This window comes from Paracoccus haeundaensis (assembly GCF_006239215.1).
GTDB lineage: Bacteria > Pseudomonadota > Alphaproteobacteria > Rhodobacterales > Rhodobacteraceae > Paracoccus > Paracoccus marcusii.
This window is the reverse complement of the sequence record NZ_VDDC01000018.1, coordinates 54,266-110,665: the sequence shown is the minus strand read 5'-3', so window position 1 is coordinate 110,665 and position 56,400 is coordinate 54,266. Positions and strand designations below refer to the sequence as shown.

Genomic DNA, 56,400 nt, shown 5'->3' with positions numbered 1-56,400 from the left:
GGGCGAGGAATTCCTCCTCGATCTCGGCGCGCATGACGTCCAGGCCGCGTTCCAGCACGGTGATCTTGATGCGGGCCTTGTATTTGTTGTCTCGGCGCCCGGCCAGGTTGTAGGTCGCGATGATCGCCTCGACGTAAGGCAGCAGGTCCTCCTCGGGCAGGAAGTCGCGGACGACCTGACCCAGCAGGGGCGTGCGGCCCAGACCTCCGCCGATCCAGACCTCGAAGCCGGTCTGGCCGTTCTGTTCGGTCAGGCGCAGGCCGATGTCATGGGCGGCGATGACCGCGCGGTCCTTCTTGCCGCCGGAAATGGCGATCTTGAACTTGCGCGGCAGGAACTGGAATTCGGCGTGATCCGTCGACCAGCTGCGCAGCAGTTCCGCATAGGGGCGCGGATCGGCAGCCTCGTCAAAGGCCGCGCCGGCGAAGGCGTCGGTGGTCACGTTGCGGATCGTGTTGCCGCTGGTCTGGATGGCGTGCATTCCGACATCGGCCAGCGCGTCCAGCATGTCCGGGATGTCCACCAGCTTCGGCCAGTTGAACTGGATGTTCTGGCGGGTGGTCCAGTGGCCGTAACCCTTGTCCCACTTCTCGGCCAGCAGGGCCAGGGTGCGCATCTGGTCCGGGCTGATCGTGCCATAGGGAATGGCCACGCGCAGCATGTAGGCATGCAGCTGCAGATATACGCCGTTCATCAGGCGCAGCGGCTTGAACTCGTCCTCGGTCAGGCTGCCGTCCAGACGGCGGGCGACCTGGGCACGGAACTCGGCCGCGCGCTGGCGGACATAATCGGTCTCGACGGGGCGGATATCAAACATGGGCGGTTTCCGTCTTCTGGGCGTCGGCTTGCCGATCGGCCTGGATGCCGTGGAAGTAATTGGACGGTCCGCGCTGGCGGAAGGCCTCGCGGAAATGGACGGGCTCGGGTCCGTCGGGACCGCGCCTGGCCTCGACCAGATAGGGACCGACGACGATCTCGGATTGCGCCACGGCCTGCAGCAGGTCCAGGTCGGCGATGGCCTCGTCGTCATAAACGGTCGCTTGGCGCGGATCGCGGGTCCAGCCGTCGGCGCACATCCACACATTGTGGCCTTCGCGAAGGTCATTCGCGGTTATGACGCCGGGGCGTGCGGCCGACAGGGGGAAGGATTTGCTCATGACTGGACCTCGCGGTTTTGCTGACCTCTATATAGAATTTCGTTCTGGATTCTGCACAGTGGTCGCGGCAAATAAGGACGATCGACCAAGGAGTGCGCCATGCCGGAACCGATTTCCCCCGATGCGGGCGCAGGCCAAACGCCTGTCCGCCTGGACGAGGTGGACCGCAAGATCCTGTCCCTGCTGCAGCAGGATGCCAGCCTGTCGCTGGACCAGATCGCCGACCGGGTGGGGGCCTCCAAGACCCCGGTCTGGAACCGAATCCGCAAGCTGCGCGAGGCGGGGGTGATCCGCCGTCAGGTCGCCATCCTGGACCCCGAGGCGCTGGGGCTGGAGGCCTGCTTCTTCGTGCTGATCCGCACCAGCGAGCATGACCGCGACTGGGCCGCGCGCTTTCTGCGTGCGCTGCGCGAGCGGCCCGAGGTGGTCGAGGCACACCGTCTGGCGGGCGACATCGACTATATCCTCAAGGTGCAGGTCAGGAACGCCCGCGCTTATGACCGCTTTTACCAATCGCTGATCGGCGAGGTGAAGATCCACAACGTCACGGCCCTGCTGTCGATGGAGGAGATCAAGGCGACCAGCGCCCTGCCCATCCCGGACGGCGAGCGCTGAGATGGGTTGGGTGATCTGGCACAAGCCGACCTGCTCCACCTCGCGCTGGGTTCTGGCCGCGCTGCGCGAGGCAGGGATCGCACCCGAGGTGCGCGACTACATCGCCGTGCCGCCATCCGAGGATGCGTTGCGCGATGCGCTGTCGCGTCTGGGCATCGGGGCGCGGGGGTTGCTGCGGCGCAAGGGAACGCCATTCGCGGAACTGGGGCTGGATGATCCCGGCCTGTCCGATGATGCGCTGATCGCGGCGATGGCGGCCCATCCGATCCTGATCGAACGGCCGGTCGTCTTCGCGCCGCATGGCGCGGTGCTGTGCCGGCCCAAGGAGCGGGTCAGTGAGCTGATCGCCCGCAATCACGCAGGTGGTTCGCCGTGATCCGGCAGGGGTGGGGGGTGCGAACCGACAGATGACGCCCGGACTGCGGTGACAGCGGCAGATGCCTTACGGATCGATCGGATCGAACGCCCCGACAGAGATGCCCAGCAACAGCCAACGCCGTCCCTCCAGCCCCAGGACCAGATCGAAGCTGACATGACGCGGCTGCAGCGGGACAAAGCCGGTCAGGCGCAGCTCCTGCCCGGTATCGGACAGCGCGCTGTCCAGGATGACCGGGTCGACGACCATCGCCTGCAGCAGGTCCAGCCGTTCCTCGCGCAGCGGCGTGAACAAGCCCGCCAGGCGCGTCGGATCGTTGGCCAATGCGAATTCCGGGGCGGCGATGTCGCGCAGCACCGTATAGTTGCCCGTCCAGTTGCCGTGGTTCACCGCCGCCAGCACGTCGCGGATCAGGGCGGTGGCATAGCTGGGTTCGACCAGGGGGGCCTCGGCCCGGAGTTCGGGCTGCGGTTCGGCGGGGGCGTCCTGCGCATGGGCGCTGGCGCCGACCAGCGCCAGCGCCATCGCGATGGCCAGGGACAGCGCATGCGCCGTCCCCGTCCGTGTTGCGGCGTGGCCTACCACGCGTAGGTCACGCCGATGCGGCCGCCGACCTGGTTGCGGTCGAAGCCATAGGTGATGCCCGCGTCGAACTGGGTGTTCGCGTCGAAGCGGTAGCCCATCGACGCTGCCAGTGCCTGCGATCCCTCGAAGCTGCCGATGCTGGTCGACACGGCATAGGTCTTGTCCTCGGGAACATAGGGGGTGTTCAGCGCCATCGCCATCGCGATGCCTTCCTTGTTGTCCTCGACCTGCTGGCCCAGAGAGCGCACGCGGCCGTTCAGCGACGACATGCTCTCGCCGATCGACCGGTCGACCGCCAGGTTGCCCTGCGCGTCCGAGGTCACGACGCCGATGGGGGTGCCCTGCGCCGCCGTGCTGGCATCCGACGCGATGCCCGCCGCGCGATAGGTGTTGGCACCGTTGCCCAGCACGAACTCGTTCGCGCGGGTTGCGGTCGCGCCATCACCGATGGCGACCGAGTTGTCGGCCGCGGCGACCGCCTGGTTGCCAAGCGCGATCGACCCCGATCCCATGGCCATCGCGGCCTCGCCGATGGCGGTCGAGCGCACGCCGCTGGCCGCTGCCAGGTGGCCGAAGGCATGGGCGCGTTCCGCGGTGGCCTGCGCCTGCCAACCGAAGGCGGTGGCGGCGGTGCCGTTCGCGACCGATTCACCGCCGACCGCGGTGGTCGACGTGCCGTTCGCGACCGAGGTGTCGCCGATGGCCAGCGCGTCCGTGCCGTTGGCGATGGATTCGTTGCCGATCGCGGTCGAGAAATCCGACTGCGCGTCGGCATTTTCGCCCACGGCCAGCGAGCGGACACCCTGCGCGGTGGCCAGGTGGCCGATGGCCTGGGCGCGTTCCGCGGTCGCCATGGACTGCCAGCCGATGGCGCTGGCGCCCGGCCCGGTCGCGACCGACTCGCCACCGATGGCGGTGGTCGAGTTGCCGTTCGCCGCCGCCGTGTCGCCCACGGCCAGCGCATCAACGCCATTGGCGATGGATTCGTTACCGATGGCGGTGGACAGGTCGGTCTGTGCGTCGGCATTCTCGCCGATGGCCATCGACCGGACGCCCTGTGCGGTGGCCAGGTGGCCGAAGGCCTGGGCGCGTTCGGCGGTGGCCTGGGCCTGCCAGCCGATGGCGCTGGCGCCGGGGCCGGTCGCAACGGATTCGCCGCCGACCGCGGTGGTCGAGTTACCGTTCGCTGCCGCGGTGTCGCCCACGGCCAGCGCGTCGACGCCGTTGGCGGTGGATTCGTTGCCGATGGCGGTGGACAGGTCGGTCTGCGCGTCGGCGTTCTCGCCTACGGCCAGGGACCGGACGCCTTGGGCGGTGGCCAGGTGGCCGATGGCCTGCGCACGTTCCGCGGTGGCCTGGGCCTGCCAGCCGATGGCGCTGGCGCCGGGACCGGTCGCGACCGATTCGCCGCCGACCGCGGTGGTCGAGGGGCCGGTGGCGGTCGCCTCTCCGCCGATGGCCACGCCGTCCACGGCGGTCGCATCGGTCGAGGCGTTGTCGCCGATGGCGACCGACAGCGGGCCCTCGGCGATGGCGGTCGGGCCGCAGGCCAGCGATCCGGCGCCGCCTGCGCCCTGCTGGCATTCCTGCGCGGCAGCCGTGCCGACGGCGCCGATCATCGCGACGGCGGCAGCACCGCCGAGCAGCATGGCGCGGGTACGGGTCAGGTGGGTCATGGGATTCTCCTCATCCGTTGGACAGGGCCTTTTGCGGGCCTCTGACCGGGGGACGCGGGAAACCGCCGACCGGATGCAGGATTCGTCGAATTAATTCCCGGGCGGCCTCAGTCGTCCACGACGTTGAGGATCTTGGGCAGCGCGGGGCAGGGCAGCAGCTGGTTCTTCGCCACGTCGGCCAGCGTGTGATTGTGCAGGAAGACATAGACATGCGCGGACAGGCTTTCCCACAGCCGGTTCGACAGGGTCTGCGCCCGCGACCCGGAAATGCCGCCCGACGCGCCCGCGCCGATATGCATGGCGCTGACGGTCTCGTCCACGGCCTCCAGGATCTCGGCCACACGGATCGTCTCGGGGGTGCGGGCCAGGCGGTATCCACCGCCCGGACCGCGCACGGATGCCACCAGCCCCGCCCGGCGCAGGCGCACGAACAGCTGTTCCAGATAGGGCAGCGAGATGTCCTGGCGTTTCGAGATTTCGGCCAGCGAGGTCAGGTCGCCCCCCTTGGCGATGGCCAGGTCGGTCAGCGCGATGATCGCGTAGCGTCCCTTGGTGGACAGTTTCATGGCGCGTCTTCCCCCCGATGGTCCGTGCCGGGCCTGCCTTTGCATTGACGCGCGCCGTCGTCGCGCGCTATGCCCGGCCCAGCATGTTTCTTGCCAAACCTGTGCCGGCTGCCCAGATATCCCGTCTAGAAGCCATGCGCGCACGCGTCAAGAAACCCGACAGGACCTGTGAAGGACAACCATGCCCGAGCTGATTTTTCCCGGCCCCGAAGGCCGTCTCGAAGGCCGTTACCACCCTCAGCCCGGCAAGCCAGACGCCCCCATCGCCATCGTGCTGCATCCGCACCCGCAATATGGCGGGACGATGAACAACCGCGTCGTCTACAACCTGCACTATGCGTTCCACCGCATGGGATTCACGGTGATGCGGTTCAACTTCCGCGGCGTGGGCCGCAGCCAGGGCGAATTCGACCAGGGCATCGGAGAGCTGTCCGATGCCGCCTCGGCGCTGGATTACCTGCAGGCGATGAACCCCAATTCCAAGCATTGCTGGGTCGCGGGGTTCAGCTTTGGCGCCTGGATCGGGATGCAGCTGCTGATGCGGCGTCCCGAGATCACGGGCTTCATCAGCGTGGCCCCGCCCGCGAACATGTACGATTTCAGCTTCCTGGCGCCGTGCCCGTCGTCGGGCCTGATCGTGAACGGCACCGCCGACCGCGTCGCCCCGCCCAAGGACACCGCCACCCTGGTGGGCAAGCTGCGCGAGCAGAAGGGCATCACCGTCACCCATGAGGAGATCGAGGGCGCGGACCATTTCTTCCGCGACGACGAGACCCACATGAAGCCGATGATCGACCTGGTGCAGGGTTACGTCAGGAAGCGCCTGACCGAGACGTCGCGCTGAGGGCTGCGGCCATGCTGGACGATGCGTTCGCCTTTCTGTGCGAGGCGGACCGGCTGAAGTCGGTCCACCGCGCCAGCGTCCTGATGGACCTGTCGCGCCCCGAGAACAGCGCAGAACACAGCTGGCACGTCGCCCTGTGGGCAATGGTGATGGGCGCCAGCGACCGCGCCATCGCGATGATCCTGATCCACGACCTGGTAGAGATCGACACGGGCGATCAGCCGATCCACCTGGATCATGACGTGGAAGGCCTGGCCATCGCCGAGGCCGCGGCAGCGGATCGCATCTTTGGCCTGGCGCCGGACGGGGCGCGGCTGGCCGCCCTCTGGCGCGATTTCGAGGGGCGCGCGGACGCTGCCGCGGTGACCGCCAAGCGCATGGATCACGCACAGCCCATCTTTCAGGTACTGCAGGCGCGCGATCCGATCCCCGACCATGTCCGGATCGTGCGCGACAACCTGTCGGCCGGACGCGCGGCGCGGTTCGAACGCGAATGGCCGCAGGGGTGGCAGGCCGCGCATGCGCTGCTGTCCGGGCAGGAGGTCGCCCAGGGCGATCTGGCCCGCCGCCTGGCCTTTCTGGCCGAGGCCGACGCGCTGAAGGGCGTCCTGCGCGCAAACCGCCTGCTGGACGGATCGCGGCGCGAGAACAGCGCCGAGCACAGCTGGCACCTGGCGCTATACGCGCTGGTGCTGGGCGGTCTGGCGGGGCCGGGCGTCGATCCGGGCCGCGTCATCCGCATGCTGCTGATCCACGATCTGGTCGAGATCGACGTGGGCGATGTGCCCCTGCATTCCGCCGGCGGGCAGGCGCATGGATCGGCGGCGATCCAGGCCGCCGAGGAGGCCGCCGCGCGGCGCCTGTTCGGTCTGTTGCCCGACCCGCAAGGACGGCAGATGCTGACCCTGTGGCAGGAGTTCGAGGCGGCGGCCAGCCCCGATGCTGTCTTCGCCAAGGCGCTGGACCGCTGCCAGCCCGCGGTCCAGAACCTGCGGTCGGGCGGCGCGGGCTGGTTCGAATACGACGTGACCCTGGCGCAGGTGGAAAGCCGCGTGGGCCCTTGGGTCGAACGCGGCTGCGCGCCGCTGTGGCAGTGGCTGCACCACGGCCTTCGCGCCCATTTCGCAGGCAGCTGATCACCAGGCGGGCGTTTTGCATACCATCGCATACCGTCTTTCAATCGGACCCTTTTGCGGCTAGAAGCGGCGCGACCGTATCCACCGCACAAGGGGCAGTTCATGTCGAAGATCAAGGTTGCCAATCCCGTCGTCGAGCTGGACGGGGACGAGATGACGCGGATCATCTGGGACTTCATCAAGCAAAAGCTGATCCTGCCCTATCTGGACATCGACCTGAAATATTACGATCTGGGCATCGAGGAGCGCGACCGCACCAACGACCAGATCACCATCGACGCGGCCGAGGCGATCAAGCGCCACGGGGTCGGCGTGAAATGCGCGACCATCACCCCCGACGAGGCGCGGGTCGAGGAATTCGGCCTGAAGAAGATGTGGCGCAGCCCCAATGGCACGATCCGCAACATCCTGGGCGGCGTGATCTTCCGCGAACCGATCATCTGCAAGAACGTGCCGCGGCTGGTGCCGGGCTGGACGCAGCCGATCATCGTCGGCCGCCACGCCTTCGGCGACCAGTACAAGGCCACCGATTTCCGTTTTCCGGGCAAGGGCAAGCTGACCATCAAGTTCGTCGGCGAGGACGGCGAGACGATCGAGCACGAGGTCTATGACGCCCCCGCCGCCGGGGTCGCGATGGCCATGTACAATCTGGACGATTCGATCCGCGATTTCGCCCGTGCCTCGCTGAACTATGGCCTGGCGCGCGGCTATCCGGTCTATCTGTCGACCAAGAACACGATCCTCAAGGCCTATGACGGCCGCTTCAAGGACCTGTTCCAGGAGGTCTACGAGGCCGAGTTCCAGGACCGGTTCAAGAAGGCCGGCATCCATTACGAACACCGCCTGATCGACGACATGGTCGCAAGCGCGATGAAATGGTCGGGCGGCTACGTCTGGGCCTGCAAGAACTATGATGGCGACGTGCAGTCGGACACCGTCGCGCAGGGCTTTGGCAGCTTGGGTCTGATGACCTCGGTCCTGATGACCCCGGACGGTAAGATCGTCGAATCCGAGGCCGCCCATGGCACCGTCACCCGCCACTATCGCGAACACCAGAAGGGCAATGCGACCTCGACCAACTCGATCGCGTCGATCTTTGCCTGGACCGGCGGCCTCAAGCACCGCGCCAAGCTGGACGACAACGCCGCCCTGCTGACCTTTGCGCAGACGCTGGAGAAGGTGACCGTCCAGGCGGTCGAGGACGGCCACATGACCAAGGACCTGGCGCTGCTGGTGGGTCCCGACCAAAAATGGCTGACCACGATGGGCTATCTGGAAAAGGTCGATCAGTACCTGAACAAGGCGCTGAACTGATCACGAAGGCCGGGCAATCGTCCGGCCTTCTGCTTTCCAAGGGGGCAGGATGCATTTCTCCGTTGTCCAAATACCCCCGGGGGGATCGCCGCAAGGCGATGGGGGGCTGGCCCCCCTTTCTTTGGAACCCGGCCTGCGCTAAGGGCAGGGCGTCCCAAGCAGGAGTCCCGCGATGAAAGCCGCCGTCGTCACCTTTCCCGGATCGAATTGCGACCGCGACCTTGCCGTCGCGCTGGAACAGGCGGGGGCCGAGGTGGTGCGCGTCTGGCACAAGGACAGCCAGCTGCCCGACGGGATCGACCTGGTCGGCGTGCCGGGCGGGTTCTCCTATGGCGACTATCTGCGCTGCGGGGCGATCGCCGCGCATTCCCCCATCGCCGACGCGCTGCGGGCCCATGCGGCGCGGGGCGGCTATGTGCTGGGAATCTGCAACGGCTTTCAGGTGCTGACAGAACTGGGCCTGCTGCCCGGCGCGCTGATGCGCAACACCGGGCTGACTTTCCTGTGCAAGCCGTCGGTCCTGACCGTGGGCACCGCGGACAGCGCCTTCACCGGCGGTTACGCCAAGGGCCAGCGGATCAGCATTCCGGTGGCCCATCACGACGGCAACTATCAGATCGGCACCGAAGGCCTGGCGCAGCTGCGCGATCAGGACCGCATCGCCTTCACCTATGCCCCGGCGATCAACGGGTCCGTCGGCGACATCGCGGGCGTGCTGTCGGAAAACCGGCGCGTCCTGGGCATGATGCCGCATCCCGAACGTGCCGCCGATCCGGTCACGGGCGGCACCGACGGGGCGGCGCTGTTCACTGGGCTGGCCACGGCGCTGACGCACGCCTGACTTGAGCCGGACCGTTCTTCGCCATAGATTGCGTCAGCCGATCTTGTGGGACGGGTCCGTGCGTGGTCACTGAGGATCATATCGAAGACAGCGCCGAACGCAGGCGCGGCAGGGTCGGCCAGCCGGTCAACCCCTGGTGGCTGCGTGCGACGATCGCGCTGATCTGCATGGCGGCGCTGGGCACGATCTGGGTCACCAACGCATGGCTGACCGATCGCTTCTCCGAGAACACGCGCGTGCGGTCCGAACTGCGTCTGGCGCTGTATTCGGGCAACCTGATGTCGGAACTGCAGCGCAATTCGGTCGTGCCCTTGCTGCTGGCGCGTGACCCGGCGCTGATCGGGGCGCTGAACGGCAACGATTTTTCCACCACCTCGGCGCGGCTGATGACCGCGCAGAAGGAGATCGGCGCGGCCTCGATCCGCCTGCTGGACGCATCGGGGCGGGTCGTGGGGGCCACGGACCGCTATCAGATCGGCACGAACAGCGTCGCGGCCCCGCAATATGTCGAGGCGCTGCGGTCGCGCGACACGGTCTTCACCGTGTCCGAACTGGCATCGGGCGCCCATGAATTCGCCTATTCCCGCGCCGTGGTGTCCGAGGGGCGGACGCTGGGCGTGATCGTCGTGGGGGCCGACCTGACCCGGCTGGAACGGTCCTGGGCGGGCATTTCCGATGCCGTGGCCGTCACCGACAGCGAGGGTGTGATCATCCTGTCGACCGAGCCGCGCTGGCGCGGCCTGACCGTCGCCGAGGCGCAGGCGGTTCGCGATGCGCCCTCTGCGATCCGGCGGGCGTTCCAGGTGACGGCGGACTGGACCTCCAGCCCCGCCGACGCCTATGTCCAGGGCCGCGCGGTGATGCAGTCCGAGGCGCGGGTGCCGTTCCGCGGCTGGCGGATGATCAGCTTCACCGCTTATTCGTCCGTGCGCGAACGGGTCAACGCCATCCTGGCGCTGCAGATCATGGGTTTCGCCATCCTGCTGGCGGGGGCGTTCTGGATGCTGTCGCGGCGCGCGCGCATCCAGAGCCAGGCCTATATGCGCGAATCGGCCGACCTGCGCGCCCTGAACGCCCGCCTGACCCGAGAGATCGCGGAACGCGAGCGCGTGCAGAAGGAGCTGCGCGTGGCCGAGCAGACCATGCAGCAATCCTCCAAGCTGGCCGCCTTGGGAGAGATGTCGGCCGGCGTCAGCCACGAGCTGAACCAGCCCTTGGCCGCGATGAAGACCTATCTGGCGGGGGCGCGGCTGCTGCTGCAGCGCGGCCGCCCCGAGGAGGCGCTGTCCAGTTTCCAGCGCATCGACGACCTGATCGACCGGATGGGTGCGATCACCCGGCAGCTGAAGTCCTATGCCCGCAAGGGCGGCGAGGCGGTCGAGCCGGTCGATCTGCGCGCCGCGGTCAGCAGCGCGCTGACCATGATGGAGCCCCAGCTGCGCACCCGGCCCATCCGCATCATCCGCATCGTGCCGCGCGAGCGGGTGATGGTCATGGCCGACCGCATCCGGCTGGAACAGGTGCTGATCAACCTGCTGCGCAACGCGGTCGACGCGGTCAAGGGCCGCCCCGACGCTGCGATCGAGATCACGGTCGAGGCCGCGGCTCACGCCTATGTGTCCGTCCGCGATAACGGGCCGGGTGTCTCGGACCTGGAAAAGCTGTTTGAACCCTTCTGGACCACCAAGAAGCCCGGAGAGGGGACCGGGCTGGGGCTGGCGATCTCGTCCACGATCGTCGCCGATTTCGGGGGTCGCCTGACCGCCCATAACGAAAACACCGGCGGAGCGGTGTTCCGGGTCGAGCTGCCGCTGCACCGCCCCGGACAACCCCGTCAGGCCCTGGCGGCCGAATGACGCAACACGAGAGGATGACAAGAATGTCCCGCAAGCTGAAGATCGCCATCGTGGATGACGAACCCGACATGCGCGAATCGATCAGCCAGTGGCTGGTCCTGTCGGGCTTCGAGACCGAGACCTTTGCCAGCGCCGAGGACGCGCTGAAGGTCATCGGGTCCGACTGGCCCGGCATCGTCGTCAGCGACATCCGCATGCCCGGCATGGACGGCATGGCCTTTCTGAAACGCCTGATGGGCCTGGATTCGAACCTGCCCGTCATCATGATCACCGGCCATGGCGACGTGCCCATGGCGGTCGAGGCGATGCGCCTTGGCGCGATGGATTTCATGGAGAAGCCCTTCAACCCCGACCGCATGACCCAGCTGGCCAAGAAGGCCACACAGGCCCGGCGCATGACCCTGGACAACCGCGCCCTGCGCCGCGACCTGTCCGAAGGCCAGCAGGTCATGTCCAAGCTGATCGGCGCCAGCCCGGTGATGGAGCGCCTGCGCGAGGACATCCTGGACCTGGGCCAGGCCGACGGCCACGTGCTGATCGACGGCGAGACCGGCACCGGCAAGACGCTGGTGGCGCATGCCCTGCACGCGGTCGGGCCACGCGCGTCCAAGAAGTTCGTGCCGGTCAGCTGCGCGGCCTATAACGACGAGGCCCTGGCGTCGCGCCTGTTCGGACCCATCGAGGACGGGCTGCCCGCCGTCGAGGAGGCCCGCGCCGGCACGCTGTGCCTGGAGGATGTCGAGGCCCTGTCCGAGGCACTGCAGGCCCGCCTGCTGGCGTTCATCAGCGAGCAAGGCACACCTGCTGAGACGCGCATCATCGCCATCAGCAACGCCCGTGGCGAGGGCCGCAAGGCCGAGGATTCGCTGCGCCCCGACCTGTTCTATCGCTTGTCGGCGCTGAAGATCACCCTGCCGCCGCTGCGCGCGCGGGGCGAAGACATCCTGGCGCTGTTCACCCGCATGACCGAGCAGTTCAGCGAGGAATACGGCTGCGAGCCGCCTCAGGTCAGCGCGCAGGAGGCCGCGCAGCTGCTGCAGGCGCCCTGGCCGGGCAACATCCGCCAACTGATCAACGTGGCCGAACGAGCGGTCTTGCAGAACCGCCGCGGGTCGGGGTCGATCGCGTCGCTGCTGATGGCGGATGGCGAGGACAACCAGCAGGCTACCACCACCGAGGGCAAGCCGCTGAAGGAATATGTCGAAAGCTTCGAGAAGATGCTGATCGACAACACCATGCGCCGCCACAAGGGCAGCATTTCCGGGGTGATGGACGAGCTGTGCCTGCCGCGCCGGACGCTGAACGAGAAGATGGCCAAGTACGGCCTGCAACGCGGCGACTATCTGTGAGGGACCATTGGGGGCGGCGCGACCTGCCGCCCCCAACTGTCCGGGTCCCGCCGTCCGAATAAACACGCGATGGTCACAGCAACACACTGGACCGCAGGAACCGTCTTCAGAAAACTTGTGACACGACCCCGCACCTGCGGGACACTGGTGAAAGCGGGGCGCAAGCCCCTTACCGGTTTTGGGTGAACATCACCCGACCGTGGTTCAACCATAGCTTGCGACCCGTCGGTTTCCAACTGTCCATTTGGACAGGAAGATCAAGCATCCCCCTGTAAACTAACCGTTTATCTGCATTTCCTGCAATTTGTCGGCTAGGCGACAGTTCGGCGCGCTCCGGGTTGCGGGACTTGCGAAAGATGCCTGTGGGGATTACGCCGCAGGGGACCACGGAAAGGCAGCCCGCATGAGCGTTTCGTCCGACGACAAGTTCACCCCCCGCACCCCCCATCCCCGGACCCAGGCCGTCCATCACGGCACCCGGCGCAGCCAATATGGCGAGATGGCCGAGGCGATCTTCCTGACCCAGGGCTTCGTCTATCCCGACGCCGCCTCGGCCGAGGCGCGGTTCCAGGGCACCGGCCCGGACGAGTTCATCTATGCCCGTTACGGCAACCCCACCAGCCGCATGTTCGAGGACCGCATCGCCGCGCTGGAGGGGACCGAGGACGCCTTTGCCACCGCCAGCGGCATGGCCGCGGTCAACGGCGCGATGTTCGCGATGTGCAAGCCGGGCGATCACGTCGTCGCGGCGCGGGCGCTGTTCGGGTCCTGCCTGTACGTGCTGGATCTGCTGGTGCGGTTCGGGGTCAAGGTCAGCTATGTCGACGGCACCGATCTGGACCAATGGGCCGCGGCGATCACGCCCGGCACGCGGGCGGTGTTCTTCGAGAGCGTGTCGAACCCCACGCTGGAGGTGATCGACATCCGGGCCGTCGCGGACCTTGCCCATGCGGCGGGCGCGACGGTGGTGGTCGACAATGTGTTTGCGACCCCGGTCTTTTCCCGCGCGGTTGAGCAGGGGGCCGATGTGGTCGTCTATTCCGCGACCAAGCATATCGACGGCGGCGGGCGGGCGCTGGCCGGGGTGATCTGCGGCACGCGCCAGTTCGTGCGCGAGGTGGCCGAGCCCTATCTGAAGCATACCGGCGGGGCGATCAGCCCGTTCCATTCCTGGATCATGCTGAACGGGCTGCAGACCATGGACCTGCGCGTGCGCGCCCAGGCCGAGGCCGCCGCGGGCATCGCCGCCGCGCTGCACGGCCATCCGGCGCTGAGCCGCGTGATCTATCCGGGCCTGGCCGATCATCCGCAGCACGACCTGGCCATGCGGCAGATGGGGTCGGGCGGCACGATGATCGCAATGGAACTGGCGGGCGGCAAGGAGGCGGCATTCGCCGCGCTGGATCGTCTGCGGATCATCGCGATCTCGAACAACCTGGGCGATGCGAAATCCATCGTGACCCATCCGGCCACCACCACCCATTCGCGCCTGACCGACGAGGACAAGGCGCGCCTTGGCATCACTCCTGGCCTGTTGCGCCTGTCGGTGGGGTTGGAGGACGCGCGTGACCTGACCGCCGATCTGATGGACGCGCTGCAGGGCTGAACCGGGCTGCGTCATCGTGGCGTGGCGCATCTGCGGGGGCGGGCTGACATTTGTTGTGCCGCCCCCTATATCTGTGGCGATCACGCCGGAGGCACCATGACCGAGATCCGCCCCCTCACCCCCGCCTATCCCGCGCTGGCGCGCAGCTATGACGCGGAGTTCCGCGTCGACCCCGCCTACAAGGACAGCCTGCCGGACCTGCAGAACGGGCCTGCCAGCCTGATCGTGGGCGCGCGCACCGCGATCCAGCATGTGGGCATCTCGAACTTTCGGCTGCCGATCCGCTATCTGGTGCGCGACGGCGGAGAGATCACGCTGGAGACCAGCGTGACCGGCACCGTCAGTCTGGAGGCCGACCGCAAGGGCATCAACATGTCCCGGATCATGCGGTCGTTCTATGGCCATGCCGATCATGCGTTCAGCCTGTCGGTGCTGGAGGCGGCGCTGGACGATTACAAGACCGACCTGGACGCGCTGGATGCGCGGATCCAGATGCGGTTTTCGTACCCGGTGCGGGTGGACAGCCTGCGGTCGGGCCTGTCGGGCTGGCAGTATTATGACATCGCGCTGGAGGTGATCGACGTGGCCGGCGCGCGGTTGCGGGTCATGCATGTCGATTACGTCTATTCGTCGACCTGCCCCTGTTCGCTGGAACTGTCCGAGCATGCCCGACAGACGCGCGGGCGGCTGGCCACCCCGCATTCGCAGCGGTCGGTCGCGCGGATATCGCTGGTGATGGACGGCCCCGAGCGGATCTGGTTCGAGGATGTCATCGCGCTGTGCCGCGCCGCCGTGCCGACCGAGACGCAGGTCATGGTCAAGCGCGAGGACGAGCAGGCCTTTGCCGAACTGAACGCGGCGAACCCGATCTTTGTCGAGGATGCGGTGCGGGCCTTTGCGGGCCAGCTGATCGCCGATCCGCGGGTGGGCGATTTTCGTGTCGTGGCAAGCCACCAGGAATCGCTGCATTCGCATGATGCAGTCAGCCTGCTGACCAGCGGACCGACCTTTGCCCAGGCATCGCTGGACCCTGCGACCTTTGCGGGGTTGCGCGCCTGATCTGCGTCCCGCGGTGGCCGGGGGAGCTGCGCGCCCCCCGGACCCCCTGCTGATGGGGCGCACCATTTCCGCAAGATGAGAACATAGGGCGAACGCCGGGCTTTCCTTGGCGCGCGGCGATGCCTATGTTGGCGGGATGGAGCATTTCGACGATTCCGATGATCTGGCGGCGGTGCCGCTGTCGCAGCGCGCGATGGCCGCGCGGCCCGCGCCGTATCTGGACGGGCTGAACGCCGCGCAGCGCGCCGCTGTCGAGGCGCTGGACGGGCCTGTCCTGATGCTGGCGGGGGCAGGCACCGGCAAGACGCGCGCGCTGACCACGCGAATCGCGCATCTGCTGATGCTGGGCAAGGCGCGGCCCGGGCAGTTGCTGGCCGTGACCTTCACCAACAAGGCCGCGCGCGAGATGAAGGACCGGATCGGCCGCCTGCTGGGCGATGCGGTCGAGGGGATGCCCTGGCTGGGCACCTTCCACAGCATCAGCGTCAAGATCCTGCGGCGGCATGCCGAGCTGATCGGGCACGGCAACCTGCACTTAAAGCCCAGCTTTACCATTCTGGACACGGACGACCAGATCCGGCTGCTGAAGCAGTTGATCGCGGCCGAGAACATCGACGAGAAGCGTTGGCCCGCACGGCAGCTGGCGCATCTGATCGACGGGTGGAAGAACCGCTGCATCACGCCCGGCAACCTGCCCCGGGGCGAGGGTGAGGCATTTGACGGGCATGGCGGCAAGCTGTACGCGGCCTATCAGGACCGGCTGCTGACGCTGAACGCGGTCGATTTCGGCGACCTGCTGATGCATTGCGTGACGCTGTTCCAGGCGCATCCAGACGTACTGCGCCAATGGCAGGACCGGTTCCGCTATATCCTGGTGGACGAGTATCAGGACACCAACGTCGCGCAGTACATGTGGCTGCGGCTGTTGGCGCAGGCGCATCGCAACATCTGCTGCGTGGGCGACGACGACCAGTCGATCTATGGCTGGCGCGGGGCCGAGGTGGGCAACATCCTGCGTTTCGAGAAGGACTTTCCGGGCGCCGAGGTGATCCGGCTGGAGCAGAATTACCGGTCCACCCCGCAGATCCTGGCGGCCGCGTCCGGCCTGATCGCGGCGAACCAGGGGCGGTTGGGCAAGACGCTGTGGACGGATGCCGAACCGGGCGAACCGGTACGCCTGATCGGGCATTGGGACAGCGAGGCCGAGGCCCGCTGGATCGGCGAGGAGATCGAGGCGTTCCAGGGCGGCCATCGACAGGCCTTGGGCCGCGTCAGCCTGAACGACATGGCGATCCTTGTGCGCGCGTCGCACCAGATGCGGGCCTTCGAGGACCGGTTCATGACCATCGGCCTGCCCTATCGGGTGATCGGCGGCCCGCGCTTCTACGAGCGGCAGGAGATCCGCGACGCGATGGCCTATTTCCGGCTGGTGGTGTCCCCGGACGACGACCTGGCCTTCGAGCGGATCGTGAACACGCCCAAGCGCGGCCTGGGCGACAAGGCGTTGCAGACAGTCCAGCATGCGGCGCGGCGGAACGGCGTGAACCTGCTGGAGGGTGCGCGTATCGTCGTGGAGGAGAAGCAGCTGGGCGGCAAGGGCCTGGCGAACCTGCGCGATTTCGTGGCGCTGATCGGGCGGTCGCACATGGCGGTGCGCGACGGGGTGGGCCATGTGGAACTGGCCGAGCGGGTGCTGGACGAATCGGGCTATACCGCGATGTGGCAGAACGACAAGTCGCCCGACGCGCCGGGACGGCTGGACAACCTCAAGGAACTGGTCAAGGCGCTGGAGGAATTCGAGAACCTTCAGGGCTTTCTGGAGCACGTGTCGCTGGTCATGGACCGCGACGACGGAGAGCAGGCCGAACAGGTCAGCATCATGACCCTGCACGGTGCCAAGGGGCTGGAGTTTCCGGTCGTCTTCCTGCCGGGCTGGGAGGACGGGCTGTTCCCCAACCAGCGCGCCATGGACGAGCAGGGCACCAAGGGCCTGGAGGAGGAGCGGCGGCTGGCCTATGTCGGCATCACCCGTGCCGAACGCTTGGCCACGATCACCTTCGCCGGAAACCGGCGCATGTACGGGCAATGGCAGTCCAGCCTGCCGTCACGGTTCATCGACGAACTGCCCCATGAACATGTCGAGGTGCTTACCCCGCCGGGCCTGTACGGCGGCGGATATGGCGCGGCCATGGCGATGGCGGGCGGCACGCGGATGGACGAACGGGTGGCCAAGGCCGATGTCTATGCCTCTCCGGGATGGAAGCGGATGCAGGCGCGGGCCGCCGATCGCGGCCAGCCGGTGCATCGCACCCCCGTCACGATCAACGCGGCGCCCGCGTCGCGATTCACCGTGGGCGACCGCGTGACCCACGCCAAGTTCGGCGAGGGTCAGGTCATGGGCATCGCCGAGGACACGCTGACCGTTCAGTTCGAGGCCGGGTTCAAGAACATCAAGGCGGCCTATGTTCAGCCGGCGGGCGGGGGCGACGACGTCCCCTTCTGACGGCGGGACAGGCGGGGCTGTCCGGCGCGGGTTAGGGCCTGGGCATAGGCCGCGTCGACATCCGTGCCCGGATGGTTCTCCGCCAGCCGCAGCAGGCGAAAATGGATGTCTGCGACCCGTTCGTAGTAATCTAGGAAGGCATAGTTGATCGCGGCCCCCGTCGCCGCGCCCAGGACCGGAACGGCCTGCGCGCCCAGCTTGGTCGTCAGGCGGGTCGCGAACTGACCGGCAAACCGGGTGATAAGCGTCGACACGGTCTGCCCGTTGGTCAGCAGGCGGTTCGCCAGGAACGATTGCGCGGCCGCGTCGCCTTCCTGTCCGGGTTCGCCGTATTGGAACACCGCCAGGCATTCCAGCCGCACCCGCGGATCGGTGGTGTCAAAGCCATGCTTGCGCGCGACCTTCTGGATGGAATTGAAGATGACCGTGGTCGAAGCCACCAGGTCCGGCACGATGCCCGCCAGCCCGAACCATCCGCCCGTGGCCCCCGACATCACCGCCGCCGCCCTGTTGGCGACCAGCGGCGCGTCACGCACCACGCTGATCCCGTCGCCGCGCGCGGACAGGTCGTACAGTTGGCGGAACGCGCTTTCCATGACCTTCTCCAGCGACACGGGCGACAGGCCCAGGACCGTGTTGGCCGCGCCTTCGGTCAGCCGGCCCACGGCCTCGACCCCGCGCATCAGCAGACCGCGCCCGGCCAGCTGGCGGGCGGCCAAGCGGTCCAGTTCGGCCTGCAGGTCGGCGGTCGGGTCGGTCAGCGCGGTCGAGGTCATGGTCATGCTCCTAGTCAGTCGGCCCATTCCGGGTCGGTGGTAAACGCGATGGTCAGCCAACGGTTCGTGATGTCGCCGCCGATGGCCTCGCCGATCTGGTCGCGGATTGCGTCCCATTCCTCCAGCGGGCGGGGGGGCTGGCCCTGGGGGACGATGAAGTACAGCTCGATCTGGCGGCCGCGCCCGACACGGGCGACATAGGCGCGGTGGTCCAGAAAGCCGTGTTGGGCCACCACGTTGCAGGCCACGGCGTCGATTTCGGCCAGCATGTCGGAGGGCGTGATCAGCAGGATGTCGGCCAGCGCCCGGCGGATGGTCGGCACCGGCAGCGGGATCACGATCACGCAGACCAGCGCCAGCACGGCCGGATCGACATAGGGCGACAGGGGCGCCAGCGCCGTTCCCTGGATCGCCCAGCCAAAGACGAAGGCCGCCAGCAGCGCCCCCGTCAGCGCGGCCGAGATGGTCCAGCCCTGCACGTCCAGCGCCACGAAGTTCGACCGGATCGACCGGTTGGCGTGACGGTTGTGGATCGCCATGCCGATGGCGACGATCAGCACCACCGTGGCATAGACGATGGCCCGCCCGAACTGCAGCGGGTGGCCGCCGGTCAGCAGGCTGCCCACCGCCGTCACCAGCGCATAGACCGCGGCCCCCGACAGCAGGATGCCGTTCAGGCCCAGGACCATCGGCTCCAGGTGCCAGAAACCCATCGTGAACCGCTGGACCAGCCGGGCCTGGCGCCGTTCCGACAGGCGTTGGGTGATCAGCGACGACACCAGCAGCGCGACCGACGTCATCACCGCATCCGTCAGCGAATAGATGCCGTCGAAGATGATCGACGCCGACCCCGACGCCACGCCGAAACCGATCCCCACCGCCGCCACGACGAAGGTCATGGCGATCGACAGGCGCAGGACGGCTTGTTCGGACATCGGGCGGGTCATGGGGATCCTTTCGGCCGCAGAACGCCGCACGCGTTCAAAGGGTTGCACGCTGCGCCGCCGTGACGCGACGCGACATCTGGCCCCTGCCGCGCGGGGCGTGCTAACGTGGTCGCCAATGATGACGGGGGCTTTGCGGTGGCGGTGATCCGGCTGTGGCTGTTCGTGCTGGCGGCGCAGGTGGTGTTCTATGTGCTGCTGCGCATGCATATCCGGTCCGGACAGGTCGAACGGCTTGAGAACCGGTGGGATGCCCGCCATCCCGACCAAGCCGGGAACACCGCCGCACGGCGCGCGTTCATCGCCAAGGCGATGGTCGGGTTCAACCGGACCCTGCGGGCGCGGCTGGCCGGCCTGGTCTTCGTGCTGCCCACGCTGGCCGTCGTGGTCATCGTCATCCTGGTCAACTGGCAATAGGAGCTGCCATGTATTATGTGCGCGTCGTCGCAGGCGTCCTGTTCGGCATCCTGGTCTTTGGCCTGCTGGATTACACCCTGCCGTCCCAGAACACGCTGCGGATCAGCAACACCTACAACCGCCTGACGGAGATCCCGCCTTCGGCCGCGATCTTCTGGGCATCCGACAGCACCGGCACGGTCGAGAACGCCCAGGGCCAGCGCGACGTGCGCTTCATCGACGCGGTGCGGCCCGGCGGGCGCGTCTTCGTCTATCGAAACGAGGATACGGGCTGGGTCTGGCCGCCCTATTTCAAGTACGACAGCGCGAACCTGCAGGCCGAGGCCACGAACCTGCAATCCTCGGCGCGTGATCCGATCTGGGTCAGCGTGACCGCCTATGGCTGGCGTCTGCCGTGGATGTCGACCTATCCCAATGCAATTTCCATCAACACCGTGGCGGGCCCCGACGACCGCCCGACCAACTGGGCCGCGCTGATCGTCTGTGGCGTGCTGCTGGCATTGCTGACGCTGGTCTGGCGCATGTGGGCGCAGTTCCGTCAGCGCAGCGCAAGGAGACCGGCATGACCAACCCCGGAACCGACCTGCACCCCGACTGGTTCGAGGGCATCCGCATCAACACCCCGGCGGTCGAACGCCGTGCGGCGACATTGCCCGCACGCCGCAGCCTGAAGAAGGATCACCAGGCCGCGTGGCTTTTGAACGCGGTGCGCTGCATCGACCTGACCACGCTGGCGGGCGATGACACGCCCGACCGGGTCGCCCGTCTGTGCGCCAAGGCCCGCCAGCCGATCGCCGCCGACCTGCTGGAGGCCGTGGGCGTGACCGGGCTGACCACCGGCGCGGTCTGCGTCTATCCGACGATGGTCGCGCCCGCCAAGCGCGCCTTGGGCAACAGCGGCATTCCGGTGGCCAGCGTGGCGACGGGCTTTCCCGCAGGCCTGATGCCCCTGGACCTGCGCCTGGCCGAGATCCGCTATGCGGTCGATCAGGGCGCGGACGAGATCGACATCGTCATCACCCGCGCCCATGTGCTGCAGGGCAACTGGGCGGCGCTGTATGACGAATTGCGCGCCATGCGCGAGGCCTGCGGGGCCGCGCGGATGAAGGCGATCCTGGCCACCGGCGATCTGAAGTCGCTGGAGAATGTCGCGAAGGCCAGCCATGTGGCGATGCAAGCCGGGTCGGACTGGATCAAGACCTCGACCGGCAAGGAGGGCGTGAACGCGACCCTGCCGGTCAGCCTGGTCATGGTCCGCACCATCCGCGATTTCCATGCGCGCACCGGCATCAAGGTCGGCTTCAAGCCCGCGGGCGGCCTGCGCACCGCCAAGGACGCGATCAGCTGGCAGGTGCTGATGGCCGAGGAGCTGGGCCGCGACTGGCTGGCCCCGGACCTGTTCCGCATCGGCGCCTCCAGCCTGCTGGGCGATATCGAGCGCCAGATCAGCCACCATGTGACGGGCCGCTATGCCGCCGCCCACCGCCAAGCGATTGCCTGAGGATCCGATGACCAAAGTGAGCGAGATCATGCAGACGATGGAATACGGCCCCTCGACCGAGGACGCGTCCGCGGCCCGCGACTGGCTGGCCCGGCGCGGGGCGTTCGGGCATTTCATCAACGGCAGCTTCACCAAGCCGGGCGAGACCTTCGAGACCCGCGACCCCGCCACCGGCGAGGTCCTGGCCCGCGTGACGCAGGGAACGGCGGACGACGTCGCGACGGCGGTCAAGGCCGCGCGCCGCGCGCAGAAGGGCTGGGCGGCGCTGCCCGGCACCGAACGGGCGCGGCACCTCTATGCGCTGGCCCGGCATGTACAAAAGCGCGAGCGCTTTCTGTCGGTCCTTGAGACGCTGGACAACGGCAAGCCGATCCGCGAGGCGCGCGACATCGACGTGCCGCTGGTCGCGCGGCATTTCTATCACCATGCGGGCTGGGCGGAACTGCGCGACACGCGGTTCCCGGGCCACGCGCCGCTTGGCGTCTGCGGCCAGATCATCCCGTGGAACTTTCCGCTGCTGATGCTGGCCTGGAAGGTCGCGCCGGCGCTGGCCGCGGGCAACACGGTGGTGCTGAAGCCCGCCGAATACACCCCCCTGACCGCCTTGGCCTTTGCCGAGATCTGCCAGGAGGTCGGCCTGCCCGCGGGCGTCGTGAACATCGTCACCGGTGACGGCGCGACGGGCGCGGCCCTGGTCGCGGCCGAAGTCGACAAGATCGCCTTCACCGGCTCGACCGAGGTGGGGCGCGGCATCGCCACCGCCCTGGCCGGGACCGGGCGCAAGCTGACGTTGGAGCTGGGCGGCAAGTCGCCCTTCGTGGTGATGGAGGACGCCGATCTGGACGCCGCCGTCGAGGGCGTGGTGGACAGCATCTGGTTCAACCAGGGCCAGGTCTGCTGCGCGGGCTCGCGCATCCTGGTGGCGGAATCCGTGGCGGAGCGGTTCGAAACGCTGCTGTCGGCCCGCATGGCGCGGCTGCGCGTGGGCGCGCCCTTGGACAAGTCCACCGATATCGGCGCCATCGTCGATCCGGTGCAGAAGGACCGCATTCTGACGATCTGCCACGCCGCGACAGATGCCGGGGCGGAACTGGTCGGCGGTCAGGCGCAGGAGGGCTGCTTCATCGCGCCCGGCTATCTGAAGAACATCGCCCCCGCCAATCCCGGCATGGAGCAGGAGATCTTCGGCCCCATCGCCACGCTGTCGACCTTCCGCACCGCGGATGAGGCGGTCGAGCTGGCGAACAACACCCGCTATGGCTTGGCCGGATCGGTCTGGTCGGAAAGCGCGACGGTCGCCACGGACATCGCCGCGCGGATCAAGGCCGGTGTGATCTGGATCAACGGCGCCAACATGTTCGACGCCGCGGCCCCCTTCGGCGGCTATCGCGAAAGCGGTTACGGGCGCGAGGGCGGGGCCGCGGGGATGCGTGACTATCTGGCCGAGCCTGCGGTGAAACCAGGGCGTGAAGCTGCTTCGAAACCGGTCGTCGCGGTGACGGACGGGGCCGCGCCGCAGCAGGGCATCGACCGCACGGCCAAGCTCTATTACGGCGGCGCGCAGAAGCGGCCCGATGGCGGGGCGATGTACGCGGTGCCGGGCGGGCTGGCCCCCCTGGGCAGCCGCAAGGATATCCGGAACGCCGTCGAGGCTGCGACCAAGGCCGGGAAATGGGCGGCGGCGGGCGGTCACGCCCGTGCGCAGGTCCTCTATTACATCGCCGAGAACCTGTCGGCGCGGGCCGCGGAGTTCGCGGCCCGCACCAGCCGGGCCGAGGTCGATGCCGCCATCGCGCGCGCCTTCCACTATGCGGCCTGGGCCGACAAGTTCGACGGCGCGACCGTGCAGGCGAAGCCCGGCCATCTGGTCACCGTGATCCCCGAACCGATGGGCGTCATCGGCATCGCCTGCCCGAATGCACAGCCGCTGGCGGGGTTCCTGTCACTGGTGCTGCCCGCCATCGCCATGGGCAACGCGGTCGTGGCGATCCCCGCGCAGGACGATCCGCTGGCGGTGACGGACCTGTATCAGGTGTTCGACACGTCGGACCTGCCGGGCGGCGTGATCAACATCGTGACCGGGGTGAGCGCCGACCTGGCGGTGCCGCTGGCCGCCCATGAGGAGGTCGCGGGCTTCTGGCACGCGGGCCCTGCGGCGGAACTGGCGGCGGTGGACCGGGCGGCGGCGGGGAATCTGAAGCCGGTCTGGGCCGTGCCCGCCCGCGACTGGACCGGCGTTCAGGCGCAGGGCGAGACCTTCCTGCATCACGCCACGCGGTCCAAGACGATCTGGCTGCCCTATGGCGCCCTGCCCGCGGGCAGCGGCAGCGCGGCCTATTGAAACGAAGAAGGGGGGCCGCCTGGCCCCCCTTTTCCGTCAGCGCCCCCGGATGCGGGGGTCCATGGCGTCGCGCAGCCCGTCGCCGATATAGTTCACGCACAGCACCGTCAGCGAGATCAGCAAGCCGGGGAAGATCACCCGCCAGGGATACAGCACCATCTGGTCCACGGCGTCGAACAGCAGCCGTCCCCAGGTCGGGAAGTCGGGCGGAAAGCCCAGGCCCAGGAAGGACAGCGCGCTTTCGGTAATGATCGCGGTGGCAATGCCCAGGGTCGCGGCCACCATGATCGGCGACAGCACGTTGGGCAGGATGTGGCGCGTGATCATGCGGTGCGATGGCGTGCCGATGGACCGCGCGGCCAGGATGAACTCGCGTTCCTTCAGGCCCAGCACCTCGCCGCGTACGATGCGGGCGGCCTGCATCCAGCTGGTCGCGCCGATGGCGGTCACGATCAGGAAGAAGATGCCAAGCGCCGGGCCGAAGGTCTGCGACAGCGGCTCGCGGAACAAGGTCACCATCAGCAGCAGCAAGGGCAGCAGCGGCAGCGCCAGGAACAGCTCTGTCAGGCGCATCAGCGGCGCGTCCAGCCGGCGGAAGTAGCCCGACATCACGCCGATCAGGCTGCCCAGGAAGATCGCGATGATCATCGCGGTCAGGCCGACGGCGATGGACACCTGGCCGCCCGCCATCAGGCGCGCCAGCAGGTCGCGGCCCAGCTGGTCGGTGCCCAGGGGATGGGCCGCGGAAAAGCCCGAGTTGCGGGCGCGGATGTCCACATAGGTCGGGTCGATCGTCCAGATCAGCGGTCCGACGGACACGAACAGGATGATCGCCACGAACAGCACCAGCGCCACCATCGCGCCGCGGTGGCTGCGGAACTGGCGCCAGACGTCGGACCACTGGCTGCGGGTCTCGACCGCGCCCTGGGGGGGCACGACCGGGGGGCTGGCGGCGGCGGGGACGGCGGCGTTGCCTGCGGCGGCGCGCAGGTCGTCGGGGGATTTGGGGTCAGTCATAGCGGATCCTCGGGTCCAGCACCCCATAGAGGATGTCTGCGATCAGGGTGAAGACGACGATCAGGATGGCAAAGATGAAGGTCAGCGTCAGGACCATCGGGATGTCGTTGCCGTGGATCGAGGTGATCAGCAGCTGTCCCAGCCCGTTCACCTTGAACACCTGTTCGGTGATAATGGCGCCGCCGAACACCGCCGGCAGGCCAAGCGCGATCACGGTCACGACCGGGATCAGGCTGTTGCGCAAGACGTGCTTCAACACGACGACGCGCTCGGACAGGCCCTTGGCGCGGGCGGTGCGGACATAGTCCTGGCCCAGGTTGTCCAGCATGGACGAGCGCATGAAGCGGCTGATCTGCGCCGCGTTGTAAAGTGCCAGCACCGTCACGGGCATCACCATCTGGCGGGCCTGCTGCTTGAAGCTGGCCCAGTCATCGACCTGCAGCGTGGTGTCATAGACCGACGGGAACCACTGCAGGTTCACCGCGAAGATGATGATCAGCACGACGCCGGTGAAGAAGGTGGGCATCGAGAACCCGATCATCGACACGAAGGTGCCGATCTGGTCGAACCAACTGTACTGCTTGTAGGCCGAGATGATCCCGATGGGGATCGCGATCAGGATGCCCACCAGATAGGACATGCCGACCACGGTCAGGGTCTGCGGCACGCGCTGGGCGATCACGTCGAAGACGGGGCTGCGCGACTGGAAGCTGATGATGCGTTGGGCGCCGTCGCTGAAGTTCGTGCCGAACCACTGGTCGGTCCAGTACAGCGGCTCGACCCAGAAGAACTGCTTCAGCCACAGCAGGTAGCGGACCGGCCAGGGCTCGCCCAGGCCCAGGGCCGCGCGCATGCGTTCGCGGACCTCCGGGGGCACGGTCAGGGGCACGTCGCCCAAGGGATCGCCGGGTGAGGCTTCCAGCAGCAGGAAGATCACCAGCGAGATGAACAGCAATGTCGGAATGGCCAGCAGCAGCCGGCGGATGGTGAAACTCAGCATGGTGCCTCGATCCGGTGGTTTCTGGGCATCTGTGTCCCCCCGTCACGGTCCCGCGCGCCCGCGGGCCCCTGAGAGAGGGGCGCCGCCCCGGCGCAGGGCCAGGGCGGCAGGATGCATTACTGTTCGACGCGGGTCCAGTCCGCGACGTTCCAGATCTCGCTGTCCCAGGCGTTCAGCTGCACGCCGCCAAGCGTGTTCGAATGCGCCGAGGCCGTGCCGCGATAGACCAGCGGGATGATCGCGTTGCTGTCCTTGGTCAGCATGTCGTTCATCGTCCGGCCCATGGCGGCGCGTTCGTCGGCATCGACGATGCCTTCGATCTCGTCGACCATGCGGTCGTATTCCGGGTCGCAGAAGCGGCTGATGTTCTCGCCCTGCCACTGGTTGGCGGGCGAGGGCGCCTTGTCGCAGGTCCACTTGGACAGGTAGGGCGCCGGGTTGTTGCCGTCGAAGTTGTCGGCATACATCTCGACGTCGGCATAGAACTTCTGCAGCGTGTCGGGCGAACCCGCATCCGAGCCGAAGAACACCGACGCGTCGACCGTCTTCAGTTCGGTCTGGACGCCGATTTCCGACCACCACTGCTTGATCAGCGCCTGGAAGTCCTGGCGGACCGCGTTGACCGAGGTCTGGAAGACCATGTTCAGCTGCACGCCGTCCTTCTCACGCACGCCGTTGCCGCCCATCGTCCAGCCTGCCTCGTCCAGCAGGGCGTTCGCACCGGCGATGTCCTGGGTCAGGCATTCGGTGTTGTCGGAGGCCCAGGCCTCGGGGGCGGGGACATAGTTGCAGGTCGGCTGGCCCGACGTGCCATAGCCGATCTCGACCAGCAGGGCGCGGTCGATGGCCATCGACAGCGCCTTGCGCACCGCCGGGTCCGACAGGAACGGATGCGGATGCGCAGCGGTCGAACGCTCGCCCTCGGGCAGCGACGACGACGGGTCGGTCAGGTTGACGTGGATGCGTTCCACCAGCGTGCCGAACGCGGCAGAGACCTTGCCGCGGCCCGCGGCCTCCATGCCGGCGATGACGTCGGGCGCCAGCTGGGTGTTCCAGGCATAGTCGAACTCGCCGGTCTCCATGACCGACCGCGCGGCGCCGGCCGCATCGCCGCCACCCTTGACCAGCACGGTCGCGAAGGCGGGCTTGGCCGCGTCGCGGTATTCCGGGTTCGCTTCCAGGCTGATCGTGTCGTTGGTCAGGAACTGGGTGACGCGGAACGGGCCGGTGCCGATCGGGCCAAAGTTCTGGTCGGTGCAGGTCGGCGCGTTCACGCCCTTGCAGGCCTCGAACTGGGCCTTCTGCAGGATCGGCGACTGCGATCCGACAAAGGCCGAGAACGGGTCGGCGCGCGGCGAATCGAAGGTGACCTTGACGGTCTGCGGATCGACCGCCTCGACCGCGGTGATGCCCTCGAACTTGGCCAGCTGCGCGCAGCCACCCTCGGGGTCCATGCAGTATTCGGCGGTGAAGACGACGTCATCGGCGGTGAGCGGCGTGCCGTCCGACCATTTCACGTCGTCGCGCAGCTTCCAGGTGACCGAGGTCAGGTCCTCGGCGATGCCGCCGTTCTCTAGCGACGGGATCTCGGTCACCAGGCGCGCATAGATCTGGCCTTCGGTGTCGTAGCCCGCCAGCGGTTCCAGGACCAGGCTGCCGGCGATGACTTCCTTGGTGCCGCCCGACAGATAGGGGTGCATCAGGGTCGGGGCCTGCCACATGATGATGTTCAGCTGGCCGTCGCTGCCGCGTTCCGCGAAAGCGGCAGGGGCCATCGCCAGCGTGGCGGCGGCGCCCATCAGACCGGTTCTCAGTTTCATTACACTCTCCTGTTGGGTGTTGCGGCCCGCGGGGGGTTCCACGCCACCTTCAGCCATTCGGGGGCTGATCGTCTTGTCGCGTCCCCGATTGTCCGGGTGGTTGTTCGTGTTGTCATCGTCCCTGCGGAATGCGCGCATCATCGAACGAAGCCTCTGCGAAAGGCAAGACCCATCGCACATGCGTTTGGGCTTTGACTTTCCCCGGGCAATGGCTAGCCTGCTGGCTTGATCTTTCCCGGGGGCCCCAGATGCTTGACGACAAACCTCTTGTTTCCATTGAGAAACTGCGGGTCGAATTCGAAACCAACGATGGGGTCGTGGTCGGCGTCAAGGATGTCAGCTTCAACATCAAGCCGGGCGAATGCGTCTGCGTGGTGGGCGAATCCGGGTCGGGGAAATCGGTCAGCTCGCTGTCGCTGATGCGGCTGGTGGAATTCGGCGGGGGCACCATCGCGGGCGGCCAGCTGATGTTCGAACAGGATGACGGCAAGGTCGTCGACCTGGCCCGCCAGAACAGCGCCGCGATGCGCGACATCCGCGGCAATCAGATCGGCATGATCTTCCAGGAGCCGATGACCGCGCTGAACCCGGTCTTCACCGTCGGCGACCAGCTGGTCGAGGGGTTGATCACCCATCGCGGCCTGAAGAAGGCCGAGGCCCGCGCCCGCGCGCTGGAGATCCTGCGCCAGGTCCGCATTCCCGAACCCGAACGCCGGCTGGACCAGTATCCGCACGAACTGTCGGGCGGCATGCGCCAGCGCGTCGTGATCGCCATCGCCATGGCCTGCGAGCCTCGCCTGCTGATCTGCGACGAGCCCACGACAGCGCTGGACGTGACGATCCAGGCGGAGATCCTGGCGCTGATCGACCGGCTGAAGCGGGAAAAGCAGATTGCCGTCCTTTTCATCACCCATGACATGGCCGTGGTCGCCCAGATGGCCGACCGCGTGGTGGTCATGTATCGCGGCGAGAAGGTCGAGGAAGGCCCGGTCGAGCAGATCTTCGAGAATCCTCAGCGGGATTACACCAAGATGCTGCTGGCCGCCGTCCCGCGCCTGGGCGAGATGACCGGCAAGGCCGCCCCCGAACGCCTGCGCCTGATGAGCGACGGATCGACCGGCGCCCCCGAACCCATTGTCGTCGCCAACCCCACGCCGCTGCTGACGGTCAAGAACCTGACCACGCGGTTCAAGGTCAAGGGCGGCCTGCTGCGCCGCACCGTCGCGCGGGTGCACGCGGTCGAGGATGTCAGCTTTACCATCAACGCCGGCGAGACGCTGTCGCTGGTTGGCGAATCCGGCTGCGGAAAGTCCACCTGCGGGCGGTCGATCCTGCGCCTGGTCGAGCCCGAATCGGGCACGGTCGATCTGGGCGGCACCGACATCATCGGCCTGTCTGCGAACGCGCTGCGCAAGTCGCGCCGCGACATGCAGATGATCTTTCAGGACCCGTTCGCCAGCCTGGACCCGCACATGAAGCTCTACGACCAGGTCGCAGAGCCGATGGAGAACTATGGCATCGGCAGCAAGTCCGAACGCCAGGACCGCATCGCCGCCCTGTTCGACCGGGTGGAACTGCCGCGCAGCTTCATGCGGCGCTATCCGCACGAGATGTCGGGCGGCCAGCGCCAGCGCATCGCCATCGCCCGCGCCCTGGCGCTGAACCCCAAGCTGATCATCGCGGACGAGGCCGTGTCGGCGCTGGACGTGTCGGTCCAGGCGCAGGTGCTGAACCTGCTGATGGAGCTGCAGCAGGACCTGGGCATTTCGATGCTGTTCATCAGCCATGACATGGCCGTCGTCGAACGCGTCAGCCACCATGTGGGCGTGATGTATCTGGGCCGCATCGTCGAACTGGGCACCCGCCGGCAGGTCTTCGAGAACCCCCAGCACAGCTATACCCGCCAGCTGATGTCGGCGGTGCCCGTGGCCGACCCGCGCCAGAAGAAGATCACCGAGGATCTGAGCTTCAAGCCCATCCCGTCGCCCATGCACCCGGTCGATTACGTGGCCAGGCCGTCCGTCTACCGAGAGGTCGCGCCGGGGCACCGCGTGCTGGTCGATCCGGTCACCCACGGCTGATCGCTTTTCGGGCAGGGCGTGGCGGGGTGCCCCTGGCCCCTCTTGCAGATCGTGCAGGAAATCGCCACCCTGCGCCCGAAGGAGACAACCATGCCCGTCAAGAACCGCTTTGCCGAACTGCTGCCCGAAATCACCGCCTGGCGCCGCGATTTCCACGAACATCCCGAACTGCTGTACGACGTCCACCGCACAGCGGGCCGCGTGGCCGACCTGCTGCGCGAATTCGGCTGTGACGAAGTGACCGAGGGCGTGGGCCGCACGGGCGTCGTCGGCGTCATCAAGGGCCGGACCGACAGCAAGGGCCGCGTCGTGGGCCTGCGCGCCGACATGGACGCGCTGCCGATCATCGAGCAGACGGGCGTGGAATACGCGTCAAAGACGCCGGGCAAGATGCACGCCTGCGGCCATGACGGCCACACCGCCATGCTGCTGGGTGCGGCCAAGTATCTGGCCGAGACGCGCAATTTCGACGGCACCGCCATCGTGATCTTCCAGCCCGCGGAAGAAGGCGGTGCCGGGGGCGAGGCGATGGTGCTGGACGGTCTGGTCGACCGCTGGAAGATCGACGAGTTCTATGGCATGCACAACATGCCCGGCATGCCGGTGGGCCAGTTCTCGATCCGGCCCGGCGCGATGATGGCGGCGGCCGATCAGTTCGACATCACCGTGACAGGCAAGGGCGGCCATGCCGCAAAGCCCCATGAATGCATCGACACCACCCTGACCGCCGCCCAGATCGTCGTGGCGCTGCAGTCGGTCGTGGCGCGCAACATTGACCCGCTGAAGAACGCGGTGATCTCGGTCTGCGTGGTGTCGACGGATTCGACGGCGCATAACGTGATCCCGCAGGTCGTCCAGCTGAAGGGCACCGCCCGTAGCCTGGCCCCCGAGGTCCGCGACCAGTTGGAGGAGGGGATCAAGCGCGTCGCCACCAACATCGCCGCCGCGATGGGCGCGCGCGCCGATGTCGATTACCAGCGTGGCTATCCGGTCACGATGAACGACCCGCAGGCGACGGAATGGGCCGCCGACGTGGCGCGCGACATCTCGGGCGGGGTGAACATGGACATGCAGCCGATGATGGGCGGCGAGGATTTCAGCTACATGCTGAACGAACGTCCCGGCGCCTACATCTGGGTCGGCAACGGCGACACGGCGATGGTTCATCACCCGGCCTACAATTTCAACGACGACGCGATCCCGGCGGGCTCCAGCTGGTATGCGGGCATGGTCGAGGCGCGGCTGCCGGCGGCCTAATGCAGGCCGCCTGATGTCGCGGGCGGCCCCCCGCCGTCGCAAACGTGATTGCCCTTCGCGGGCAATGCGTTGAAATGCCGGTGGCGTTCGCGCCATCGGCAAAACGGGGACCCCATATGAAGACCTTCACCCTGCGCGTGACCTGCGCCTCGACCCGCGGCATCGTCGCGGCGATTTCCGGCGCGCTGGCGGATGCGGATTGCAACATCACCGACAGCGCCCAGTTCGACGATGTCGAGACGGGGCGGTTCTTCATGCGGGTCAGCTTCCGCTCCGAAGGGGCCGCGACGCTGGAGAGCCTGCGCGCGGCTTTCGCGCCCATCGCCACCCGCTTCGGCATGGAGGTCGAGATCACCGACGATGCCGTCAAGAAGAAGGTGATGATCATGGTCAGCCGGTTCGGGCACTGCCTGAACGACCTGCTGTACCGCTGGCGCATCGGTGCCCTGCCGATCGAGATCGTGGGCGTCGTGTCGAACCACCACGAATACCAGAAGGTCGTCGTGAACCACGACATCCCCTTCCACATGATCCGCGTCACGCCCGAGAACAAGGCCGAGGCCGAGGCCCGTCAGATGGAGATCATCGACCAGACCGGGGCCGAGCTGGTCGTGCTGGCGCGCTATATGCAGGTGCTGTCGGACCGGATGTGCCAGCAGATGTCGGGGCGGATCATCAACATCCACCACTCCTTCCTGCCCAGCTTCAAGGGCGCGAACCCCTACAAGCAGGCCTATGAGCGGGGCGTCAAGCTGATCGGCGCGACCAGCCATTACGTCACCGCCGACCTGGACGAGGGCCCGATCATCGAACAGGACACGGTCCGCGTGACCCATGCCCAGTCCCCCGGCGACTATGTCTCCCTGGGCCGCGACGTCGAGGCGCAGGTGCTGGCCCGCGCGGTCCATGCCCATATCCACGGCCGGGTCTTCCTGAATGCGGCCAAGACGGTGGTCTTCCCGCCGTCGCCCGGCAGCTATGCCAGCGAGCGGATGGGTTAACGCACCGTCTCGAACTCGGCCGCGTCGGCGTCGCGCTGATCCTGGACGGCCTGGTTTGCGCCGTCGCGCGCGGCCTCCAGCGTGCTGCGGATTTCTGCCGCGCGGGCGTCATGGGCGTCATGCGCGGCTGTCAGCGCGGCGCGCAGCGCGGCCTGCTGGTCGGGGGTCAGATCCTGGTCGCGTGACCAGGCACGCACCCGGTTGCTCTCGCGCAGCGAACGGCCACCGATGCAGTTGTCCAGCCGCAGCAGCGCACCTCCGGCGGCGTTGGAATTGCGCAGCTGGGTCATCGACGCCTGGTTGTTGGTTCTCAGCATCTCGAAGCTGTTGGCGTTCCAGCGACGCCTCTCCTCGATCTCGCGCGCCAGTTCGCTTTGCGTGGTGATGGGGGTGAACAGGCCGCCCCCGGCCTGGGCCACGGCCTCCAGCTGGGCGCGTTCGTCGGCGGGCAGGTCCAGGCCCAGGATGTTGACGACGGCGCGGATGTTGCCGTCATGCAGGGCGCGGGCCTGTTCCACGGGATCGCCGCCGCAGGTCTCCTCTCCGTCCGACACGACATAGACGACCTGTTCGCCCACTGCGTCTGACGGCGACAGCTGCGTCCCGGCGGCGGCCAGCGCATCGGCCAAGGGCGTCCAGCCCGCCGGTTCCAGCGCCTGCACCGCGGCCTTCAGCGCCGTGGTGTTGTCGGTGGCAGGCACCAGGGTCTCGACCCCCGCACAGCTGGCGGCGCGACCGGCATCATCGTTCGTGCCCCGATGGCCAAAGGCCACCAGGCTGGCGATCACGTCATCAGGCAGGTCGTCCAGCAGGGCTTCGACCGCCTGCCGTGCCGCCGCCATCTTGGTGTCGCTGCCAAGCGCACCCGCCATTGACCCGGATGCGTCGAAGGCCACCACCAGCCGCCGCAGGGGCACCGGGGCGTCCGTCGCACCCCGGAAATCGGCATCGCGCTGGTCGTCGCGCATCTGTGGCATGTCGGTGAAGCAGGCGTCGATATCCTCGCCCCGGTCCTGCAGGAAGCGCGCCAGCAGCGCGTCGGCGTCCTGCGCCAGGGCAGGGGCGGTGGACAGCAGCAGAACGGTCAGGGCAAGCAGGCGCACAGGCGGCCTCCGGTATCGGTTGCGCACAGTATCGCCGGGGTCGCGGCCGGATGTCATCATCGCGGCCGGGCCTGCGCGGGATGTCGCCGGAACGACGAACGCCCCGGCCGTTTCGGACCGGGGCGCGCAGGGTGTGGGTCAGCGCCGCTTACTGCGGGATCTGGGCGGTGATGCCCTCGACATAGAAGTTCATCGACTGCAGGTCCGCGTCGCTGGCGGTCTCTCCCTCGGCCAGCCAGACGGTGCCGTCGGCCTTGTTCAGCGGCCCGGTGAAGGGGTGGTATTCGCCCGCGCCGATGGCGTCGCGCAGGGCCTCGGCCTCGGCCTTGACCTCGGCGGGGACGGCGTCGGTGATCTCTCCGATCACGACCTCTCCGTCACCGATGCCTGCCCAGCTGGACCCGCTTTCCCAGGTGCCGTCCAGCACCGCGCCGACGCGCTTGATGTAATAGGGCGACCATTCATCGATGATCGAGGCCACCCGCGGGCTGGGCTTGAACGCCGCCATGTCGCTGGCCTGACCGAAGCCAATGGCGCCAGCCTGCTGGGCCTGGGCCAGGGGCGCGGTCGAATCGGTGTGCTGCAGGATCACGTCCACGCCCTCGGCCAACAGCGCCGACGCGGCCTCGGCCTCCTTGGCGGGGTCGAACCAGCTGTAGGCCCAGACTACGCGCATCTCCACGTCCGGGTTCACCTTGCGGGCATGGATGAAGCTGGAGTTGATGCCCTGGATCACCTCGGGGATCGGGAAGGACCCGATATAGCCGATCTTGTTCGATTCCGTCATGCGGCCCGCGATGGTGCCGATGACCGCCCGACCCTCGTAGAAGCGCGCGTCATAGGTCGCGACGTTCTCGGCCGTCTTGTAGCCGGTGGCATGTTCGAACTTGATGTCGGGAAACTTGGCCGCGACGTTCATCACCGGGTCCATGAAGCCGAAGCTGGTCGCGAAGATCAGCTCGTTCCCGGCCAGGGCCAGCTGGGTCAGGGCGCGTTCGGCGTCGGCGCCTTCCGGCACGCTCTCGATGAAGGTGGTCTCGACGCGGTCGCCGAACTCGGCCTCGACGGCCTGGCGGGCCAGGTCGTGCTGATAGGTCCAGCCGCCGTCGCCCACGGGGCCGACATAGATGAAGCCGACCTTCAGCGGCTCGTCCTGGGCCATGGCCGGGGCGGCCATCGCGGTCATCAGGGCGGCGGCCGTGGCCAGAAGATGTCTGCGGTTCATGGTATCCCTCTTGGTTGGTATGGCCGCAGTTCTACCGCAGCGCGTGGAAGTTGGTCCCAAGCGAGCCGGGGGCAGCCGCCCCCGCGCGTCGCGAGTATTTCTGCCGGGCCGAGATGGCCACCAGCACGATGATGGTCGCCAGATAGGGCGCCATCGACAGCAGCTGCACCGGCACCTGCACGCCCGCCGCCTGCAGGCGCAGCTGCAGCACTGTGACGCCGCCGAAAAGCCAGGCCCCCGCCAGGACGCCCGCCGCCGTCCAGTTCGAGAAGACCACGATCGCCAGCGCGATCCAGCCCGCACCGGCGGTCATCCCCTCGGTCCATTGCAGGACCGTCGCGATCGAGATGAATGCCCCGCCGATCCCCGCCATTGCGCCGCCAAAGGCGATGGCCGCCAGACGTGTCACGCGCACGTCATAGCCCAGGGCATGGGCGGCCTCGTGGTTCTCTCCGACGCCGCGCAGGACCAGGCCGCGCCGGGTGCGGTTCAGGAACCACCAGACGACCGGCACCATCGCCAGCCCCAGCCACACGATCCAGTTGATGCGCAGCGGCCCGATCGGCATGGGCGGCGCCTTGACCCCCTCGAACGGCTTGCCGAACATCGCGGCCAGGCCCAGGCCGAACAGGGTCAGCGCCAGGCCCGATGCGACCTGGTTGGCCAGGAACAGCTGCGTCAGCGCCGCGAACAGCAGCGATATGGCCGCCCCCGCCACGGCCGCGACCAGAAACCCCAGGAACGGATTGCCGCTGGCATAGGCAGCGGCGAAACCGGCCAGCGCGCCGGTGATCATCATCCCCTCGACCCCCAGGTTCAGGACGCCCGCGCGTTCCACGACCAGTTCGCCCAGGGCGGCGAACAGGATCGGGGTCGATGCCGAGATCAGCAGCAGAAAGACGGACAGGGGGTCGATCATGCGGTGCGCCTTCTGCGGATCTGATAGCGGGTCAGGACGTCGAAGCCCAACAGGAAGAACAGCAGCATCCCCTGGAACACCTGCACGGTCGCGGCGGGCAGCGACATGGTCAGCTGAGCCAGTTCGCCCCCGATATAGGTCAGCGCCAGCAGCAGTCCCGCCAGCAGGATGCCCACCGGATGCAGCCGCCCCAGGAACGCCACGATGATCGCGGTAAACCCGTATCCCACGCCCAGCTTGTCGGTGATCTGGCCCGCGGGGCCCGCGACCTCGAACAGGCCCGCGGCACCGGCCAGCGCGCCCGACAGGCCCAGGCAGAACGCGACCAGCGTCTGCGGCCGCACGCCCGCGAACCGCGCGGCACGGGGCGCGGTGCCGGCGGCGCGGATGTGGAACCCGCGGATGTGGCGGCTCATCAGGAACCACGTGGCCAGGACCGCGGCGGCGGCGGCCACGACGCCCCAATGCGCGCCGGTCCCGGCGATCAGCTCGGGGTTCGCGGCCGAGGGGTATTGCTGCAGGTTGCGCGATCCGGGAAAGCCCATGCCCTGCGGGTTGCGCATCGGGCCGAAGGCCATCCATGCGGCGATCCGCTGCGCGACATAGACCAGCATCAGCGACACCAGGATTTCCGATGCACCGAACCAGTTCCTTAGCATCGCGGGGATCATGCCCCAGGCCCAGCCCCCGGCCAGTCCGGCCGCGACCATCAGCGGAAACAGCCACCATGCTTCCAGCGGGTACAGCGCCAAGGCGACTGCGGCGCCGGTGATGCCGCCGATGATGTACTGCCCCTCGGCCCCGATGTTCCAGATGCCGGCGCGAAAGCCGATGGCCAGCCCGGAGGCGATCAGGATCAGCGGCGCGGCCTTGATCAGCAGCTGCGGCCGGGAATAGCCGGCGGCAGGGCCGAACAGCGGGTCCCAGAAGATCGTGCGGATCGCCGCGACCGGGTCATGCCCCAGCATCGCGAACAGCAGCCCGCCGGCGATCATCGTGGCCAGCACGGCCATGACCGGCGTCGCGACCTGCCAGCCGGTCGAGGCGCTTTGGCGCGGGATCAGCGTGATCATAGATGCGCCTCTTCCATGCCATGCGCGCCGCCCAGCATCAGCCCGATGCGGTCCAGCGTCAGGCCGTCGGTGGGCACGGGGGGCGACAGGCGGCCTTCGTTCAAGGCGCAGAAACGGTCGGACAGTTCCAAAAGCTCATCCAGATCCTGAGAGATGACGATGACGCCCGCGCCCTGGCGGGCCAGGTCCAGCAGCGATTGCCGCACGCTGGCTGCTGCCCCCGCATCCACGCCCCAGGTGGGCTGGTTCACGACCAGCACGCGCGGGTTCTGCATGACCTCTCGGCCGATGACGAATTTCTGCAGGTTGCCGCCGGACAGGGCGCGGGCCGCGACATGGGGGCCGGGGGTGCGGACGTCGAACCCGTCGATCACCGCCAGCGCATAGTCGCGCGCGGCCCTGTGGTCGATCAGCCCGCCTCGGACAAGGGACTTGCGGCTGCCCGCCGTCAGCAGCGTATTCTCGGTCAGGCTGAAATCGGGGACGGCGGCATGGCCCAGCCGGTCCTCGGGCGCGCTGAGCAGGCCCTTGACGCGGCGCGGTTCGGGGCCGGCGGCGGACAGGTCCGCGCCCTCCAGCGTGACGGTGCCGGGCGCGCTGCGGACCTCGCCCGACAGGGCGGCCAGCAGCTCCTCCTGGCCGTTGCCGGCGACGCCGCCGATGCCCAGGATCTCTCCGGCCCGCAGGGACAGGGCGATGTCCTTCAGCGCCGTGCCCTCGGCATTGGGAGCGGGCTGGGACAGGGCGCGCACCTCCAGCAGGACGGCGCCGGGCTGGCGACCGCTGCGGTCGATCTGGCGCATCTGGCCGCCGACCATCATCGCGGCCAGGTTGCGGGCGGAATGGGCCCGGGGGTCGCAGCTGTCGACGACCTTGCCGTGCCGCAGGATCGTGGCGCGGTCGCAATGGCTGCGGATCTCGTCCAGCTTGTGGCTGATGTACAGGATCGCAGTGCCTTGCGCCGCCAGCTTGCGCAGGGTCGCGAACAGCAGCTCGGCCTCCTGCGGGGTCAGCACGCTGGTCGGCTCGTCCATGATCAACAGGCGCGGGTTCTGCAGCAGGCAGCGGATGATCTCGACCCGCTGGCGTTCGCCGGCCGACAGGGTGACGATGCGCCGCGCGGGGTTCAGCGGCAGGCCGAAATCATGGCTGACCTTGGTGATGCGCGCCGACAGTTCGCGCCGCGGCGGCGGGTTCTCCATCCCCAGGGCGATGTTCTCGGCGACCGTCAGCGCGTCGAACAGGCTGAAATGCTGGAACACCATCGCGACGCCCGCCGCCCGCGCCGCCCGTGGATCGGAGGGCGCATGGGCGCCGTCGCCCAGCCACATCTGCCCGTCATCGGGGCGCACCAGCCCATAGATCATCTTGACCAGCGTCGACTTGCCCGCGCCGTTCTCGCCCAGCAGGGCGTGGATCTCTCCGGGCATGACGTGGAACGACACGTCGTCATTGGCGCGGACGCCGGGATAGGACTTGCCCAGACCCCTGGCGCGGAACACGGGCATGTCGGTCAATTCTGTCCCCTTGGTCAAATTCCTGACCTGCTTAGACCGCAATTCGGCAGCCGCGCAATTGCACTGTTTGGTCACGCTGCGATACTGTCCCGATCATGGCCGCAAAATCCCCCCGATTCATCCATCTTCGCACACATTCCGAGCATTCGTTGCTGGAAGGTGCCATTCCCGTAGGCAAATTGCCAAGCCTTGCCTTCGAGGCGGGCATGCCGGCGGTCGCGCTGACCGACACGAACAACATGTTCGCCGCGCTGGAATTCAGCGTGAAGGCCCGCGACAAGGGCATCCAGCCCATTATCGGCTGTCAGGTGACACTGATGGCCGAGGCCACCGGGCCGGTCGTCCTTCTGGCACAGAACCAGGCGGGGTGGATGAACCTGATGGCGCTGTCCACCTGCCTCTATCTGCGCGAGGGCGGGGCGCTGCCGCATGTGACGGTCGACGAGCTGTGCGCCAAGGCCGAGGGGCTCATCTGCCTGACCGGGGGCGCGACGGGTCCCTTGGGCCTGCTGATCGCGCAGGGCCAGATGCCCAAGGCCGAGGCGCTGGTGGACCGGCTGGCGGCGTCCTTCGGCGACCGGCTCTATGTCGAACTGCAGCGCCATCCCGGCGATAACGGCCAGCTGATGGCCGCCGAGGCCGCGTCCGAGGGCGGTCTGGTCGATCTGGCCTATGCCAAGGGTCTGCCGCTGGTGGCGACGAACGATGTCTATTTTCCCAAGACCACCATGTACGAGGCGCATGACGCGCTGATCTGCATCGCCGAGAAGGCCTATGTCGACCAGTCCCAGCCCCGTCGCCGCCTGACGCCCCAGCATTACTTCAAGTCCGCCGAAGAGATGGCGGTCCTGTTCGCCGACCTGCCCGAGGCGATCGAGAACACCGTCGAGATCGCCCGCCGCTGCGCCTTCGCGGTGTCCAAGCACGCGCCGATCCTGCCCAGGTTCGCCGATGACGAGGTGACCGAACTGCGTCGCCAGGCCCATGCCGGCCTGGTCGAGCGGCTGAAGGTCATCCCCCACGCGGTCACGGTCGAGGAATACACCGCGCGCCTGGATTTCGAACTGGGCATCATCGAGCAGATGGGTTTCCCCGGCTATTTCCTGATCGTGGCCGATTTCATCCACTGGGCCAAGGAACAGGGCATCCCGGTCGGACCCGGCCGCGGGTCGGGCGCCGGATCGCTGGTCGCCTATGCGCTGACCATCACGGACCTGGACCCCCTGCGCTACAACCTGCTGTTCGAGCGGTTCCTGAACCCCGAACGGGTCAGCATGCCGGATTTCGACATCGACTTCTGCATGGACCGCCGCGAGGAGGTGATCCGTTACGTGCAGGGCAAGTACGGGGCCGACAAGGTGGGCCAGATCATCACCTTCGGCGCGCTGCTGTCCAAGGCTGCGGTGCGCGACGTGGGCCGCGTCCTGCAGCTGCCCTTCGGCCAGGTGGACCGCCTGTCCAAGATGATTCCGGTCGAGGGGGTGAAACCCGTCAGCATCGCCAAGGCCCGCGCCGACGAGCCGCGCCTGCGCGAGGCCGCGCGCGAGGAGGTGGTGGCCCGCCTGCTGGATTACGCCGAACAGCTGGAGGGGCTTTATCGCAACGCCTCCACCCACGCGGCGGGGGTGGTGATCGGGGACCGGCCATTGGACCAGCTGGTGCCGCTGTACCGCGATCCGGCATCCGACATGCCGGCGACCCAGTTCAACATGAAATGGGTGGAGCAGGCCGGCCTGGTCAAGTTCGACTTCCTGGGCCTCAAGACGCTGACGGTGATCCAGAATGCGGTCGACCTGATCAACGGTCAGGGCCGTCCGCTGCACATCGCCGCCGACGGGCGGCAGTTGTACGACCCCGCGCCGGGGACGGAAAACCAGATCAACCTGATCCCGCTGGACGACAAGGCCAGCTATGACCTGTTCGCCAGCGCGCGCACGGTCGCGGTGTTCCAGGTGGAATCCAGCGGCATGATGGACGCGCTGCGCCGCATGAAGCCCACCTGCATCGAGGACATCGTGGCGCTGGTGGCGCTGTACCGTCCCGGCCCGATGGAGAACATCCCGACCTATTGCGAGGTCAAGAACGGCCTGCGCGACCTGGAATCGATCCACCCGACCATCGACGACATCCTGGCCGAGACCCAGGGCATCATCGTCTATCAGGAACAGGTGATGCAGATCGCCCAGGTCATGGCGGGCTATTCGCTGGGCGGCGCCGACCTGCTGCGCCGGGCAATGGGCAAGAAGATCGCGGCCGAGATGGCCAAGGAGCGGCCCAAGTTCGTCAAGGGCGCGGTCGCCAACGGCGTGCCCGACAAGAAGGCCGGAGAGGTCTTCGACCTGCTGGAAAAGTTCGCCAACTACGGCTTCAACAAGTCGCACGCGGCCGCCTATGCCGTGGTCAGCTATCAGACCGCGTGGCTGAAGGCGAACCACCCGGTCGAGTTCATGGCCGCGGTGATGAACTGCGACATCCACCTGACCGACAAGCTGGCCGTCTACAAACGCGAATGCGATCGGATGGGGATCGAGATCGTGCCGCCCTGCGTCAACCGCTCGGCGCCGACCTTCACCGTGGGGCCAGGGCGCATCCACTATGCCCTGGGCGCGCTGAAGGGCGTGGGCCTGGAGGCGATGCGCCTGATCCACGATGCGCGCGCGGACCAGCCGTTCCGCGACATCCACGACCTGGCACGGCGCACCGACATGAAGCGGGTGGGCAAGCGCCCGCTGGAGATGCTGGCCCGCGCCGGCGCCTTCGACGGACTGGACGACAACCGCGCCCGGGTGATGAAGTCGCTGGACGGGCTGGTCGCCTGGTCGGCGGCGGTCCAGAGCCAGGCCGCCTCCAGCCAGACGTCGCTGTTCGGGGGCGGAGAGGATCTGCCGCCGCCGCGTGCCCCCCTGTCGGGCATCTGGCTGCCGACCGAGAAGCTGGGAGAGGAGCACAAGGCCGTCGGATTCTATCTGTCCGGGCATCCGCTGGACGACTATCTGCCGGCCCTGCGTCGCAAGAAGGTGATGACCCTGGCCGAGATCAGCCAGGACGCGCTGAACGGCCCGCTGGTGGCCCAGATCGCGGGCACGGTCGCCGCGCGGATGGAGCGCAAGTCCGCCAAGGGCACCGCCTATGCCTTCGTCAGCCTGTCGGACCCCACGGGGCTGTATGAGGTCACGGTGTTCTCGGACCTGCTGACCGCAAGCCGCGACAAGCTGGAACCGGGCGCCAGCGTCGTGCTGCAGGTCAAGGTCGAGCCGTCGGGCGATCAGGTCAAGATGCTGGCGAATTCGGTCACCGCGCTGGAGGACGCCGTGGCCGACGCGGGTGCAGGCTGCCTTGCGGTCGAGATGCAGGGCGCCGACACGATCCCGCGCCTGGTCGAGGTGCTGACCCGCATCCGCACCGACATCATCGTGCCGCCCCGGTCGCGCGGCCCGATCCGCCTGCGCATCCGCGAGGGCGACGAGATCATCGAGATCGAGGTCGCCAACGACGCCCCCCTGACCACCCCCGCGCGCCAGGCGCTGCGCGCGGTGCCCGGCGTGCTGGACGTGGTCGAGGAGTGAGCCGGGCGTCTTCGTCGTTCGAATACCCATGCCCCGCCGCGGCATGCCCCTAGCCAGATGTTCGCGCTTCGTGCTAGCAATCGGAAAAAAGAGGGCAGCATGAAGGTCTTGGGTATCGATCCCGGTTTGCGGAACATGGGCTGGGGGATGATCGAGGTGGACGGATCGCGCATCCGTCACATCGCCAACGGCACCATCCATTCGGACGGCGCGCAGGATCTGGGCGCGCGGCTGTCGGTCCTGTTCCGGGGCCTGTGCGCGGTCATCGCGACCCATGCCCCCGACGAGGCCGCGGTCGAGCAGACCTTCGTCAACAAGGACGCGACCGGGACGCTGAAGTTGGGGCAGGCGCGGGGCGTGGCCCTGCTGGCGCCAGCCGAGGCCGGGATATCGGTCGGGGAATACGCGCCCAACGCGGTCAAGAAGACCGTCGTGGGCGTGGGGCACGCGGGCAAGGAGCAGGTCCAGCACATGGTCCGCATCCAGTTGCCCGGGGCGGTCTTCGACAGCGCGGACGCGGCGGATGCACTGGCCATCGCCATCTGTCACGCCCGTCATCTGCAGGGACGGTCGCTGCGGGTCGCCACGCCCAAGCGGGGCGCGGCATGATCGGGCGGATCGCGGGGGTCATCCTGCACCGGGCGCGCGATCACGTGCTGATCGACGTGCGGGGCGTGGGATACATCGTGCATGTCAGCGAGCGGACGGCGGCGGGGCTGCCGCCGGTGGGGCAGGCGGCGGCGCTGTATACCGAACTGGTGGTGCGCGAGGATCTTTTGCAGCTGTTCGGATTCCCGACCATGCTGGACAAGGAGTGGCACCGGCTGCTGACGTCGGTCCAGGGGGTCGGTGCCAAGGTGTCGCTGGCGATCCTGAGCACGCTGGGCCCCGAGGGGCTGGGCCGGGCGATCGCGCTGGGGGACTGGGCGTCGGTTCGCAAGGCGAACGGGGTCGGTCCCAAGCTGGCGCAGCGGATCGTGCTGGAACTGAAGGACAAGGCGCCGTCGGTCATGGCCCTGGGCGGCGCGCTGACCATCGACGCGGGGGACGTTGCCGCGGGCGGTCATGCGGAGGAACCGGGCATCGAGCCCGGCCCCTCCACGGCATCCGCGCGCGGTCGCGCCGATGCCCCCGCCCCCGCGACCGGCGCGCATCAGGGTCAGGCGATGGCGGATGCGCTGTCGGCGCTGACCAATCTGGGCTATGGTCCGTCCGAGGCGGCATCCGCCGTGGCCGAGGCGCAGGCGCGGGAACCGGCGGCGGCCATGCCCGCGTTGATCCGCGCGGCGCTGCGTCTGCTGGCGCCCAAGGACTGAACCGGAGGTCTGAACATGGCAGGAAACGTCAAGGTCTTCATGCTGATGGCGGCGCTGACCGCGCTGGTCATGGCCTTGGGCTGGATGCTGGGCGGATCGGGCGGCGCGGTGATGGCGCTGGTGATCTCGGGGGGCATGAACTTCTTTAGCTATTGGAACAGCGACAAGATGGTCCTGCGTCAGCAGGGGGCGGTCGAGTTGTCGCCCCAGCAGGGGGCCGAACTGCACGCGATGACAGCGCGGCTGGCCGAGCGCGCGCAGATGCCCATGCCCAAGCTGTACCTGCTGCCGACCCAGCAACCCAATGCTTTTGCCACCGGGCGCAATCCGCAGAACTCCGCCGTGGCGGTGACGCAGGGGCTGCTGAACCACCTGTCCACCGAGGAGATCGAGGGCGTGATCGCCCATGAGCTGGCCCATATCCGGCATCGCGACACGCTGACCATGACCGTCACCGCGACCATGGCCGGCGCCATCGCGATGATGGGGAACATGATGCTGTTCGCGGGCAACCGCGAGGGGCGGGGCGGCATGATCGGCGGCATTCTGGCGATGATCTTGGCGCCGATGGCCGCGATGATGGTGCAGATGGCGATTTCTCGTGCGCGGGAATACGAGGCGGATGCGACCGGCGCGCAGATCAGCGGCAAGCCGCGGGCGCTGGCCTCGGCGCTGAGCCGGATCGCGCAGGCGGCGGGGCGCAGCGTGAACCTGCCGGCCGAGAAGAACCCCGCCGCGGCGGCGATGTTCATCATCAACCCGCTGCACGCGATGCGGGCCGACCGGCTGTTCACCACCCACCCCCCGACCGAGGAGCGGATCGCCCGGCTGATGGCGATGGATGGCACGGCCCCGCGTGACCCGGCCCCCGCCGCCGGACCAAGCCGCATCCCCCGCACCGGCGCCGCGCCGCGCACGCCCTGGGGCCGCGGATGACCGGGCCGGACCCCGACCTGCGCCCCGAAAAGCTGGACAGCGATGTCGAGGATCGCGCGCTTCGGCCGCAGAACCTGTCCGAATTCGTGGGTCAGGCCGAGGCGCGCGCGAACCTGAAGGTGTTCATCGAAAGCGCCAAGATGCGCGGCAAGGCGATGGACCACACGCTGTTCTTCGGTCCCCCGGGACTGGGCAAGACCACGCTGGCGCAGATCATGTCGCGCGAACTGGGGGTGAACTTTCGCATGACATCCGGGCCGGTCATCGCGCGGGCGGGGGACCTGGCCGCGATCCTGACCAACCTCGAGGCGCGCGACGTCCTGTTCATCGACGAGATCCACCGCATGAACCCCGCGGTCGAGGAGATCCTGTACCCCGCGATGGAGGATTTCGAGCTGGATCTTGTGATCGGCGAGGGCCCGGCCGCACGCACCGTGCGGATCGAGCTGCAGCCCTTCACGCTGGTGGGGGCGACCACGCGGCTTGGCCTGCTGACCACGCCGCTGCGCGACCGGTTCGGCATTCCGACCCGGCTGCAGTTCTATGAGATCGCGGAACTGGACCTGATCGTGCAACGCGGCGCGCGGCTGATGGGGATCAGCGCCGATCCCGAAGGGACGCTGGAGATCGCGCGCCGCGCCCGCGGCACGCCCCGCATCGCGGGCCGGCTGCTGCGCCGCGTGGTCGATTTCGCGCTGGTGGAGGGGAACGGCCGCCTGACGCGCGAGATCGCCGATATTGCGCTGAACCGGCTGGGGGTAGACGATCTGGGCTTGGACGGGGCTGACCGGCGGTACCTGACGCAGATGGCGCAGCATTACGCAGGCGGACCCGTGGGTGTCGAGACGCTATCCGCCGCCCTGTCCGAGAGCCGCGACGCCATCGAGGAGGTGATCGAGCCCTATCTGCTGCAGCAGGGCCTGGTCGCGCGCACCCCGCGCGGGCGCATGCTGACCCAGGGGGCCTGGCGCCATCTGGGCCTGGACATGCCGGTCCCCACCGGTCAGGCGACGCTGTTCGACGTCTGATTGCGGACGGGACCGATCGCGCGTATTTTGGCCCCCATGAGCCATCACCTGACATTGCGCGTCTATTACGAAGACACCGACCTGGCCGGGATCGTCTATTATGCGAACTATCTGAAATACATCGAGCGGGGGCGGTCCGAATGGATGCGCGCCACCGGCATCGACCAGATGCGCATGAAGGAGACGTCGGGCCATGTCTTCGCCGTCCGCCATATCGAGGCCGACTATCTGCGCCCGGCGCGCTTCGACGATCTGCTGACCGTGGTCACCGACCTGTCGCACGCCACGGCTGCGCGGATCGTGGTCGACCAGCAGGTGCTGCGCGGCGATGAGGTGCTGTTTTCGGCGCGGGTGACGATCGTCAGCCTGGACGGGCGGGGACGTCCCGTGCGCCTGCCCGCCGCCCTGTCGCGGGCGCTGCCAGAGGGCTGAACCCGTGGCCTCTGCCGCGCGGATGCGGCAACACGGACGCAGGTTGATGAAAATTGACGCCATTGTGTTGCCGCGGGGGCTGAAACCCGTGGCAATTACAGGGTAACAGGCCGCAACGCCGGGCTGCCAGGGGGCAGTTGCGGCCCCTGATGATGAGGCAGTAGACCATGGAACCCATTCAGGCCGCCGAGGCCATCGACTTTTCGGCCGTGGCTTTGTTCTGGCGATCCTCGCTGACGGTGCAGGTGGTCATGATCATGCTGATCGCGGCCTCGTTCTGGTCCTGGGCGATCATCGTGCAGAAGTTCCTGACCTTTGCGCAGGCGCGCAAGGAGGCCGCCCGCTTTGACCGCGCCTTCTGGTCCGGAGAGCCCTTGGACGATCTTTATGACCGGCTTGGCGACCGTCCAAAGGGGCCGTCCGAACGAATCTTTTCCGCGGGCATGACCGAATGGCGCCGCAGCCACCGCGATGACGGGCGGCTGATCGCGGGCGGCATCGGGCGCATCGACCGGGCCATGAACGTGGCCATCCAGCGCGAGGAACAGCGCCTGTTCCGCGGCCTGTCCTTCCTGGCGACCGTGGGGTCGACCGCGCCCTTCATCGGCCTGTTCGGCACCGTCTGGGGCATCAAGTCCGCATTCGAGGGCATCGCCCTGACCCAGGACACCAGCCTGGCCGTCGTGGCGCCGGGCATCGCCGAGGCCCTGCTGGCAACCGCTTTGGGCCTGGTCGCGGCCATCCCGGCCGTCGTCTTCTACAACAAGCTGTCGGGCGACGCGGAACGCATCACCGGCGGGTGGGAGGCGTTCTCGGACGAGTTCTCGACGCTTCTGTCACGCCAGATGGACGAGGCCTGACATGGCATCCGGGGTTGTCAAGCGCGTCCGCAGCAAGGGCCGTCGGCGCAACCTGCCGATGTCCGAGATCAACGTCACGCCCTTCGTGGACGTGATGCTGGTGCTGCTGATCATCTTCATGGTCGCGGCGCCGCTGATGACGGCGGGCGTTCCGCTGAACCTGCCCGAAACCGCCGCCAACGCGGTCCCCAACGAGGACGAGGAGCCGTTGATGGTGTCGATCCCGGTCGAGGGGTCGCTGACGATCATGGACCAGCCGGTGGCGGACGAGCAGGTCGTGACGACGCTGCGCACGATCCTGGCGGAACGGCAGTCGGGCCGGGTGTTCCTGCGTGCCGACGGCACCATCCCCTATGCCCGCGTGGTCCAGATCATGGGCGCGTTGAACGCGGCGGGCATCACCGACATCGTCCTGGTCACCGAGACCGGCGGACCGCGGATGGACGGCTGAACCATGGACGAACGCGAAGGGCGCATCGGTTACTGGGTCTCGGGGGTCGCGCACGGCTCCCTGATCCTGTGGGCGATCCTGGGCGGGGCGCTGTTTCGTCCGCAGCCCAGCCCGATGGTGCGCACGACCCAGGTCTCGACCATCAGCGGCGCCGAGTTCGAGGCGATGGCCGCCGCCGCCCGCGGGGCGGGGCCGGTGGGTGCCGATTCGACCGCAGTGGCCACCTTGCCCGACCCCGTCGACCCGGCCGAGGACGGTGCGGCGCGGCCCGTCGATGCGATCCCCCCGCAATCGGGGCAGGCCGCGGCGCTGGAACAGCCCGATACGGCCGAATCCGTGCCCGACCTCAGCGATTTTGCGCCCGCCGCCCCGGTCGAGGTCGCGACCGATCTGCCCGCGCCGCGCCCGAACCAGACCGACGGGGCCGAGACCGCCCCGCAGGTCCCGGACACCCCCCCGGCCCCCGTGGCGGAAGCCCAGCCTAACCGCCCGGCGCTGCCGACGCCCGACGCCGCAGCAGTTCCGGTCGCCCCGCGATCGGCGCTGGCGCTTGATGCCTCGCGCCGCCCCGAGGTCCGGCCGGCCGACCTGGTCGAATCCTTCAACCGCCGCGTGGCGGAGGCGGCTGCGGCCGAGGCAGACCGCCAAGCCGCCGCCGAACGCGAGCGCCAGGCCGCGGCGGACGCTGCCGCGGAAGCCGAACGTCAGGCTGCGGCAGAGGCGGAGCAGGAACGGCGCGCAGCGGCAGAGGCCGCGGAAGAGCGCCGCGCGGAAGCCGCGCGCCAAGCTGCGGAGGAGGAACGGCAGGCAGCCGACGCCGCCGCAGAGGCCGAACGCCGCGCCGCGGCCGAAGCGGAAGCGGCGCGTCGTGCCGCCGCAGAGGCCGCGGCCGAGGAGGAGCGCCGCGCCGAAGCCGCACGTCAGGCCGCGGAGGCCGAGCGCCTGGCCGCTGAGGAGGCGGAACGCCAAGCCGCAGAGGAGGCGGAGCGCCGTGCTGCCGCAGAGGCGGAGGAGGAGCGCCGCGCCGCTGCAGCGGCCGAGGAAGAACGTCGCGCCGAAGCCGCACGCCAGGCCGAAGAAGCGGAGCGCCAGGCCGCCGCAGAGGCGGAACGCCGCGCTGCCGCCGAGGCCGAGGAAGAACGCCGTGCCGCCGCCGAAGCCGCAGAGCGCCAAGCCGAAGCCGAGCGTCAGGCGGCTGCCGAACAGGCCGCGCGCGAGGCGGCGGATCGGCAGGCGCTGGAAGACGCGCTGCGCGATGCGCAGGGCGGAGCCGGGGGGCAGGACGCCGCCTCTGGCTCCGACACGGCCGGCAGCCCGTCGCAGACCATCGAGGGCGGCAGCGGCGCCTCGGCCGGGCTGGACCCTTTGGCCGCCGCGCTGGCGGGGGCCATGGCGGGCACCGGGGCCGCGGCGGATCCGGCGAACGACCCTTCGGGCCCGCCTGCCGACATGATGCAGCTGACCCCCAGCCCGATCCAGGCGACGCCCTTGCCCGATGCGGCGCAGGGCCTGCCCCTGGGCGATCCGCTGACGCTGTCGGAGCGCGATGGGCTGCGCTTTGCGATCCAGGACTGCTGGAACCTGGGCGCGCTGTCGGTCGAGGCGTCGCAGATGACCGTCTCTGTCGGGTTCACGCTGTCGCCGGACGGGGTGCCCGACCAGAATAGCATGCGCATCGCCGGCTATCAGGGCGGCAGCGAATCCGCAGCCCAGCAGGGGTTCGAGGTCGCGCGCCGCGCCATCCTGATGTGCGGACGCGCCGGGTTCGATCTGCCCGCATCGAAATACGGACGCTGGCGCGATGTCGTGGTGGATTTCCGCCCCGACGGCGTCGCGTTCCAATGACTGACCGGCGGGGGCCACCTTCCGCTGTTCGCCGAAAAAAGGTAGTGATGACGCCATGTTCCGCAGATTGATCCTTGCCCCTGCCTTCCTGCTGGCCGCAGCATTGCTGCCGGCCGGGCCCGTGATGGCGCAGGACACCCCCCTGCGCATCGAGATCACCGACGGCGTGATAGAGCCGATGTCGATCGCCATCCCGGCCTTTCATGGCGATGCCGAGATCGCGGCCCGCATCCGTCAGGTCGTGGCGGACGACCTGACCGGCACCGGCCTGTTCAGCGAGATCCCTGTCGAGACGCATGTCGCCCGCCCCGCCAGCTTTACCGAGGCCGTCAGCTATGACGACTGGCGGGCGGTGAACGCGCAGGCGCTGGTCTCGGCCGAGGTGCGGCAGATGGGCGACAACATCAGCGTGGGCTTTCGGCTGTTCGACGTCGTGTCGGGCCAGCCGCAGGGCGACGGGATGCAGTTCGACGCCCGCGCCGCCGACTGGCGCCGCGCGGCCCACAAGATCGCCGACCAGATCTATGCCCGGCTGACCGGCGAAAAGCCCTATTTCGACAGCCGCGTGGCCTTCGTGCAGGAGACCGGACCGAAAAGCGCACGGATCAAGCGGATCGGCGTGATGGATTACGACGGCGCGAACATCCTGTGGATGACCGACAGCTCGTCCCTGGTGTTGGCGCCGAAATTCTCGCCCGACGGGCGCCGCCTGCTGTTCACCAGCTATGACAGCGGCTTTCCCCAGATCCAGCTGATGGACGTGGCGACCGTCAGCGCCCGGCCGCTGACCCGCGATGCCAGCACGATGGCCTTTGCGCCGACCTTCAGCCCGGACGGGCGGTGGGTCGCGTATTCGCGCGAACAGGGCGGCAATACCGACATCTGGCTGATGGACGTGGCCACCGGCGCCCAACGCGCGCTGACCAATTCGCCGGCCATCGACACCTCTCCGGGGTTCAGCCCGGACGGGCAGCGCATCGTGTTCGAAAGCGATCGGTCCGGCGCGCCGCAGCTGTACATCATGGGGCTGGACGGGGCCGAGCCGTCGCGCATCAGCTTTGGGGACGGGCGTTACGGCACGCCCACCTGGTCGCCCAAGGGGGACCTGATCGCGTTCACCAAGCAGATCGGCGAACGCTTTCACATCGGCACCATGCGCACCGACGGATCGTCCGAACGCATGCTGACCGAAAGCTTTCTGGATGAGGGCCCGACCTGGGCCCCGAACGGTCGGGTGGTGATGTTTACGCGCGCCACCCCCGGCGGAAACGGCCAGCCGCGTCTGCATTCGGTGGACATCACCGGGCGCAACATGCGACCGATGAATCTTGACTTTGCCGCCTCGGACCCGTCCTGGGGTCCCCTGTTGCCATGAGGATGAGATGATGAACGCCGCGACCAAGCCTGTCCTGCTGGCCGCCCTTCTGGGGCTGGCGGCCTGTGCCCAGCCTGCGCCGACGGTGGCGCCGCCCGTGGTCGACCCCTATGCCAGCACGGGCGGGGGCGCGGTGTTCCAGGGCGATCTGGCCGGCGGCGTCCTGGGCGCCGAGGCGACGGCCCAGTATTTCCGCGGCACGGTCGGCGACACGGTCCTGTTTCCCGCCGACCAGACGACCCTGACCCCCGAGGCGCGGACCATCCTGGCGGCGCAGGCTGCCTGGCTGACGCGCCACACTGCCTTTACCGCCGTGGTCCAAGGCCATGCCGAGGAGACGGGCACCCGCGAATACAACCTGGCGCTTGGCGCACGGCGGGCCAGCGCGGTGCAGGAATACCTGGTCGCGCAGGGCGTGGCCCCGGGCCGCATCCGCACGCTGTCCTTCGGCAAGGAGCGTCCCGCAGCGACCTGTTCGGACGAGGGCTGCTATGCCCAGAACCGCCGTGCCGTCACCGTCGTGACCGAAGCCGCACCCCCCGCCGTGGCGATGGCCCCCGTGGCAAGCGCCGCCCCTGCCGGGGGCGTTGTCGGGGCAGGCATGTGATGCGGCTGATCCCCGCACTGATCCTGGCCCTGACGCTTGGGGCGCCTGTTCAGGCCGCCCCCGACGCCGCGACCCTGGCCGACATGCGTCAGCAGGTCACGCAGTTGCGCAGTCAGCTGCAGGGATTGCGGGGCGAATTGGTTGCGTCGGGCGCCGCCGGGTTCCAGGCGGCGGGCGGGGCCAGCGCCATCGACCGCATGAACGCGATGGAGGCGCAGCTGATGCGCCTGACGAACCAGGCCGAACAGCTGCAGAATCGCATCAACCGGATCGCGGGCGACAGCGAACGGCGCCTGTCCGACCTGGAATTCCGCCTGTGCGAGGCCGAACCGGGCTGCGATCTGTCGGCGCTGACCGTGCCGCAGGCGCAGGCGGGGCTCAGCCCGCAGCTGGCGCCCTCGGCCCCGGCGGATGGCGGGGCGGGGCAGCCTGCCTCGACCGCGGCCGAGCAGACCGATTTCGACGCGGCCCGCGCCGCGATGGACGCCGGCGATCACGCCCGCGCGGCGCAGATGTTCGCCGATGTCGCGGAAACCCATGCCGGCGGTCCCCTGACCGCCGAGGCACTGTTCCTGCGCGGGCAGGCGCTGGATCTGGCCGGCCAGCCACGTGATGCGGCCGCCGCCTGGCTGGAGGGGTTCGCCGCCGATCCGGACGGCGCACGGGCGGGCGAGAGCCTGCTGGGCATCGCTCGCGTGATCGAGGCGCAGGGTGACGCGACCGCCGCCTGCCTGTACCTGGCAGAGATTCCCGCCCGATTTCCCGGCAGCCCGCAGGCCGTCGAGGCCGAGGGCCACGTGACCCGCCTTGGCTGCGGCGTCAGCGACCTGGGCGTTCTGGACCCGCTGCTCGATCCGTCGATGGACCCCGAAGCGGCGGCCGATCTGGCCGAATATCCGTGATCCGCGACCCCGGCGCCCGCATCAGGTCTGTTCTGGACCGGCTGGCGGGGGACCTGCCGGCGCTTGGACTGGCGGTGTCGGGGGGCGGTGATTCCATCGCCCTGATGCATGTGGCCGCCGAATGGGCGCAGGGGCGGCGCGTCATGGTCGCCACCGTCGATCACGGCCTGCGCGAGGGCAGCGCGGCCGAGGCCGACGAGGTCGCCCGCGCCGCGCGTGCCCTGGGCCTGTCGCATGCGGTGCTGCTGTGGCGGCGCGACACGCAGGTCGGCAACCTGATGGCGCAGGCCCGCGATGCACGGCTGCGGCTGCTGTCGGGCTGGGCGCGGCGCAACGACCTGCCGGCGGTGGCGCTTGGCCACACGGCCGACGATCTGGCCGAGACGCTGCTGATGCGCCTGGCGCGCGGGTCCGGCGTGGACGGGCTGTCGGCGATGGCGGAATGGCGCGACGCGTTCGACATGCGCTGGCTGCGGCCGATGCTGGGCACCGGGCGGACGGAGCTGCGCGACTGGCTGACGGCGCGCGACATCACCTGGATCGACGATCCGACGAACGACAATGCCGACTATGACCGCATCCGGGCGCGCCAAGCCATCGCGGCCTTGGGACTGGAGGTGTCGGGCCTGGCCCGATCCGCCGCCCATATCGCCGACGCGCGCGATGCGCTGGCCGATTACGCGGCCCTGCTGAGCGCCGATGCCAAGGTCGATCGCGGCAGCCTGATCCTGTCGCGCGGCCCCCTGCGCGACGCGCCGCCAGAGATCCGCCGCCGCATTCTGGTCGCCGCATGCCGGTGGGTAACGGGCGCCGACTATCCGCCGCGCCGCGCGACGCTGGTCCACGCGCTGGAGGCGATGCTGGCGCAGGGGCGGGTGACGCTGGACGGGGCGATGATCTCTCCGACGGGCGGGGGGCTGCGGGTCACGCGCGAGGCCGCGGCCGCGCTGCGCACCGGCCCAACGCCCGACCGGGTCTGGGACCGCCGCTGGCGGGTACGCGGGCTTGCCCCCGGCCAGACGATCGCGGCCCTGGGGACCGAGCCGCTGGCCCGCCTGCCGTGGCGCGATTCGGGCCTGCTGCGTGATGAGGCTGCGGCCAGCCCCGGCATCTGGCAGGACGGACGGCTGATCGCCGCGCCGCTGCTGCGCGACCACCCCGGAATCACCCTGATTCCGGTCCGGGGCGCGGCAGATTTCCGCAGGTTGGTGAAGGCGCATTGAACCTGTCGCGATAATCCCTATTTTCAAGTCAAACCGCATTCCGTCGGAGGACCCGTATTGGGCAATGCTCGCAACTTCGCCTTCTGGGTGGTTCTGTTCCTGATGATCCTCGCGCTGTTCAATCTGTTCAGCGACGGGTCGGGCACCATGAACAGCCGCCAGATCAGCTATTCCGACTTCATCGAACGGGTGCAGAACGACCAGGTCAGCGCCGTCACGATCGACGGAGAGGACGTGGCCATCACCGGTACCAACGGCGAACAGTACGCGACCGTGCGCCCGATGGGCGAGGATATCAGCGACCGGCTGATCCAGCAGGGCGTGGACGTGCGCGTGGTCAAGCAGCAAAGCAGCGGCTTCATGTCGATGCTGGGCGTCTGGCTGCCGTTTATCCTGCTGATCGGGGTGTGGATCTTCTTCATGAATCGCATGCAGGGCGGCGGCAAGGGCGGTGCCATGGGCTTTGGCAAGTCCAAGGCCAAGCTGCTGACTGAAAAGCACGGTCGCGTGACCTTTGACGATGTTGCGGGCATCGACGAAGCCAAGGAGGAGCTTGAGGAGATTGTCGAGTTCCTGCGCAACCCGCAGAAGTTCAGCCGTCTTGGCGGCAAGATCCCCAAGGGCGCGCTGCTGGTGGGCCCTCCGGGTACCGGTAAGACGCTGTTGGCGCGGGCCATTGCGGGCGAGGCGGGCGTGCCGTTCTTCACCATCTCGGGATCGGACTTCGTCGAGATGTTCGTGGGCGTCGGTGCCAGCCGCGTGCGAGACATGTTCGAGCAGGCCAAGAAATCGGCCCCCTGCATCCTGTTCATCGACGAGATCGACGCCGTGGGTCGCGCCCGTGGCGTGGGCATCGGCGGCGGCAACGATGAGCGCGAACAGACGCTGAACCAGCTGCTGGTCGAGATGGACGGCTTCGAGGCGAACGAAGGCATCATCATCATCGCCGCGACCAACCGCAAGGACGTGCTGGACCCCGCGCTGCTGCGTCCGGGCCGGTTCGACCGCACGATCCACGTGCCGAACCCCGACATCAAGGGCCGCGAGCGGATCCTGTCGGTCCATGCGCGCAAGGTTCCGGTCGGTCCGGATGTCGACCTGCGCCTGATCGCGCGCGGTACGCCCGGCTTTTCGGGCGCGGACCTGATGAACCTGGTGAACGAGGCTGCCCTTGGTGCGGCGCGGATCGGTCGTCGGTTCGTCAGCATGGCCGATTTCGAGAATGCCAAGGACAAGGTGATGCTGGGCGTCGAGCGTCGCAGCCTGGTCCTGACGCCCGAGCAGAAGGAAAAGACCGCCTACCACGAAGCCGGCCACGCCGTCGTCGGCCTTTCGCTGCCGAAATGCGATCCGGTCTACAAGGCCACGATCATCCCGCGCGGCGGCGCCCTGGGCATGGTCGTCAGCCTGCCCGAGATGGACCGCCTGAACTTTCACAAGGACGAGGCCAAGCAGAAGATCGCCATGACCATGGCCGGCAAGGCCGCCGAGATCATCAAGTACGGCGAGGAGGGCGTGTCGAACGGCCCCGCTGGCGACATCCAGCAGGCCAGTGCGCTGGCCCGGGCGATGGTGATGCGGTGGGGCATGTCCGACAAGGTCGGCGCGGTTGATTATGCCGAGGCGCATGAGGGCTATAACGGCAGCACCGGCGGCTTCTCAGTGTCGGCCTCGACCAAGGAACTGATCGAGCAGGAGGTCCGCGACCTGATCGAGGAGGGCTATCAGGAAGCCCGCCGCATCCTGCTGGAAAAGGAGGTCGAGTTCGAGCGCATGGCCAAGGGCCTGCTGGAATACGAGACCCTGACCGGAGAGGAGATTGCCCGCATCCTGCGCGGTGATGCGATCGGCGGGGATGATGACGACACCCCGGCCAGCGTGATCCCCTCCGTCACGGCCATCCCGCGGACAAAGCCCGCGCCGGGTGGCGACCCCGCCCCTGCCTGAGACGACAAAACCCCGGTCCGATGGACCGGGGTTTCTTCTTGGATCACACCAGGGTCGGCGTGATGGTCAGCGTGCCGGCCGTGGCATGCGAATAGGGACAGACCTTGTGACCGCCCTCGATCAGGTCCTGCGCCACGGCGGGGTCCATGCCGGGCAGGGACACGGCGATCTGGACGTCCAGTCCGAAGCCCGGATCGCTGCGGGGGCCGATGCCCACGCTGACATTGACCGCCGCATCATCCGGCACCTTGACCTTCTGCGACGCAGCGTAATGGCGCATCGCGCCCATGAAGCAGGCGGCATAGCCGAGCGCGAACAGCTTTTCCGGGTTGAGCCCGTCGCCGCCGGGACCGCCCAATTCCTTCGGAACGACCAGGTCGATGGACGAAGTGCCGTCATTTAAGGCGGTTTTGCCGTCGCGGCCGCCCCCGGTGGCCGTCGCGGCGGTCCGATAGAGGATCTTTTCCGGCATCGCATTTCCTTTCTTCGATAATAGATAGCACACTATATAAATTAACCCTTCGAAATTGCAACAGTTGCGGACTGCGCTTTGTGCAATTACACCATGTGCATGAGCGATGATCCCGCCTTGTCCAGCCTGTCGCCTTTCGATCAGATGCTGTGCTTTGACGTCTATGCCGTCAATCTTGCCTTTGGGCGGATCTACAAGCCGTTGCTGGACCCGCTCGGGCTGACCTATCCGCAGTTTCTGGTCATGATGGCGTTGTGGGCCAATGATCATCAGTCCGTCGGCGGCATCGGCGACAGCCTCGGGCTGGACAGCAGCACCCTGACCCCGCTGATCAAGCGGCTGGAGGCGGCGAACCTGGTCACCCGACAGCGGGATTCGCGCGACGAACGCCGGGTGATCGTGTCGCTGTCTCCGCAGGGCGCCGACCTGCAAGGCCAGTCCGAACGCGTCATCGCCTGCGTGACCGGCAATACCGGGCTGGATGACCGGACCGCCCAGGCACTGCGCGAACAGCTGCGCCGCCTGCGACATCAGCTGCAGCAGAGCCCGCAGGGCTAGGCTGGGCCTTGCGATTTTGCGCGCGACGGTGCATGGGACGGACACCATGACCCGGACCTGTGACATTCCCGACATGCCCGCGCTGCGGGCCCAGATCGACCAGCTGGACGAACAGCTGATGGCGTTGCTGGCGCGACGCCATGCGCTGATCGACCGCGCCGCGCAGATCAAGGCCGGCAACGGCATGCCCGCCCGCATCGACGCCCGCGTCGAGGAGGTCGTGGCGAATGTCCGCCGCCACGCCGAGGGTCACGGCCTGGACCCCCAGCTGTACGACCGCCTGTGGCGGCAGCTGATCGAGGCCGCCATCGCCCAGGAAGAACGCCAGCTGAACAAGGACCGCCCATGACCGCCCAGACCCTTGACGGCAAGGCCTTTGCCGCCCGCCTGCGCGCCCGGATCGCCACGCAGGTCGCCGATCTTGCAGGGCAGGGCATCGTGCCCGGCCTGGCTGTCGTCCTAGTGGGCGAGGATCCGGCCAGCCAGGTTTATGTCCGGTCCAAGGGGCGCATGACGCGAGAGGTCGGCATGACCTCGTTCGAACATCGGCTGCCGGCATCGACGGATCAGGACACGCTGATGGCGCTGATCGCCAAACTGAACGCCGATCCGGCCGTGAACGGCATCCTGGTCCAGCTGCCCCTGCCCAAGGGCATGGACGAGGCGGCGGTCATCAACGCCATCCTGCCCGAAAAGGACGTGGACGGGTTCCACATCCTGAACGTCGGGCGCTTGGCCACCGGGCAGAAGGCGATGGTGCCCTGCACGCCGCTTGGCTGCCTGATGCTGCTGCGCGACTATCTGGGGTCGCTGGCCGGCCGCAATGCGGTGGTCATCGGGCGCAGCAATATCGTAGGCAAGCCCATGGCGCAGCTCCTGCTGCGCGACAGTGCGACCGTGACGGTGGCGCATTCGCGCACGACCGATCTGGCCGCGCTGTGCCGTCAGGCCGACATACTGGTCGCCGCCGTCGGGCGGCCGCATTTCGTGCAGGGCGACTGGATCAAGCCGGGCGCCACCGTCATCGACGTGGGCATCAACCGGACCGATGACGGGCTGGTGGGCGATGTCGACTTTGCCGCGGCAGTGCAGGTGGCCGGTGCGATCACCCCGGTTCCCGGTGGCGTGGGGCCGATGACCATCGCCTGCCTTCTGGCCAACACGCTGACCGCGACCGCGCGCAGCAACGGCCTGCCTGACCCCGAGGGGCTGATCCCCTAGGCGGCCATCCGCGCCGACAGCCGAAGCGCATGGGCCGTCTGTGTCGCCGCCACCGGCAGCACCGGGTCATAGGCGGCCCGGATCAGCGCCGCCAGCGCGGCGGATGGCGTCACCTCGGTGGAAAAGGTCAGCGCGGATTGCATCGTGATGCGTTCCGCGAGGGCCGCTGGATGCGCGTCGGCCAGC

Annotated in this window: 52 protein-coding genes (2 of these 52 only partly in view); 35 read left to right on the top strand and 17 right to left on the bottom strand. The window is 68.2% G+C overall.

Translation table 11 applies throughout. From position 1 onward, the window contains the following. Together FHD67_RS11780 and FHD67_RS11775 are read right to left on the bottom strand one after the other, a co-directional pair. A protein-coding gene (locus FHD67_RS11780; protein ID WP_139598792.1) for a nitrite/sulfite reductase crosses the window boundary here: on the bottom strand, positions 1-817 show its beginning. Its footprint begins 842 nt before the window's first position; only the first 817 of its 1,659 coding nucleotides appear in the window; its start codon is at positions 815-817; the stop codon falls past the left edge of the window. Beyond that, positions 810-1,157, bottom strand: coding sequence for a DUF2849 domain-containing protein (locus tag FHD67_RS11775; RefSeq protein ID WP_045981428.1), 348 nt, complete (start codon positions 1,155-1,157; stop codon positions 810-812). The genes FHD67_RS11780 and FHD67_RS11775 overlap by 8 nt, the downstream gene beginning before the upstream one ends. 99 nt (positions 1,158-1,256) lie before the next feature. Between FHD67_RS11775 and FHD67_RS11770 the strand changes: the two genes are divergently transcribed. Together FHD67_RS11770 and arsC are read left to right on the top strand one after the other, a co-directional pair. Next, complete coding sequence (locus tag FHD67_RS11770) at positions 1,257-1,772, top strand: Lrp/AsnC family transcriptional regulator (protein WP_045981429.1); 516 nt, start codon at positions 1,257-1,259, stop codon at positions 1,770-1,772. Position 1,773: 1 nt separating this feature from the next. After that, complete coding sequence (arsC, locus tag FHD67_RS11765) at positions 1,774-2,148, top strand: arsenate reductase (glutaredoxin) (protein ID WP_139598791.1); 375 nt, start codon at positions 1,774-1,776, stop codon at positions 2,146-2,148. A 66-nt stretch (positions 2,149-2,214) separates the two neighbouring features. On the opposite strand, the gene FHD67_RS11760 is transcribed toward arsC, so the two are convergent. From FHD67_RS11760 to iscR, 3 genes are all read right to left on the bottom strand, one after another. After that, the gene (locus tag FHD67_RS11760) at positions 2,215-2,733 is read right to left on the bottom strand and encodes a hypothetical protein (RefSeq protein ID WP_139598790.1); all 519 of its coding nucleotides are present in this window, start codon (positions 2,731-2,733) and stop codon (positions 2,215-2,217) included. Continuing rightward, positions 2,727-4,409 carry a YadA-like family protein gene (locus FHD67_RS11755; RefSeq protein WP_139598789.1) on the bottom strand — a complete coding sequence of 561 codons (1,683 nt, stop codon included), beginning with the start codon at positions 4,407-4,409 and terminating at the stop codon, positions 2,727-2,729. The genes FHD67_RS11760 and FHD67_RS11755 overlap by 7 nt, the downstream gene beginning before the upstream one ends. A gap of 107 nt (positions 4,410-4,516) precedes the next feature. Beyond that, positions 4,517-4,975, bottom strand: a complete 459-nt coding sequence (gene iscR / locus FHD67_RS11750) for a Fe-S cluster assembly transcriptional regulator IscR (protein WP_045981432.1) — start codon at positions 4,973-4,975, stop codon at positions 4,517-4,519. Between the two features lie 181 nt (positions 4,976-5,156). On the opposite strand from iscR, the gene FHD67_RS11745 reads away from it, so the two are divergent. From FHD67_RS11745 to FHD67_RS11705, 9 genes are all read left to right on the top strand, one after another. Further along, positions 5,157-5,819, top strand: coding sequence for an alpha/beta hydrolase (locus tag FHD67_RS11745; protein ID WP_045981433.1), 663 nt, complete (start codon positions 5,157-5,159; stop codon positions 5,817-5,819). Positions 5,820-5,830: 11 nt separating this feature from the next. Beyond that, positions 5,831-6,955 (top strand): HD domain-containing protein, encoded by a 1,125-nt coding sequence (locus FHD67_RS11740; protein WP_139598788.1) that lies wholly within the window; start codon positions 5,831-5,833, stop codon positions 6,953-6,955. Between the two features lie 102 nt (positions 6,956-7,057). Further along, positions 7,058-8,269, top strand: coding sequence for an NADP-dependent isocitrate dehydrogenase (locus FHD67_RS11735; RefSeq protein WP_045981435.1), 1,212 nt, complete (start codon positions 7,058-7,060; stop codon positions 8,267-8,269). A gap of 172 nt (positions 8,270-8,441) precedes the next feature. After that, a complete protein-coding gene (gene purQ, locus FHD67_RS11730) occupies positions 8,442-9,110 on the top strand; it encodes a phosphoribosylformylglycinamidine synthase subunit PurQ (protein WP_046001358.1) in 669 nt (222 codons plus the stop codon). A gap of 167 nt (positions 9,111-9,277) precedes the next feature. Next, positions 9,278-10,966, top strand: coding sequence for a sensor histidine kinase (locus FHD67_RS11725; RefSeq protein ID WP_084693898.1), 1,689 nt, complete (start codon positions 9,278-9,280; stop codon positions 10,964-10,966). A gap of 23 nt (positions 10,967-10,989) precedes the next feature. After that, entirely contained in the window at positions 10,990-12,315 is a 1,326-nt protein-coding gene (locus FHD67_RS11720; protein ID WP_045981437.1) for a sigma-54-dependent transcriptional regulator, read from the top strand. Positions 12,316-12,718: 403 nt separating this feature from the next. Further along, complete coding sequence (gene metZ, locus FHD67_RS11715) at positions 12,719-13,921, top strand: O-succinylhomoserine sulfhydrylase (protein ID WP_046001359.1); 1,203 nt, start codon at positions 12,719-12,721, stop codon at positions 13,919-13,921. Between the two features lie 96 nt (positions 13,922-14,017). After that, positions 14,018-14,980: a GTP cyclohydrolase FolE2 gene (gene folE2, locus FHD67_RS11710; protein ID WP_046001360.1), complete on the top strand. Its 963-nt coding sequence runs from the start codon at positions 14,018-14,020 to the stop codon at positions 14,978-14,980. 136 nt (positions 14,981-15,116) lie between these two features. Next, the gene (locus FHD67_RS11705; protein WP_139598797.1) at positions 15,117-17,483 is read left to right on the top strand and encodes a UvrD-helicase domain-containing protein; all 2,367 of its coding nucleotides are present in this window, start codon (positions 15,117-15,119) and stop codon (positions 17,481-17,483) included. Here FHD67_RS11705 and FHD67_RS11700 read toward each other — a convergent pair. Together FHD67_RS11700 and FHD67_RS11695 are read right to left on the bottom strand one after the other, a co-directional pair. Beyond that, on the bottom strand, positions 17,447-18,265 hold the full coding sequence (locus tag FHD67_RS11700) for an EcsC family protein (RefSeq protein ID WP_176695109.1): 819 nt from the start codon (positions 18,263-18,265) through the stop codon (positions 17,447-17,449). The genes FHD67_RS11705 and FHD67_RS11700 overlap by 37 nt on opposite strands. 8 nt (positions 18,266-18,273) lie before the next feature. Then, entirely contained in the window at positions 18,274-19,206 is a 933-nt protein-coding gene (locus FHD67_RS11695) for a cation diffusion facilitator family transporter (protein WP_218062299.1), read from the bottom strand. Between the two features lie 105 nt (positions 19,207-19,311). Here FHD67_RS11695 and FHD67_RS11690 point away from each other — a divergent pair, with 105 nt between their 5' ends. From FHD67_RS11690 to FHD67_RS11675, 4 genes are read left to right on the top strand one after another with little or no spacing between them, the layout of a single operon-like run. Beyond that, positions 19,312-19,620, top strand: coding sequence for a hypothetical protein (locus tag FHD67_RS11690; protein ID WP_052714614.1), 309 nt, complete (start codon positions 19,312-19,314; stop codon positions 19,618-19,620). A gap of 8 nt (positions 19,621-19,628) precedes the next feature. After that, positions 19,629-20,186, top strand: a complete 558-nt coding sequence (locus FHD67_RS11685) for a DUF1523 family protein (protein WP_046001470.1) — start codon at positions 19,629-19,631, stop codon at positions 20,184-20,186. Continuing rightward, positions 20,183-21,121, top strand: coding sequence for a deoxyribose-phosphate aldolase (gene deoC, locus FHD67_RS11680; protein ID WP_139598786.1), 939 nt, complete (start codon positions 20,183-20,185; stop codon positions 21,119-21,121). The genes FHD67_RS11685 and deoC overlap by 4 nt, the downstream gene beginning before the upstream one ends. Positions 21,122-21,128: 7 nt before the next feature. After that, positions 21,129-23,462, top strand: a complete 2,334-nt coding sequence (locus FHD67_RS11675; protein WP_139598785.1) for an aldehyde dehydrogenase family protein — start codon at positions 21,129-21,131, stop codon at positions 23,460-23,462. A 36-nt stretch (positions 23,463-23,498) separates the two neighbouring features. Here the strand turns inward: FHD67_RS11675 and FHD67_RS11670 are convergent, their stop codons facing one another. The 3 genes from FHD67_RS11670 to FHD67_RS11660 all read right to left on the bottom strand — a co-directional run bounded on the left by FHD67_RS11670 (position 23,499) and on the right by FHD67_RS11660 (position 27,299). Next, positions 23,499-24,479 (bottom strand): ABC transporter permease, encoded by a 981-nt coding sequence (locus FHD67_RS11670; protein WP_045981443.1) that lies wholly within the window; start codon positions 24,477-24,479, stop codon positions 23,499-23,501. Next, positions 24,472-25,479: an ABC transporter permease gene (locus FHD67_RS11665; RefSeq protein ID WP_045981444.1), complete on the bottom strand. Its 1,008-nt coding sequence runs from the start codon at positions 25,477-25,479 to the stop codon at positions 24,472-24,474. Before FHD67_RS11665 ends, FHD67_RS11670 begins: the two co-directional genes overlap by 8 nt. A gap of 116 nt (positions 25,480-25,595) precedes the next feature. Next, complete coding sequence (locus tag FHD67_RS11660; protein WP_046001364.1) at positions 25,596-27,299, bottom strand: peptide ABC transporter substrate-binding protein; 1,704 nt, start codon at positions 27,297-27,299, stop codon at positions 25,596-25,598. Between the two features lie 248 nt (positions 27,300-27,547). On the opposite strand from FHD67_RS11660, the gene FHD67_RS11655 reads away from it, so the two are divergent. The 3 genes from FHD67_RS11655 (at position 27,548) to purU (ending at position 31,638) form a co-directional block, all read left to right on the top strand. Beyond that, positions 27,548-29,380, top strand: a complete 1,833-nt coding sequence (locus FHD67_RS11655) for an ABC transporter ATP-binding protein (RefSeq protein WP_046001365.1) — start codon at positions 27,548-27,550, stop codon at positions 29,378-29,380. A 90-nt stretch (positions 29,381-29,470) separates the two neighbouring features. Continuing rightward, positions 29,471-30,637 (top strand): M20 aminoacylase family protein, encoded by a 1,167-nt coding sequence (locus FHD67_RS11650; RefSeq protein ID WP_045981468.1) that lies wholly within the window; start codon positions 29,471-29,473, stop codon positions 30,635-30,637. 116 nt (positions 30,638-30,753) lie between these two features. After that, positions 30,754-31,638 carry a formyltetrahydrofolate deformylase gene (purU, locus tag FHD67_RS11645; protein WP_046001366.1) on the top strand — a complete coding sequence of 295 codons (885 nt, stop codon included), beginning with the start codon at positions 30,754-30,756 and terminating at the stop codon, positions 31,636-31,638. Here the strand turns inward: purU and FHD67_RS11640 are convergent. From FHD67_RS11640 to FHD67_RS11620, 5 genes are all read right to left on the bottom strand, one after another. Then, positions 31,635-32,741 carry a vWA domain-containing protein gene (locus FHD67_RS11640; RefSeq protein WP_176695108.1) on the bottom strand — a complete coding sequence of 369 codons (1,107 nt, stop codon included), beginning with the start codon at positions 32,739-32,741 and terminating at the stop codon, positions 31,635-31,637. The two genes, purU and FHD67_RS11640, sit on opposite strands and share 4 nt — an antisense overlap. 148 nt (positions 32,742-32,889) lie before the next feature. Then, positions 32,890-33,966, bottom strand: coding sequence for a BMP family ABC transporter substrate-binding protein (locus tag FHD67_RS11635; RefSeq protein ID WP_046001367.1), 1,077 nt, complete (start codon positions 33,964-33,966; stop codon positions 32,890-32,892). A 31-nt stretch (positions 33,967-33,997) separates the two neighbouring features. Beyond that, positions 33,998-34,885, bottom strand: a complete 888-nt coding sequence (locus FHD67_RS11630; RefSeq protein ID WP_139598783.1) for an ABC transporter permease — start codon at positions 34,883-34,885, stop codon at positions 33,998-34,000. After that, on the bottom strand, positions 34,882-35,958 hold the full coding sequence (locus FHD67_RS11625) for an ABC transporter permease (protein WP_046001368.1): 1,077 nt from the start codon (positions 35,956-35,958) through the stop codon (positions 34,882-34,884). The genes FHD67_RS11630 and FHD67_RS11625 overlap by 4 nt, the downstream gene beginning before the upstream one ends. Further along, on the bottom strand, positions 35,955-37,466 hold the full coding sequence (locus tag FHD67_RS11620) for an ABC transporter ATP-binding protein (RefSeq protein WP_176695110.1): 1,512 nt from the start codon (positions 37,464-37,466) through the stop codon (positions 35,955-35,957). The genes FHD67_RS11625 and FHD67_RS11620 overlap by 4 nt, the downstream gene beginning before the upstream one ends. Positions 37,467-37,570: 104 nt before the next feature. On the opposite strand from FHD67_RS11620, the gene dnaE reads away from it, so the two are divergent. From dnaE to ftsH, 14 genes are all read left to right on the top strand, one after another. Further along, complete coding sequence (dnaE, locus tag FHD67_RS11615; protein ID WP_139598782.1) at positions 37,571-41,041, top strand: DNA polymerase III subunit alpha; 3,471 nt, start codon at positions 37,571-37,573, stop codon at positions 41,039-41,041. Between the two features lie 99 nt (positions 41,042-41,140). After that, positions 41,141-41,650: a crossover junction endodeoxyribonuclease RuvC gene (gene ruvC / locus FHD67_RS11610; protein ID WP_045981454.1), complete on the top strand. Its 510-nt coding sequence runs from the start codon at positions 41,141-41,143 to the stop codon at positions 41,648-41,650. Continuing rightward, positions 41,647-42,357 carry a Holliday junction branch migration protein RuvA gene (gene ruvA, locus FHD67_RS11605; RefSeq protein ID WP_046001371.1) on the top strand — a complete coding sequence of 237 codons (711 nt, stop codon included), beginning with the start codon at positions 41,647-41,649 and terminating at the stop codon, positions 42,355-42,357. Before ruvC ends, ruvA begins: the two co-directional genes overlap by 4 nt. Before the next feature lie 15 nt (positions 42,358-42,372). Beyond that, on the top strand, positions 42,373-43,293 hold the full coding sequence (htpX, locus tag FHD67_RS11600; protein ID WP_139598781.1) for a zinc metalloprotease HtpX: 921 nt from the start codon (positions 42,373-42,375) through the stop codon (positions 43,291-43,293). Then, a complete protein-coding gene (gene ruvB / locus FHD67_RS11595; RefSeq protein ID WP_045981457.1) occupies positions 43,290-44,321 on the top strand; it encodes a Holliday junction branch migration DNA helicase RuvB in 1,032 nt (343 codons plus the stop codon). The genes htpX and ruvB overlap by 4 nt, the downstream gene beginning before the upstream one ends. Before the next feature lie 36 nt (positions 44,322-44,357). Then, positions 44,358-44,753, top strand: a complete 396-nt coding sequence (ybgC, locus tag FHD67_RS11590) for a tol-pal system-associated acyl-CoA thioesterase (RefSeq protein ID WP_127899105.1) — start codon at positions 44,358-44,360, stop codon at positions 44,751-44,753. Between the two features lie 167 nt (positions 44,754-44,920). Continuing rightward, positions 44,921-45,613 (top strand): protein TolQ, encoded by a 693-nt coding sequence (gene tolQ, locus FHD67_RS11585; protein ID WP_045981459.1) that lies wholly within the window; start codon positions 44,921-44,923, stop codon positions 45,611-45,613. Position 45,614: 1 nt separating this feature from the next. Further along, complete coding sequence (locus FHD67_RS11580; RefSeq protein WP_046001374.1) at positions 45,615-46,064, top strand: ExbD/TolR family protein; 450 nt, start codon at positions 45,615-45,617, stop codon at positions 46,062-46,064. A gap of 3 nt (positions 46,065-46,067) precedes the next feature. After that, entirely contained in the window at positions 46,068-47,909 is a 1,842-nt protein-coding gene (locus tag FHD67_RS11575) for a protein TolA (protein ID WP_139598780.1), read from the top strand. Positions 47,910-47,964: 55 nt separating this feature from the next. After that, complete coding sequence (gene tolB, locus FHD67_RS11570) at positions 47,965-49,284, top strand: Tol-Pal system beta propeller repeat protein TolB (protein WP_139598779.1); 1,320 nt, start codon at positions 47,965-47,967, stop codon at positions 49,282-49,284. A gap of 7 nt (positions 49,285-49,291) precedes the next feature. Further along, entirely contained in the window at positions 49,292-49,891 is a 600-nt protein-coding gene (pal, locus tag FHD67_RS11565; protein WP_071209482.1) for a peptidoglycan-associated lipoprotein Pal, read from the top strand. Further along, positions 49,891-50,793: a tetratricopeptide repeat protein gene (locus tag FHD67_RS11560; RefSeq protein ID WP_045982843.1), complete on the top strand. Its 903-nt coding sequence runs from the start codon at positions 49,891-49,893 to the stop codon at positions 50,791-50,793. The genes pal and FHD67_RS11560 overlap by 1 nt, the downstream gene beginning before the upstream one ends. Continuing rightward, on the top strand, positions 50,790-52,016 hold the full coding sequence (tilS, locus tag FHD67_RS11555; protein WP_139598778.1) for a tRNA lysidine(34) synthetase TilS: 1,227 nt from the start codon (positions 50,790-50,792) through the stop codon (positions 52,014-52,016). Before FHD67_RS11560 ends, tilS begins: the two co-directional genes overlap by 4 nt. A gap of 57 nt (positions 52,017-52,073) precedes the next feature. Further along, positions 52,074-53,963 (top strand): ATP-dependent zinc metalloprotease FtsH, encoded by a 1,890-nt coding sequence (ftsH, locus tag FHD67_RS11550; RefSeq protein ID WP_045982844.1) that lies wholly within the window; start codon positions 52,074-52,076, stop codon positions 53,961-53,963. 43 nt (positions 53,964-54,006) lie between these two features. Here the strand turns inward: ftsH and FHD67_RS11545 are convergent, their stop codons facing one another. Beyond that, the gene (locus FHD67_RS11545; protein WP_139598777.1) at positions 54,007-54,435 is read right to left on the bottom strand and encodes an organic hydroperoxide resistance protein; all 429 of its coding nucleotides are present in this window, start codon (positions 54,433-54,435) and stop codon (positions 54,007-54,009) included. Between the two features lie 99 nt (positions 54,436-54,534). On the opposite strand from FHD67_RS11545, the gene FHD67_RS11540 reads away from it, so the two are divergent. From FHD67_RS11540 to folD, 3 genes are read left to right on the top strand one after another with little or no spacing between them, the layout of a single operon-like run. Then, positions 54,535-54,993 (top strand): MarR family winged helix-turn-helix transcriptional regulator, encoded by a 459-nt coding sequence (locus tag FHD67_RS11540; RefSeq protein WP_052715335.1) that lies wholly within the window; start codon positions 54,535-54,537, stop codon positions 54,991-54,993. 46 nt (positions 54,994-55,039) lie between these two features. Continuing rightward, positions 55,040-55,342: a chorismate mutase gene (locus FHD67_RS11535; RefSeq protein WP_045982896.1), complete on the top strand. Its 303-nt coding sequence runs from the start codon at positions 55,040-55,042 to the stop codon at positions 55,340-55,342. Next, the gene (folD, locus tag FHD67_RS11530) at positions 55,339-56,214 is read left to right on the top strand and encodes a bifunctional methylenetetrahydrofolate dehydrogenase/methenyltetrahydrofolate cyclohydrolase FolD (protein WP_046001379.1); all 876 of its coding nucleotides are present in this window, start codon (positions 55,339-55,341) and stop codon (positions 56,212-56,214) included. Before FHD67_RS11535 ends, folD begins: the two co-directional genes overlap by 4 nt. Here folD and FHD67_RS11525 read toward each other — a convergent pair. Continuing rightward, a protein-coding gene (locus FHD67_RS11525) for a hypothetical protein (RefSeq protein ID WP_139598776.1) crosses the window boundary here: on the bottom strand, positions 56,211-56,400 show its 3' end. 383 nt of this gene lie beyond the right edge of the window; only the last 190 of its 573 coding nucleotides appear in the window; the start codon falls outside the window, past its right edge; the stop codon is at positions 56,211-56,213. The two genes, folD and FHD67_RS11525, sit on opposite strands and share 4 nt — an antisense overlap.

What these genes read in the sequence shown, in the direction of transcription:
- FHD67_RS11745 (WP_045981433.1), top strand. Translation starts at nt 5,157, where the DNA reads ATGCCCGAGCTGATTTTTCCCGGCCCCGAAGGCCGTCTCGAAGGCCGT.
- FHD67_RS11740 (WP_139598788.1), top strand. Translation starts at nt 5,831, where the DNA reads ATGCTGGACGATGCGTTCGCCTTTCTGTGCGAGGCGGACCGGCTGAAG.
- folD (WP_046001379.1), top strand. Translation starts at nt 55,339, where the DNA reads ATGACCGCCCAGACCCTTGACGGCAAGGCCTTTGCCGCCCGCCTGCGC.
- iscR (WP_045981432.1), bottom strand. Translation starts at nt 4,975, where the DNA reads ATGAAACTGTCCACCAAGGGACGCTACGCGATCATCGCGCTGACCGAC.
- pal (WP_071209482.1), top strand. Translation starts at nt 49,292, where the DNA reads ATGATGAACGCCGCGACCAAGCCTGTCCTGCTGGCCGCCCTTCTGGGG.
- FHD67_RS11670 (WP_045981443.1), bottom strand. Translation starts at nt 24,479, where the DNA reads ATGACTGACCCCAAATCCCCCGACGACCTGCGCGCCGCCGCAGGCAAC.
- FHD67_RS11630 (WP_139598783.1), bottom strand. Translation starts at nt 34,885, where the DNA reads ATGATCGACCCCCTGTCCGTCTTTCTGCTGCTGATCTCGGCATCGACC.
- FHD67_RS11545 (WP_139598777.1), bottom strand. Translation starts at nt 54,435, where the DNA reads ATGCCGGAAAAGATCCTCTATCGGACCGCCGCGACGGCCACCGGGGGC.
- tolB (WP_139598779.1), top strand. Translation starts at nt 47,965, where the DNA reads ATGTTCCGCAGATTGATCCTTGCCCCTGCCTTCCTGCTGGCCGCAGCA.
- FHD67_RS11650 (WP_045981468.1), top strand. Translation starts at nt 29,471, where the DNA reads ATGCCCGTCAAGAACCGCTTTGCCGAACTGCTGCCCGAAATCACCGCC.
- FHD67_RS11735 (WP_045981435.1), top strand. Translation starts at nt 7,058, where the DNA reads ATGTCGAAGATCAAGGTTGCCAATCCCGTCGTCGAGCTGGACGGGGAC.
- FHD67_RS11755 (WP_139598789.1), bottom strand. Translation starts at nt 4,409, where the DNA reads ATGACCCACCTGACCCGTACCCGCGCCATGCTGCTCGGCGGTGCTGCC.
- purU (WP_046001366.1), top strand. Translation starts at nt 30,754, where the DNA reads ATGAAGACCTTCACCCTGCGCGTGACCTGCGCCTCGACCCGCGGCATC.
- ybgC (WP_127899105.1), top strand. Translation starts at nt 44,358, where the DNA reads ATGAGCCATCACCTGACATTGCGCGTCTATTACGAAGACACCGACCTG.
- FHD67_RS11720 (WP_045981437.1), top strand. Translation starts at nt 10,990, where the DNA reads ATGTCCCGCAAGCTGAAGATCGCCATCGTGGATGACGAACCCGACATG.
- FHD67_RS11660 (WP_046001364.1), bottom strand. Translation starts at nt 27,299, where the DNA reads ATGAAACTGAGAACCGGTCTGATGGGCGCCGCCGCCACGCTGGCGATG.
- FHD67_RS11705 (WP_139598797.1), top strand. Translation starts at nt 15,117, where the DNA reads ATGGAGCATTTCGACGATTCCGATGATCTGGCGGCGGTGCCGCTGTCG.
- dnaE (WP_139598782.1), top strand. Translation starts at nt 37,571, where the DNA reads ATGGCCGCAAAATCCCCCCGATTCATCCATCTTCGCACACATTCCGAG.
- FHD67_RS11635 (WP_046001367.1), bottom strand. Translation starts at nt 33,966, where the DNA reads ATGAACCGCAGACATCTTCTGGCCACGGCCGCCGCCCTGATGACCGCG.
- FHD67_RS11540 (WP_052715335.1), top strand. Translation starts at nt 54,535, where the DNA reads ATGAGCGATGATCCCGCCTTGTCCAGCCTGTCGCCTTTCGATCAGATG.
- FHD67_RS11655 (WP_046001365.1), top strand. Translation starts at nt 27,548, where the DNA reads ATGCTTGACGACAAACCTCTTGTTTCCATTGAGAAACTGCGGGTCGAA.
- FHD67_RS11580 (WP_046001374.1), top strand. Translation starts at nt 45,615, where the DNA reads ATGGCATCCGGGGTTGTCAAGCGCGTCCGCAGCAAGGGCCGTCGGCGC.
- ruvA (WP_046001371.1), top strand. Translation starts at nt 41,647, where the DNA reads ATGATCGGGCGGATCGCGGGGGTCATCCTGCACCGGGCGCGCGATCAC.
- FHD67_RS11620 (WP_176695110.1), bottom strand. Translation starts at nt 37,466, where the DNA reads ATGCCCGTGTTCCGCGCCAGGGGTCTGGGCAAGTCCTATCCCGGCGTC.
- tolQ (WP_045981459.1), top strand. Translation starts at nt 44,921, where the DNA reads ATGGAACCCATTCAGGCCGCCGAGGCCATCGACTTTTCGGCCGTGGCT.
- FHD67_RS11770 (WP_045981429.1), top strand. Translation starts at nt 1,257, where the DNA reads ATGCCGGAACCGATTTCCCCCGATGCGGGCGCAGGCCAAACGCCTGTC.
- FHD67_RS11685 (WP_046001470.1), top strand. Translation starts at nt 19,629, where the DNA reads ATGTATTATGTGCGCGTCGTCGCAGGCGTCCTGTTCGGCATCCTGGTC.
- FHD67_RS11575 (WP_139598780.1), top strand. Translation starts at nt 46,068, where the DNA reads ATGGACGAACGCGAAGGGCGCATCGGTTACTGGGTCTCGGGGGTCGCG.
- FHD67_RS11695 (WP_218062299.1), bottom strand. Translation starts at nt 19,206, where the DNA reads ATGACCCGCCCGATGTCCGAACAAGCCGTCCTGCGCCTGTCGATCGCC.
- FHD67_RS11675 (WP_139598785.1), top strand. Translation starts at nt 21,129, where the DNA reads ATGACCAAAGTGAGCGAGATCATGCAGACGATGGAATACGGCCCCTCG.
- FHD67_RS11560 (WP_045982843.1), top strand. Translation starts at nt 49,891, where the DNA reads ATGCGGCTGATCCCCGCACTGATCCTGGCCCTGACGCTTGGGGCGCCT.
- htpX (WP_139598781.1), top strand. Translation starts at nt 42,373, where the DNA reads ATGGCAGGAAACGTCAAGGTCTTCATGCTGATGGCGGCGCTGACCGCG.
- metZ (WP_046001359.1), top strand. Translation starts at nt 12,719, where the DNA reads ATGAGCGTTTCGTCCGACGACAAGTTCACCCCCCGCACCCCCCATCCC.
- FHD67_RS11665 (WP_045981444.1), bottom strand. Translation starts at nt 25,479, where the DNA reads ATGCTGAGTTTCACCATCCGCCGGCTGCTGCTGGCCATTCCGACATTG.
- folE2 (WP_046001360.1), top strand. Translation starts at nt 14,018, where the DNA reads ATGACCGAGATCCGCCCCCTCACCCCCGCCTATCCCGCGCTGGCGCGC.
- deoC (WP_139598786.1), top strand. Translation starts at nt 20,183, where the DNA reads ATGACCAACCCCGGAACCGACCTGCACCCCGACTGGTTCGAGGGCATC.
- FHD67_RS11725 (WP_084693898.1), top strand. Translation starts at nt 9,278, where the DNA reads ATGGCGGCGCTGGGCACGATCTGGGTCACCAACGCATGGCTGACCGAT.
- ruvC (WP_045981454.1), top strand. Translation starts at nt 41,141, where the DNA reads ATGAAGGTCTTGGGTATCGATCCCGGTTTGCGGAACATGGGCTGGGGG.
- arsC (WP_139598791.1), top strand. Translation starts at nt 1,774, where the DNA reads ATGGGTTGGGTGATCTGGCACAAGCCGACCTGCTCCACCTCGCGCTGG.
- FHD67_RS11700 (WP_176695109.1), bottom strand. Translation starts at nt 18,265, where the DNA reads ATGACCATGACCTCGACCGCGCTGACCGACCCGACCGCCGACCTGCAG.
- ruvB (WP_045981457.1), top strand. Translation starts at nt 43,290, where the DNA reads ATGACCGGGCCGGACCCCGACCTGCGCCCCGAAAAGCTGGACAGCGAT.
- FHD67_RS11625 (WP_046001368.1), bottom strand. Translation starts at nt 35,958, where the DNA reads ATGATCACGCTGATCCCGCGCCAAAGCGCCTCGACCGGCTGGCAGGTC.
- FHD67_RS11775 (WP_045981428.1), bottom strand. Translation starts at nt 1,157, where the DNA reads ATGAGCAAATCCTTCCCCCTGTCGGCCGCACGCCCCGGCGTCATAACC.
- purQ (WP_046001358.1), top strand. Translation starts at nt 8,442, where the DNA reads ATGAAAGCCGCCGTCGTCACCTTTCCCGGATCGAATTGCGACCGCGAC.
- FHD67_RS11535 (WP_045982896.1), top strand. Translation starts at nt 55,040, where the DNA reads ATGACCCGGACCTGTGACATTCCCGACATGCCCGCGCTGCGGGCCCAG.